This is a genomic window from Bartonella sp. CL71SXKL (assembly GCF_042194935.1).
Taxonomy (GTDB): Bacteria; Pseudomonadota; Alphaproteobacteria; order Rhizobiales; family Rhizobiaceae; genus Bartonella.
In genome coordinates this window covers 1-56522 of sequence record NZ_JBHINI010000004.1, presented here as the reverse complement: position 1 = coordinate 56522, position 56522 = coordinate 1, and the positions used below count along the sequence as shown (strand labels likewise).

The window sequence follows — 56522 nt, the reverse complement described above, 5'->3', positions numbered from 1 at the left end:
GTTAAGAAAGCGCCTGAAGCAGCCGATAAAGCAGCATCTGATGCGGCGGAAAAAGCCACTGACGCTGTTGATAAGGCAATTGATGCTGTGAAGGAAGCGCCTGAAGCAGCCGATAAAGCAGCATCTGATGTGATAGAAAAAGCCACTGATGCTGTTGATAAGGCTGTTGATGATGTGAAGAAAGCACCTGAAGCAGCTGATAAAGCAGCATCTGATGTGATAGAAAAAGCCACTGACGCTGTTAATAAGGCTGTCGATGATGTGAAGAAAGCACCTGAAGCAGCTGATAAAGCAGCATCTGATGTGATAGAAAAAGCCACTGACGCTGTTAATAAGGCTGTCGATGATGTGAAGAAAGCACCTGAAGCAGCTGATAAAGCAGCATCTGATGTGATAGAAAAAGCCACTGATGCTGTTAATAAGGCTGTCGATGATGTGAAGAAAGCACCTGAAGCAGCTGATAAAGCAGCATCTGATGTGATAGAAAAAGCTACTGACGCTGTTAATAAGGCTGTTGATGATGTGAAGAAAGCGCCTGAAGCAGCTGATAAAGCAGCATCTGATGTGATAGAAAAAGCCACTGATGCTGTTAATAAGGCTGTCGATGATGTGAAGAAAGCACCTGAAGCAGCTGATAAAGCAGCATCTAGCGCGGCGGAAAAAGCCACTGACGCTGTTAATAAGGCTGTTGATGCTGTTAAAGAAGCGCCTGAAGCAGCCGATAAAGCAGCATCTAGCGCGGTGGAAAAAGCCACTGACGCTGTTGATAAGGCTGTTGATGCTGTTAAAGAAGCTCCTGAAGCAGCTGATAAAGCAGCATCTAGCGCGGTGGAAAAAGCCACTGACGCTGTTAATAAGGCTGTCGATGCTGTAAAAGAAGCACCTGAAGCAGCTGATAAAGCAGCATCTAGCGCGGTGGAAAAAGCCACTGACGCTGTTAATAAGGCAATTGATGCTGTAAAAGAAGCACCTGAAGCAGCTGATAAAGCAGCATCTAGCGCGGTGGAAAAAGCCACTGACGCTGTTAATAAGGCAATTGATGCTGTAAAAGAAGCTCCTGAAGCAGCCGATAAAGCAGCATCTAGCGCGATGGAAAAAGCCACTAGTGTTGCGGAGCACCAAGGGATTATTTTAGAAAATCAACAGGCTTTATTTAAAGATTATGATTTAGATAAGCTTTTGCATAAGATACGAATGGTGCTTGAGCATAACAGTCTAAAAAATGTTAACAAGCAGTTTCACGAGCTTTTTGATACAGAAGCCTCTTCTGTTTATTCTTGTTCTTTTGAAAAGTCTGCTGTAGATGAAAAATCTCAGACTGTAAAAGAAGAGATAGAGCAGGACCATAGTACAGGTGATCAGACAAAGGTTGCTGCTGTGGAAGCTAAGGTGGAGAGCCATGATCATGAAAACAGTCAACCTTTTAACAAGGCGCATGAAGTAAGTGCTCCAATTGAAGCACATCAGAGTGACAATCTTTCTTCTTCTAAAGCTTTGTATAAGGAAGGGTATGATTTTATTCGTTCTGCTAACTATGTTGATGCTGAAAAAAGCTTTTGCGCTTTTCAAAATCGTTACAAAAAAGATTCTTTGAGTGATGATGCTTTATTTTGGTTGGCCGAATCTTTGTTGGGGCAAAAACGCTATCATGAAGCAGCACAAGTTTATCTTACCGCATGGTATGCAGATAAAAAGAAGCTCTATACCTCTGAGATTTTGCTGAAATTAGCAAGAAGTATGGTCGCTCTTGAGCCAAATAAAGACGATTGTGCTCATTTTGTGAAAAAATCAAAACGTCAACAAACATTAGCATCTGTTTTTTGTAAACCTGCAAAATAAACAGCGAGGTCGTTTTCGGTGTGCGTTAGACTGGCAAGAAATCTCTTTAAAACATCGGATTTTATTCAATGTCAGAAGTTGATTCTTGCCGTCTCAGGGGGAAGCGATTCTTTGGCTTTGATGTTTTTGGTCAAAGAGCATTTGGAAACTCTCGCATTTCCTCCAGAAATGATTGTTGTCACGGTTGATCATCAATTGCGTAAAGAATCGATGCGTGAAGCAGAAACTGTTGCGAAAATTTGTCGTGTCCATGATATTCAACATATCACTGTGCGATGGGAAGGCGAAAAGCCAAAGACGCATATTGCTTCCAGCGCGCGTGTTGCACGCTATGATCTCTTGGTTAAAGAAGCACAAAAACAAGGCGCATCACTTATTATGACGGGGCATACACTCAATGATCAGGTTGAGACCTATCATATGCGGTATCAACGTCTCCAAAAGAATAGAGGTGCTTTATATAGTGAAGCTGTTGCTATGCGCGATGAGGTTTATGCCAGTGGTTTTGCTGGTGCTTTGCGCGGTGAAGCCGAGGGTATACGTGATGAGGATCATACCAGAAAAACGAGAAAAAATATTGCCGAAAAAAACTATGGTCCCCTTTATGAGCGCGGTTTATCCTGTATTCCGCGTGAGGCGTTGTTGCATAGAAAAGTGCGTTTGATTCGGCCACTCCTTGGTGTAAAACGCCAAACATTACGGAATTATTTACGCTTACAAGGACAAACATGGATTGATGATCCAACCAATGAAGATCGCAATTTTGAACGTGTGCGCGTGCGTCAATCTCTTTCTCCACAAAAATTGGCTTATATTGCTCAAAAAATAAATGAAGCCGCATTGCAGCGTCGTCAACAAGCCAAAAATATTGCTGATTTGATCTTAGCGCTGGATATTACTGTCCAACATGGGCGTTGTTTCATAGCAAAGCCTGCGCTGTTTTTACAGAAACATTCCAGTTTTCCTTTCGTGGTGGGGCTCTTTGCTGTGCTGATGGGAGGGGGATTTTATTTGCTCCCCAATCAGAAATTAAGCATGCTTGTTCAAAAACTCTGTCTCGATTCTCCAGAAAAGAAGCGTTTTACTTATGCGGGTTCTGTTATTGAATATAACAAGCACGGAATTTCTTTGTGGCGTGAAGGGCGAAATATGAAAGAGGCTATCGTTGAGCCAGATAAAACTTTTATATGGGATGGGCGCTATCATATCACAAATCATGGATATGAGGCTATAAAGGTTGGAGCCGCAAATTTAGAACAGCTGAAATTTTTATTAAAAAATAGCGATTTTGAGCTTGAAAAGCCTCATTTTCCCTCTTTACAATCGCTGCTGATGATCTCAAATCATAAAGGGTATGATATTCCAGAGTTGATTTCTCAAGCAGTTATTCATAAACATGTTATCGTCAAGCGGATTATGGCACCTTTCGATTGGCTTTCCTCACGAGAAGATGCTGCCTTGGTGAATGTTGTGGAACCTTTTTTTAATATTGAGGTGAAAAGATAAAGGAAAATTACTCTAAAAGAAAATAAACAGCTTCTCATCCCTTGGCAAGGGGCTGACAAGGTTATATGTTAAGGGGAACTGTTTGAAATCTATATTTGATTAAGTGGGCTGAATATGAATTCCAATTACCGCTCTCTCCTTATTTGGGGAGTTATTGCCTTGATTTTGATTGTGTCGTTTTCTCTCTTTAATGGAGATAGCCAACGTTCTGGTGGTGGAGAAGTCTCCTATTCTGAATTTTTGCAAAAAGTTGAGAATAATGAGTTGAAATCTGTGACCATTCAAGGTCAAAAATTAACAGGGAAAACCATTGAACATAGAGCTATTTCAACCTATGCTCCTCGCGATCCAGGTTTGATACAAAAGTTGGAAAGCAAAAACGTCAATGTTAAAGCTATTCCTGAAAGCTCTGGAAATAGCATTTTCCTCAATCTCCTCTTTTCCTTATTACCTGTTATTATTATCGTGGGGGCGTGGGTCTTTTTTATGCGGCAAATGCAAAATGGATCACGTGGTGCAATGGGATTTGGGAAATCGAAAGCAAGATTGCTTAATGAAGCGCAAGGACGTATTACCTTTAAAGATGTTGCTGGCGTTGAAGAAGCAAAGCAAGATCTTCAAGAAATTGTTGAATTTTTACGCGAACCACAAAAATTTCAACGCTTAGGGGGGCGTATCCCACGCGGTGTTTTGCTTGTTGGTCCTCCAGGAACCGGTAAAACTTTGCTAGCACGTTCTGTGGCAGGTGAAGCCAATGTGCCATTCTTTACCATTTCAGGGTCTGATTTTGTTGAAATGTTTGTTGGTGTTGGGGCAAGCCGTGTGCGCGATATGTTCGAACAGGCTAAAAAAAATGCACCTTGTATTATCTTTATCGATGAAATTGATGCTGTAGGGCGCCATCGGGGGGCTGGTCTTGGCGGTGGAAACGATGAACGTGAACAGACCTTAAACCAGTTGCTTGTCGAAATGGATGGATTTGAGCCCAATGAAAGTATTATTCTTATTGCCGCAACAAACCGTCCTGATGTCCTTGATCCTGCTTTATTGAGACCAGGGCGTTTTGATCGGCAAGTTGTTGTGCCAAACCCTGATGTTTCTGGGCGTGAGCAAATCTTGAAAGTGCATGTGCGCAACGTGCCTTTAGCGCCTAACGTTGATTTGAAAATTTTGGCAAGGGGAACACCAGGATTTTCCGGTGCGGACCTGATGAATCTGGTCAATGAAGCTGCTCTTATGGCTGCGAGCCGTAATAAAAGAGTTGTCACGATGCAAGAATTCGAAGATGCCAAAGATAAGGTGATGATGGGGGCTGAACGTCGTTCAACCGCTATGACACAAGAGGAAAAAGAACTCACTGCTTATCACGAAGCAGGACATGCTATTGTGGCTCTTAATGTGCCGGTTGCTGATCCTGTCCACAAAGCAACAATCGTTCCAAGGGGAAGAGCATTGGGAATGGTGATGCAATTGCCTGAAGGCGATCGCTATTCTATGAGTTATCGGTGGATGATTTCTCGTTTGGCTATTATGATGGGTGGACGTGTGGCTGAAGAATTAAAGTTTGGAAAGGAAAATATCACCTCCGGTGCTTCTTCTGATATTGAGCAAGCAACGAAATTAGCACGTGCAATGATCACACGGTGGGGATTTTCTGATCTGCTTGGAAATGTAGCTTATGGCGATAACCAAGATGAAGTCTTTTTGGGTCATTCTGTTGCGCGAACACAAAATGTCTCTGAAGAAACAGCGCGCATGATTGATATGGAAGTGCGTAAGCTTATTGATGATGCCTATAAAAATGCGACAAACATTTTGAAAACAAAAAGAAAAGAATGGTTTGCTTTGGCACAAGGTTTGTTGGAATATGAGACTTTAACGGGAGCTGAAATTAACGAAGTTATTGCAGGAAAGCCTCCTTCACGCACACAGAAAGATGAGGGTGCTGCGCCACGGGGGTCTTCTGTTCCAAAAACTGGAAAAATGAAGACAGAGACAACAGTGGTAGATGAAAAAAACGCTGAAGCAGTCTCTAAAACAGCGCCTCATAAAGTAGAGACCGATAAAGGCGAGGCAGACAAAGCAGAGGCAGCTGTTGGAAAAAAAACAGCAAAATCCAGTAATGTTGTGCTTAAGGAGGCTCAGTCTAAAGAAGTGCAATCGGATGAGACTGAGAAAAAAGCACAAAGCACAAAAGGTACTACAAAATCAGTCAACCGCTCTAAAAGTAATGCTGAAAAGAAGTCCAATACTGCGGGAGATGATAAAGAAAAATAAGAATTATTTAATACCGCTTGAGTGACGATGTTTTAGGAAAACTTCTAATTTTTTTGAGAAAGGCGCAAGTTTTGTTTGCGCCTTTCTTGTAATATTTGCAAAAATATGGAAGCAAAAAATTAAGCAAAGCCGTTGTATTATGACGGCTTTAGCATGCTACAAGGCGAGGTGGACTGTTGCTTTTCTAATGTGGTAGGGTTGTGAGGTTAGGCGATAGATTTCCTTGCTGATTTTGTAGGGTATGAGGTTTGGTGCTGGGTTTCTTTACGGATTTAGCAAGTGTGTGAGATTATCCGTTGGTTGTATTAAAGGGGTGTATAGAGCATTTTGAGGAGATAATATTGCTTTTATGTGGAAGGGTGTAAACATAATTGCTTGAGAGTGGTTTAGATGTGTAGATGGTGAATAGGGGGCTTGATTGTTTAAATGCATGAAGGTTTAGATCAATGATCTGATTTTATATGGGGAGCGGGGGGACTATTGTACCAAGGGGGCTTGTTAGGGGTTTAAGGAAAAGCCAAGGGAAGAATTATATATTAAAGGAAAGAGGCATGGTGCAAAAATATTTTGGTACAGATGGAATTCGGGGGAAAGCCAATTCATTTCCTATGACACCCGATTTTGCCATGAAGGTGGGGATGGCTGTAGGGGTTTTATTTCGCTCACAACATCAATCTCATCGTGTGGTGATTGGCAAGGATACACGATTATCTGGTTATATGTTGGAAAACGCTTTGGTTTCAGGATTGACTGCTGCGGGGATGGAAGCTTTTTTATTGGGTCCAGTGCCAACCCCTGCTGTTGCAATGCTTTGCCGCTCTTTGCGAGCGGATCTTGGAGTGATGATTTCTGCTTCTCATAATCCGTTCTATGATAATGGAATTAAACTTTTTGGTCCTGATGGTTTTAAACTTTCAGATGATATGGAAGCCAAAATTGAACAATTGATCGATACAGATCTTTCAAAATCTTTAGCAAGTTCTGCCGAAATTGGTTATGCAAAACGGGTTGAGGGGGATATTTATCGTTATATTGAATATGCCAAACGAACTTTGCCGCGTGATGTTCGCTTAGATACTGTGCGTATTGTTGTGGATTGTGCCAATGGGGCTGCTTATAAAGCGGCTCCCCGTGCTTTATGGGAATTGGGGGCTGAGGTTTTTGCTATTCATGATGAACCCAATGGGACCAATATTAATCAAAAATGTGGATCAACCGATTTAAGCTCTTTAAAACGAAAAGTGCATGAAGTGCGTGCTGATGTGGGGATTGCTCTTGATGGAGATGGAGATCGTGTTCTCATTGTTGATGAAAAAGCACAAACGGTTGATGGAGATCAGTTGATTGCTGTAATTGCTGAAAATTGGCATAAAATGGGACGATTACGGTGTAATGGTGTTGTCACAACGATTATGTCAAATCTTGGACTGGAACGTTTCTTGAATAGCAAAGGGTTGCACCTTGTAAGGACAAAAGTTGGAGATCGTTATGTTGTCGATGCCATGCGCCAAAAGGGATATAATGTTGGTGGTGAGGCTTCTGGCCATATCGTGCTCAGTGATTTTGGTACAACGGGTGATGGCTTGGTGGCTGCATTGCAGATTTTAGCCTGTATGAAGGAAAGTCAAAGCCCTATGAGCCAATTGTGTAAACGGTTTGAACCTGTACCGCAAATTTTAAAAAATGTAACGATTAAAAATAAAAATGTCCTGAAAAAAAATCCCGTCAAAACGGCCATTGATCAAGCAGAGAAGCGGTTGGGAAAAGAGGCACGGCTGGTGATCCGCGCTTCTGGAACTGAGCCGGTTATCCGCCTTATGGCTGAAGGCGATGCACGAGAAGTATTGGACACTGTCGTGACAGAGTTGATGGATGTTATTATTCATCATGATGTACGCATGGGGACTGCACTTGAGGAATCTTGATTTTTTTGAGAAAATTATCAGATCATCTTTGAATAAAGGTCTGATTTTAATGCGGGATTTTGGCAATTACAAAAGGTATGATTATTAACTTTGTTAGTGATGTAATAACGGTAATGGATACTCTATCTACGAACAAATTAAATAAAAAAGGGAAAAGTCTAATTCTAATAACTACAATGCGTATAGAGTTCTCTATAGTTCGTAAGATATAAAAAATATGCCTTTTTTGATTTTCCTTTTTCTTTTACTTATTCGTAAACCGGTTATTAGTTTAACAGAGTTTGTAGGGGGGGAGTTTATTAGTGTTATTCATTCTTTTTACTGGACATACAGCGGGTGCAGCGCCCCATGAACATCAAACAGCAATGGTCATTGTGGTTATATCATCTTGATGTTTCTAAGTGCCGCTGCCAATTGGAGATATGATACGCTCCTATTACGTTTAGCTCCTCCTAATTATGAACTTATACTTTTCCAATAATTAGTAGAATAATGAGAAAGAGATGAGAATGATCGATTTTTTCACGACAGTTCTAATGTTTATAAAGTAAAAAAGCCATGTGATGTAAAAAATAATGAACATTTTTTGGATCTTGGAGGGGGACACTCTATATTCATTTATGATTTTAGGATTTAAACATAAAAGGATTGAAGCCTTCTATAATACTGGTACGACTGAAGGGATTAGAACCGCCCATGCTCAAAAATTAAAGCGTATTCTAAGTGCTCTTGAAGGAGATGTATCGCCAAAAGATTTTGAGTTATCCGTCCTTTTGATTACATCTGCTAAAAGGTGATTTCAAGGATTATTAGTCAATTACTGTAAATGGAAATTGTCGCGTAATATTTCGCTTTGATAGCATAGATGTCGAAATGGTTGATTATCTGGATTGTCATCAAAAAGCAGGTCTAAACAATGATGAAGAATCCTTCACATCCCGGTGAATTATTGTGAGAAGATGTGATCAAAGAGCTTAGTTTATCCGTTAATGAAGCAGCAGAGTGGCTTGGTATATCTCGTGTAGCACTTTCTAGAGTTTTAAATGGAAAAGCCGCTATGAGTGCTAATCTTGCTATTAGGCTTGAAATGGCTGGTGTAAGCACAGCACGTGCTTGGCTTGCTATGCAAACAAATTATGATCTATCAAAAAAAAATCCTTAACAACAGTCTCATGATCAAGATTGCATAAAAGAGTTTCAAATGGCAGTTAAGTTTTTGCAACAGAGACGTATACAAGAGCTAAATCATGCGTATGAGCGTACAAGGTCAAAAGATGTAACGCGGATAAGACAAGGAATAAAATCTTATTTTCATAACTCGATTAAGCCATACGGTAAAAGAGAGGTAATCAAAGGAGGTGTTTAATATGGGTGTGACAAAAGATGTTGTACGTGCCTGCATAGATAGGGCGTTAAAAAAAATCCGGTGAGATATTAGCAAGTTTAGGACTTACGGTGTCTGATTTCATCCGTATTGCTTTGACAAAAGTTGTTCATGAAAAAGGATTGCCGTTTGATATGTCTATTTCTAATGCGAAAACGCTTAAAACTTTCGAGAAAAGTGACAAGGGTTAAGAGAAGTGACAAGGGTAAAGAGATATAGCTGAAGATAGGTAAGATTTGTTTTGTCATTTGGATATTTGATATTTCTGATCATTCACTTCAAATTAGCTTTTCATTTACATCATTATCGTTATGGGTGTTTCCGTATATTGAATGATGTATGCAAACCGTGATTGAAATGGCAGCTTATTGAATTTCTGTGAAAGAAGAAGGCATATCGCCTGAATAATTATTTGATATTGTTTCTTTTATTGCTACTCATTCAGATGCTGGTGGTCTTATGCAAGGTATGAGAGAAAGCCAAGGAAAGTTAGGTTTAAAAGCATAAGAGTAAAAGTGGGGGATATAAAGTTATACCCTTTTTTGGTGGTTAAAATATTCCGGTGTTGATCGAAGATATTTACAGTCAATCATCTTGAGGTAATTTGACAAAATCAGAGAGGAATGCGTTGAAGAAAATTTTTATATTGCGCCTTGATGAATATCGAAAAGAATAATAATGGATAAGGCACATAAAGCAGGATCTCGTATATTACAAGGTGCTCGTGAAGCTCTTGTCTGAAGCTAAAGGTGAAGCGGATACTAAATTTGGTATCTATATTCCTGCAAATGTTGATTTCAAAAAAAATCAGAAAAAATATAGGGTTATAGATATCATTTTCGTCACGTTTTGGTTTTCCTGTGGGGCGCATTCGTGATTGGGAATGGGGATGATATTTTTACTTCTTTTTGCTTTCAATTCATTGAAAATGAACTTGAATCTATGGTGGTAATTTAGCACGCGATGATATCCGCGGCTTATAATCGTGTTTTTAAGAAAGCTCTATTGGTATAGTTTTTGCTTATAAAAAAGGGTGTGAGGGTGCTTGTTTTTTTAAAAAGCATCACGGCGTTTGAAGGGGTCGTAATAGATTTCTGTTACACGAAATTTGCCTTCGAGGCGTTTACATTGGATGATGACATCTATCATCGAGATTAATAAGCCGCGGATATCATCGCGTGCTAAATTACCACCACCGTCACTTTCTTTGACTAAAAGGGTCATTTGTTCAAAGGCTGCAAGGGCTGTTGAGGCATGGACGGTGGTAATGGAGCCGGGGTGACCAGAATTGACATTACGGATGTAGTAAAAGGCTGTACCATCACGCAGCTCTTGTAGAAGGATTCTGTCGGGGCGCATGCGTAAGCCTGATTCAAGCAGTTCTTTTGCGCCTGCTTTTGCTAAGCCTTGGTTATCTTTTGAATAAAAGAGCTGCACTTTGTTGGCGTGCGGAACGACAAGTTCTGGCGTGTCTTCAATGGTGAGAATTCGTTCATAGTCAGGGATTTTTGCAATCAAAGCTTTGGAGAGGGTTGTTTTACCAGAACCGGTTTTGCCCGATATTAAGATATTTTGTTGTGTAATAACGGCTCTTTCTAAAAAGGTGCAAAAGTCTTTGGCCAGAAACAAATCTGTTAGCTTTTTGTCTGTATCAGAGAGTTCGGATAACCGTTCTGTCATTTGTTGCGTGGGTGTGAAACTGGTGTTTTGGGCAACAGAAAAAAGATTGTTTTCATGTAAACTTTCAAGAGAAAAAGTGCGTGATGAAGGTTTACGAATGGTCATGCTAATGGTATTGGCTGCAACTGCTGGAGGCATAACAATTTGTATGCGTTCGTTGTTTGGCAGTGTTGCGGAGAGAACGGGGTTTTCTACACTGATTTTTTGTGTTGTGTAGGCAGCAACAACTTTTGCAATCCCTTCTAGTTCGCTGTAGGTTAGCTCTTTTAAGATGTGGGTTTGCCAACCATTGGGACCCTCAACGATTACTTCGCCAGGGCGATTGATGACAATTTCAAATAAATTGTCATCATTGAGGAAGTCATCTAAGATCTTTAATTTTGTTAAAACGATGGAGGCGCGTTCTGCATTTTTTGCTGATGGCATAATGTGACTTTATTGGCTTAATGAAAAAAGGAATAGCTGGGAGTAGAGCGGTTTCTTTTGCTCTTTACGACTAGTTTATAGACAGAGGAAAAATCGAGATCTTTTGCTACAAAGATGTTGACCAGTTCGCCTTGAAATTTTTCTAGGGTAGGAGGGATGTTGATTTGATTTTCAAGAGCAATACTGGCGGCCTCTTTTCCAGTGTTGTTTGCGCCTTCAAAACCGCCGCCTCCAGAGTTGTTTGAACCTCCTTTATTGGAATTGCCTACTATTTTATTTGTTAAAACTGTTGTGGCACCATCAATAACGGTGAGTAAAAGGGAAGAGCCAAAGCGTTCCCACCAATGGGTGTTGATGTTGCCATCAAAACCGGCTCTGCCTAAACTGTCGGTTGCGGGTGAGGCAAGGTCGATGATGACACCGGTTGGGGTTTTTGCTCTTGTCCAGAGTACAAAGAGGCGAGATTGACCTTGTTTTATCCCTCCGCGGTATTCGCCAATCACTTGGGTTCCTTTATCAAGCAAAACAACGCGCCCATTGTCAGAGAGGATATCACGGTTGATGATGCAGCTTGCAAAGCCTGGTTGCTCACTGTTTAATGCGGTTTCTAAGATACAGGGAATAGAGGTTCCCATGGCGATGATAAAGTTTCTATTGCCGATGAGTTTTGCTTTTGCTTTTGCTTCTTCTGTTTTGGTAGGCTTTAATAGGGTTGCAAAATTTTGTGTGTCTTGAAGGGCAGGAGAATTTTGCGCATTCGCGAGATTTTCAAGGGCATGGAATTTTTCAAAGGGGTTGAGAGTCGTGTTGACGATGTCTTTTAATTGAGATTTAGAGCCTTTGGCAAAAGCGAGAACAGGGGCACGTCTTGCGGCATCAAGTAGTGGGTCATCTTTTTTGGGTTCTTGTGCGAGTGGTTGTGGGGGTGGTAAGGTTATTGGCGCTATGTTGGCACGCGGGTCAGAGGGCGCGAGCTCTAAAGGGGCGAGGGAATTGTGAAAGCTTTTTTCTTGTTTTTTATGAGCTTTTGCGGTGTCTTTTTGTTCTGTGGGGGAGGATAAGATGTTCCAGAGCACATAGCCGCAGATTCCTATACAGGCTATTGCGACAACTATTTTTTTGCCAGCGCTTTTGGCGCTATTGTTTTTGCCATCCCCAATAGATCCGCGATCTTCGATGATTGATTTATCACTCATGTGTTGTCCCCTTCAATTCCCGCTTATTTAAAGATCTGATGCAATTTTACGTTCAACAGATGGTGAGGTTGTTCCGGTATTTGGATTTGTGCCTTTTGGTTGATAGGCTTCGTTAAAGACGCATAGGACGTTTTTTCCCTGTCTTAGGGTGAAGCGTGCGCTAATGGCATGGACAATCACCATGTTGCCTCTTGTGGTTTTGGGAACCAGCGATTCTGTACCGTCATTGCTGACAATGTAAATGGCAGGGATTTCTTGGTTGTCTGGAAATGTAAATGTTGTGGTTTTGCCATTGTCATAAACGGAGGAGGGTTCGAGAGTGATAGAGCCTTGAGCGGTGTAAGCCCAATTGCGAGGTCCGTAGGTTTCAGAAGCGTTGAAGACATTATCGATACGCTGGGCTTGTTGTTTTTCTTGTCGCATAAGGGCTGCGAGTCTTCTTTGTTCTGCTTCTTCTTGTGGGTAGCGAAATTTCACAAGGAAATATGTTTCTTGTCCAGATGAAATTTCTCCATCTTTGACCATCAGTTCAAATTGATAGGAGCGCTTTGAGCCATCAAGCTTTGTGGTGACGACTTGGAGATTGGTAATGGGTTGGACTTCCCGCGCTTTGAGGAAAAGAATATTGCCAGCGGGAGCGACTTCCCATGCAACGCTGTTGCCAATTGCCACATGGGCAATTTCTTCATTGGGAGAAAATTCTATTTGTACCGATGAGCGTATGGAGCCAATAATTTTTGTGACATTATAGGCATCATAGTTGATAAAGCGAATGCGGCTATCGCTTGGCGCACGAGTGGGAAAAATACTGGCATGGCTAGGCGTTAAAGAAAGGGTAATAGCGATGTTAAGAATGAAAAAAAGAATTTTTTTTGTCATGATCAGTTGACCACTTCCGGATCGGTTCTATATTCACTAACAATAAACCCTAGAGGATTTATCAAACGGTTTTGGACAGAGATAGGGGCATTGATATATTCAAAGGTAAGTGTTGCAACCCAGTGGGTGATGAATTCTTTGTTGTTGTCGTTGTCATGAATGGTTCTGTAGTAACGCACTTGGGCGACATCGTCATTGATAAAGGAGATTGATTTTATTGTTATTGTAACGGCGGCGTGTTTATAGAGAATTTGAGGACTTTGGGGATTTCTTGCTCCATACCAGCTGGCAAATCTTTCCTGTTCTTCAGAAGAAGAGAGGAGGGAGACGGTTTGGAAGTTGTGTTGTGTTTCTTCTGTGGTGAAGCCTTCACGGGAGCGGACATATTTTGCAGCAAAGTAGCGTGTGATTGCTTCGTCGACATTGGTGGGACCTTCTTTTAAGGATTCCACAACTTCGACAATGCCGGTTGAATTGTCTACACGGATGACAAAAGGTTCCACGGTTTTAAGGGGCGTGAGGGTGATGACCGCGAGAGAAGACAGTATTGCAACCGCAACGGCGATGCCGGCAATGGCAAGCGAGACGCGGGTGGTGCGGCGTGAGGCGAGCATGCGATCTTGATCGAACGAGCGCGCTTCAGCAATGTATTGTTCTATGTCTTTTTCTTTCATGCTTTTTGCCCGCAATTTTTGTAAGATTTGATTTCTTCATCCGTTAATTTTTGTGCCAGAAGCATTTCCAGCTTCCCTTCTTTTAGGGATGAAGGGGTGTTGTTACTGATGATAATGGGTGTGGGCGTGGGTTTTTTCCCTTCCCAATTCCACATTGATCTGTTGAGTGGACGTTTAGAATATCCATCACATTTTGGGAGTGACTTCAGTGTGTTTGGTGAAGACACACAGCCACTGAGAAAGAGAAATGGTAAGATAATCCCAATTTTTTTAAATTTCCGCATTTGAACTTAGGCCTTTGCTAATAGTGATGCTAATTTTTTAACACCCTTCATTATTGTGTTGCCTGCAAATTTAGTAGCGCGCCAAGCTTCTTTTCCAGCGCGTTGCGTTCCCGTTATTGCACTTGTGAGAGAAGCACCGCCCGAGGCTAAAGCTGATGCTATATCAGGTAATTTGATGAAAAGGTAAATACCACAAAAGCCAACAGCTGAGAAATTAATTAAGGAAAGCATTATATCTTCAAGATTTACTGAGAAGATTTGCATTGCAAGATTGACATACATACCGCCAAGCAACACGACTAATACCTGCAAAATGATGAAGTTTGCAACTTGTCCTAACCATGCTTCTGTAAAACGCCTTGTTGGGGAAAACAGACCAAGGCTTATAAAAAGTGGTCCTATCGATAGGACAAGAAATAAACCAAGTTTAGCAAACATTGAGACGATAAAACCAACTGCAGAAACTATAATGGCATCCACTAAACAGCCAAAACCAGCAAGCCATGTCGCAAGAAACTTACCCGTTTCAGTCCATCCTGTGTACTGATCTGATGCGTCAAAAACGTGTGCACCAGCTTGTCTTAGCATATTGTCCCATATATTTTGATCCGAGTGTGCTGCACCTTGTGTGACATTTGCAATGGCATTCGGCAGATCATTGAAAAATATATCCCTGACCCACGCATTATAAATACCGGCTTTTGTGGCGAGTGTAACAATGATACCGAGTTTGAAAGTTGTCGCTATAAATTCCCATAAGGGCATGGAAGAACGCCCGTAGATGATATTGTATCCCATAAATATAATGTAAATTGTACAAGATGCTTTAAGCGGAGCACTTAAACTTAATGAGAGATTATTAATAGTTTTATTCATTACATCTTCAAGAGTCTTTATTACAAAACTATCCATCCGAGTAAATACAGTTACATTTTCAAATGCCATTGCACGTCCGTTTTATTTAATGTCTGCAAATATGATCATTTCTGCTTCAATTATTATCCTGTTGTTGTTTAGCTTTAGCACGCTCTTCTGCTTCTCGTTCGGCTTGTTCTTTTGCTTTTTCTTCAGCTTGTCTTTTTTCAAAATCAGCTTTTCTTTTTTCAAAATCAGCTTTCCATTTTTCATGTTCAGCTTTTTGTTGCTCCATAAGTTCATCCATCGCTTTGTTGAAGCGCTCTGCCGCTTTCCGGCTTCTTTCTTCAGCTTGTGCCTGACGTTCTTTCTCAAGTTCTAAAAATGCTAACCGCATGTTTTCACAATTCTTTGAAGTCCCTGCGAATCCACATTTAGCATCCCACTCTAAGCGTAAATTTTTATCTTTTTTAAATTCTGCTACACTGTGAGTTTTTTCACATCCAGCTGTGATGAGCCCTGTGCAAAGTAGCAATGTTGTTATGAGAACTTTATTCATAGATATTTCCCCTTTTTCCTTTCAGTTTTACAAGGTTTGAGCACAATCTTTAAATTATGCTTGTGTTATCGGTTTTTATAACCAGTGATGATAAATCTAGGGCAGAGACATAATCTTGCCATAAATCTATTGTATAGTCTGTAAGGTTCTTTAAGTTGAGCAGCTAAAGCGCAATAGATGCTATCCATTGTCCTTGTAAGTGGCTCCATCAACATATTGTCTATCTTAGTGAATATGCCTTTTGTTACTATTGCCATTTAGATGCTCCGCTCTTCATCGTGTTTTTTTATAGTTTAATTGTTATTCTGTTGTTGTTTAGCTTTAGCGCGCTCTTCTGCTTCTCGTTCTGCTCGTAATCTATTAGTATCAGCTTCAATTTTTTCAATCCAAGCTTTTTGTTCAGCTTTAAATTTTTCATCTATTTTGCGATTTTCTTCGTCAATTTTTGCCCGACGTTCTTTCTCAAGTTCAGCGCCTGCTACTCTTAGGTTTTCACAATTTTTTGAAGTTCCTATCCCTCCACATCTCGTGACCCATTCATCAAATAATTTTGGATTTTTTTTAAATTCAGCGACGCTATAGGTTTTTTCACATCCAGCTGTGATGAGCCCTGTGCAAAGTAGCAATGTTGTTATGAGAACTTTATTCATAGATATTTCCCCTTTTTCCTTTCAGTTTTACAAGGTTTGAGCACAATTTTTAAATTATGCTATGTTCTGGTTTTTTATAATCAGTGATGATAAATCTAGGACACAGACATAATGTTGCCATAAATGTTTTTACTGATTTAGTTATTGCCTTTGTCTTGTTCTTTTTCAGATTGTTCTTTCATTTTTTGTTTATCGTCATTTTTACGATATTTATTTAGATAGTTATCAAAATTTTCTTGACGTACTTCTTCTATTGCTTTGTCTAAATTTTTACAATTTTGTGAATCTCCTGTCCATCCACACTTACGTCTCCATTCATCGCGTAAATTTTTATCTTTTTTAAATTCTGCAACACTATAGGTTTTTTCACATCCAGCTGTGATGAGCCCTGTGCAAAGCAGCAATGTTGTTATGAGAACTTTATTCATTATTTATTGTCCTGTTGTTGTTTAGCGCGCTCTTCTGCTTCTCGTTCGGCTTGTTCTTTTGCTTTTTGTTCTTCTTCAGCTTGCCTTTTTTGATATTCAGCTTCTCTTTTTTCAAGATCGGACATTATTTTAGCTCTAGCTTTTTTTAATGCTTCATGAAGGTTCTCTTCCGCTTGACGCTCTCTTTCTGCTGCTTTTGCTTCATATTCTTTTTGAAGTTCTAAAAATGCTAACCGCATGTTTTCACAATTTTTTGAAGTTCCTGCAAATCCACATTTAGCATCCCACTCTAGGCGTAATTTTTCATCTTTTTTAAATTCTGCGACGCTGTAAGTTTTTTCACATCCAGCCGTGATGAGCCCAGTGCAAAGCAGCAATGTTGTTATGAGAACTTTATTCATTATTTATTGTCCTGTTTCTTTTCAGATTCTTGTTTATCGTCATTTGTCGAGCCAAAGCCTCTCCAATTTTTACGGGTTTCAAATTCAGCTTGCTCTGCATTTTTACAATTTTTCGAATTCAAATCCCCTGACGTCAAACATTTCAGTAATACTTCTTCCATCAGTTTTTTATTTTTTTTAAGTTCTTCTACGCTGTGGGTTTTTTCACATCCAGCCGTGATCAGCCCTGTGCAAAGTAGCAATGTTGTTATGAGAACTTTATTCATTATTTATTGTCCTGTTTCTTTTCAGATTCTTGTTTATCGTCATTTGTAGAGCCAGTTCTCCCCCATCCCCATGTTGGAAGACTCTCACGATAAGCTTGCTCTGCGTTTTTACAATTTTGCGAATCGAGATCCCCTGATGTCATACATTTCATTTTCCATTTTTCGTATAATTTGTGATCTTTCTTAAATTCTTCTACGCTATGGGTTTTTTCACAACCAGCCGTGATCAGCCCTGTGCAAAGTAGCAATGTTGTTATGATGATCTTGTTCATATTTAAGCCCCTCTTTTTTACTCTTTATTGACCACGCAGTGTTTTGGCTAAAGCTTTGTATCGTGCTTTAAATTCTTCCATTTCACGTTGTTTTGCCGCTTTTTCTTCTGCTTGTTGAATCATCATGGCAGCTTGCATTTGGAGTATTTTTGTTTGGAGGTCTGCTTGTACCGCTGCTAATTGTGCTTGAATGCCTTGAATTTTACCCGCATCTTCAGTACTTCCAAGTTCGTCAAGGAGCTTGGTAATTTTTTTTTGTGTTTCACTGGCTTCTTCGTAGACGTCTTGGCCTTTTGCTGCTTGTCCTACCGTGTTCTGTTCGGCTTTTTTCACTTCTTGTGCGTAAAAAGCATCTACTGCCTCTTTTGATCCTGCGCCCCCTGCGGGCTCTTTGTATTTAAGCTCTTCTTGCCATTTTTGCGTGTTTTTGCTGCCACCGCCGCCGCCACCGCCACCACTGCCCATTGATTGTTGAAAGTGGTTAAAATCTGAAGGAAGGGCGCCACTGCTCCCTTGCTTGTTAAACATCTCTTTCAATCCCGAAATGTCAGGCTTGACATTTAAGGAGTTATATAACTGTTTCGCTTGATCGAGTTGGCTCTTTAATTGCTCAAGCTGTTGTGCACCTTGTTGAATTTGTTCTTGCAACTTGTTAAGCTGTTGTTGGCCTTGTTGAACTTGTTTAATCATTTGTCCAAAAGCCTTGGGATCAAATACAATACCGCCAAAACCAAATGAATTGGTTGTTAAACCCAAAGAAATTGCGCAAAGAGCTGTTGCCAATAAAAGTTTTTTCATTGCTTTGACCTTTCTTGAAAAATAGGAAGCCATTTTTCTGGAGATTGTCCAACTTCATCCATAATGGTCTCTAGGAGTTCAATATTCTTGGTGGTGCCACTTAAAATGGCTATTTCATCATCAAAGCCGCGTAAATTTAGTTCTGCTACAACTGAACTTTGTCCTTGTTTGATGAGAAAACGCCGTGACTCACGGCTTAATTCTGATTGTATCAGGTTAAATTCTCTGTCCGATAATTTAAAACCTTCTACATAATCCCCATGATTGCCCTTTTGATTGGGAAAATAAATCTGTGTGGGGCATTGCTCTATAATGGTGTGAGCAATGGTCGAATTGATCGCATCTTTGGGAGATTGCGTTGCAAACAACATCAAACCATTTTGTTTACGGATAGTTTTCAGCCTGTCTTGCGCAAAGGCTTTAAAGGAATCATCCTCTAAGGCTTTCCAGAACTCATCAATGACAATGATAATACGACGCCCATCAATCAGAGACAAAATCCTATGAAAAAGATACATCATCAAGGGTGGACGAATTTCATTATTATCTAAAAAATCCGTCATGTCATAACCAATAAATTTTGCATCAATGCCAATGTCGTCATCAGGATTGTCAAAAACCCACCCTAAGGCATTGCCTTTACACCATCTTTCTAAACGACCCGCTATCCCCTCCCTGTGCGTGGTGTCAAAAAACATTTGTAAGGCGGAGATCGTCCGTTGTTCTTTGGGTAATAAGGCAAGCTGCTCAACAGCTGCCGTAATGTCTTGTCTTTCTGATTCACTGATCTTTTGATCTTCAGACGAAACAAGCTTTATAATCCATTGGCGTAAAAAAACTCTATCTGCTGGATTGTTATAGTCTAAGCCTTTTAGCGGTGCTATGCCTGTCGGTCTACCATTCTTCAAGGGCATATAAGTGCCGCCACCCGCTCTGACAAAAAGTTCTGCGCCCCGATCTTTGTCAAAAAAGACCATATTGGGATCATGCTTTTGAAGTTGTGCTAAAAGAAAATTAACAATAACCGTTTTCCCAGAACCAGAGGGACCACAAACAAACGTATTGCCTAAATCACCAAAGTGAAAGTTAAAATAAAACGGTGAACCAGCAGAGGTTTTCATCAAGGCTACCGCTGGTCCCCATACATTGCCATCTATTTTCCCAACCGGAAAAGAATGAAATGGAGAAAGCGCTGCATAATTGCGGCTTGTTATTGCACCAGAGCGGGTGCGATAAGCATAATTGCCAGGCAATTGTGCCCACCAAGCCGCCGCTAACCCTAAGTCTTCCCGCGCAATCACAGCCCCACCATCTGTAAGACGAGAACGCGCTTTGGCAAGATTATCCGCTAACTCTTGCGGCGTATCAGCAAAAACTGCCAATGATAAATGATGCTCCCCTAAAACAAAACGATTGGATTCAAGATCATCAAGCGCATCATCCAGTTCCATAATTTGTGAACCTGCTCGATCTCCTGCATTGACCATTTGGTTTTGTTTGCGCCCCATAATTTGCTTGGCAGCATTTTTGCTCTTGAAAATAAAAGATTGGGTGAAAATAAACTCAAAGGGAAGGGTGAGCAAACCATCCGCCATGCCTACCCTAGTTTTTGCTGGATATTCTTTCCAACCAAACATGCCCGCAAACCGCTGTGCCGCCTCGGTGCGTATTTCTATGATCTCTTTTCCAAAAATGAGACGGTCTGAATAAACAGTCGAAGCTATCGTCCCCCATGTGAGAGGGATACGTTCACGACGACCTCCCACCAATTGGTGGATAAACTCACTTTGCTGCGAATAAATATTACCTTCATGTTCATAAAGGCTCAGTCTTTTTGCACCATAACGCTCTAAATTTTGAATAAGATCTGTGGTAATATCTTCAAGCTTGCGAATGGACTCTGCATCAACTTCTGTCTTTTCTTGCTTGGCTTTGCCTAAACGTTTGAAAAACTCCACTAATTTATCCGTTTGATCAACGTGTGGATTCCACAAAATCGAAAGATAAAGCTCATTGCGATAAAGCTCCTGTGAAATCATCCGGTCGCGATATTTATCATCTAATTGCTTGGCAAATGCCGATCTGAAAGTCCCATCCGGATAAATCGTTTCACGCTTTCTGATAATATGGCTATAAAGCGCTATCCGTTCATCCGCTATGTTTTTAAACAGATTATTGAGCTGTTCGTGAAGCACATTCAGATCAATAATATCCGCTGTCTCAAAGTTAATGCCTTCAAGTTTAATAACGCTCATGAGAGCGCGTGAATCCAGCGCAATGATGTGTTTATTGACATGGCGCACATAAGGAATGATCGCCTCTGGCTGCTTTTCACGTTTGCGCTCTGTTCTATTCATTATAATTCCTCATAATTACGAATTAATCGTAATGGAGAAATACTTCCCCCACCCCATAGACTCGAATTTCTGGCAAAAATAGATGTCTTTTGCCATGTCAGAAGAATACGAAATTTGTTATGGTCATGCTTTAGGATTTCCTTGAATATGAAATGCAGCATCACACCAAAGGTTAGAAAAAAAATATTGCCTGCCATAATGAACAATATCATCGTTCCTATCCCATTTAATCCCATAGCTTCCACCGTCACGCCTGCAATCATTGCAGGGCGCGTGCAAGCAAGAAATAACGTATCTTCTGTTAGCTTGTCGTGCTCTTTCATGGCTTTGAAAGGCTAAAGTTAAGCGAATTAAGACATAAACATTGATGCGATTTGCGATGCACCAAAAACAATGCCGATGCCAATACAAACAAAGAAAGCTTTACGCATTTCAACATAACCAGCAATCCATGCAAGCCCAACACCAGCAATCGCAATGGTTGCGATTGATTTTGCAATTGGTCCTTTTAAAGCATCAACTATTTTTTGAAGAGCAGTTTCAATTTTTCCGAAGCCGCCATCGGCAAATGCTGGTTCACTCAGTGCCATGAAGGCAATAAACAGCATCAATGCTGCTGTTAACCATTTCTTTTGGGTGTTGGATAGAATAGTTTTTTGTAAGGTATGTTCATTAATGAACGAATTATTCATGTTTTTCATGAAAATTCCCCCGCTTTATGTTTAAGTTGATCATGAAATTAATATTCAAAATATTAATCGGGAATCATATAAATGAAAAAAATAAATTTTTCTATCGATAAATTAATAATATTTAATCTTTTATTATTTAATGAACAATAAAATACAGCAATATTCAAAATGATACTTTTAAAATATCTTCGATCAGCGCCTAAATATATTATCTTAATTTGTATTATTATTTTAGGATACTTTTATTTAAGTCAACATAATGAACAACTTACTCAAACTTCTTTTTTAAAAGGATCAGAAAAGACAATTGGAAACCCCGTTCAAAATCCGAAGTCACAATTGATAGATTATGCAAACCAACAAGACGTAAACCAACAAAATGTGGTATTGCATCCAGAACCACTCGCATCACAATTTTATGAAGAAAATGTGCCGGTCTATTCCGGTGCTATACAGGTTACAAGTGGTGTGACCTTTAAAATGATTACGCTTGTAGATGATGGGTGGAGAAAAAAGATTATCCGTGATATCCGCTTATATGGTGTGGAAAGCTGTGAAATGAGGCAATTTGCCTCACGCAACGGAGTTAAGTGGCCTTGCGGTGCTTTTGTTACGGCTTGGCTTGTTTCAAAAACAATTGATAAAAAGGTTACTTGTCGGCAAGCACGTGTCGTTCAACAGGTTCATTATGCACAATGTTTTGTAGATGGGGTTGATCTGGCGCGGTTGGGGCTGGCAGAAGGGTTGATGGTGTTGACAAAAGATCAGCATCATTTTCCATCCCCAGCAGACTATAAAACTCTACAATCTGCTGCTCAAAAAGCACAAAATGGTTTATGGTCGAGCCAATTTCAACAACCAGAAGATTGGCGAAGAGATCATGGAAGCTATAATCCCATTGACCATAATTAATATTGACCATTATTGATAAAGCGTCTTTTCAAGCGCTATTTAAAAATCAAGACAATATTCTACTGCAAATCTTATCAGAAAAAAGTTAATTATAATCCACACAGTCCTTGGTGGACAACGCTCGTTATGGAAAATTGTTGTGTTTAAAGCTCGCTTACGCATATAGGTTGCTCACTACAGCGCTATGGGAGAGCGCGTTTCCTTCCCCTAAACAAAATAGTCATTGTAACAAACATGAGTGTTCAGAAAAATCTGAACACATGCAAACTACTGATGTGACCTATGGTCATGAAAAAAGGCTTATGAAAAAATAGAGAAAAGGTAAAACTGAAAACACCTTGCCTTCAAAAAACAACCAATTGCTTCAAATCAAACCAGAATTTTTAATGTAAGTTTTGCCTTATGTTGTTATGTTCATGAAATATGGGTTGCAATCTGAAAGAGAGTGTAGCGGTTCTATGGAATTTTTAGCAAAATGAAGGGGATTTTTTTTCAGGCTTTTGAAGAAGCTAAAGAGACTATGAGGAAAAAAATGTGCTTTCTTTTGCTATAAAAGAAAGCACACTGAGGGGGAATTTAGAGTGACAGTTTTACATATTTTACTTTGAAAAGCGGTCTTTTTTATCTTTTTTCCACAAAAAATAAGTTACAAGTCCGAGAATGGGAACACCCAATTTGGCAAAAGGGAGATGTTGACTGAGAGCTGCAAGGCTGGAAACGGTCGCATCTGTCATGAGTTTGTGGCGTTGTTCTTCTGTCTTTTTTTGTTGGTCATAGCGTTGATAAGTTTTGAGAACGCGACTGATAATAAGACCTAATCCTGCAAGAGAAAGACAAATTAAAAACATGATACTGGCGGCAGCAAGAGGCTTCATAACAGAACATAACGCAATAAAACCGATGGTACATAAAAAAAGCAAAGACATGAAGAATGAAATGCCAATAAACCCATAGAAAATTGCTTGAAGGCGTACTTGCTTGACTGTGCTTTTAAGCCCTCCACCGACAAGATGGTTTAAAAGAGGCGCGATAAACTTATGCATTGCTTAACGACGCAGTAATTGAGAAAGAATAAAACCAACCCCTGCGGCAAACAAAACGCTTTTGCCAGGATTTTTGCGAACGCATTGATTCATGGTTTGTTCAAGATCACTGATTTTGTCTTTTGCTTGAGACATCATGTCTTCACCACTTTCTTTCGCTGAGTGATATAGTTTTTCCGCTTTGTCTTTGGCGGCGTTGAATTTGTTTGCACCAAGATCTGTTAGGGTTGAGGTAATCCCTGAAATTTCAGTGCGTAACGTTTCTAATTGTCCTTGTAGGTCTTTTTGTTGGTCTTTTTCTACGGCTGATTTATCGTGCTGTGTTGTTTTATTATGGGCCATGGTATTTTTCCCTCTTGATTCATTATATTTGTATTGGTGTGTTCATAGTGATCATTTGCATTGGAGTGAAAATTTTCACTGCTTGAGTAACGCCAAAAGCTTTTTTTGGTTCCTTTCATTTTGTCGAATTTAAAACTGTTTTTGATAAAATAAATCTTTCCTATACGATATGCTTTGTCTGTAAAGGGTCGCATCTGTTGAGAATTGTCTTATGCTTTTGCAGCAATTTAGCACCATTCTTCAGTTTCTCGTGGCGCAGTTTTTTTGTAAAAGTTTTTTAAAAAGCCTGTTGAGGTTTATTTTTTAGGCTTGTGACAGGTAAAAAACATCGTTGTTGCGATTTTGCGGCAGAAATAATGTCATTTTTATGCTTTTGCAGAAGAAAAAGAAAATAATATTGCGGCTCTTTGCTCTCTATGTATTTGGGGGCAACACGCGCTCCCCATGATACTTTTGGTCAGTTTAAGATATTGCGATAGTTCTTTTTTTAAACGTAAGGTATATTTTTATTTTAGGATAGGGACTTCAGTGCACGGGTTTTTAGAGATGTGCGTATCCTTTTCTTCAAGAGTTTTATGATATTTTTGCTGCTTGTTTCATGTAAGAAAATATTTTGTTGGATTTAAAAGAGCTGCTGAAATGAGAGAAACTTTGCGATATGAGAGATTTATTTAACAGGAACGATGATAAATTATTCTTATAAATTAAAATATTATATGCGATACTTCTTGTAAGTTTATCATTTTGCCTAATTTATGCAATAAATTGATTGGGTAAGATAAACTTGTTGAATTGTTAGAGAAAAATTTCTTGAGTAATTTCTTTAGAATTAAGAGAGAGCTTGTGGAATAAAACTATACTTGATTTATCAAGTTTTCTTTCTTAAGAGGAATACACAAGTGACGTTAAAAGGGTAGTGGCATTGTGGAACAGTGATGCTATGCGGGGTGACGATCCAGCTCATAAATAAAGATAAGAGCACAAGAATGTGAGATAAAAATGGAATCTGAAACAGTCCCTTTAGATAAAACAGTCCCTTTAGATAATATGTCTGCTGTATTGACAGTGCATGATTTTTCTCCTCTTTCTATGTTTATGGCTGCTGATTGGGTGGTAAAAGCCGTTATCATTATTTTGTTACTTGCTTCTCTTATGTCTTGGACAATTGCTTTTGTGAAAATTGTTGAGATCACTTTGGTAAAACGAAGAGTACGTCATGAACTTCAATTGGTTCTAAATGCTCAGACTCTTACGCGTTTGGCAGCGAGCTTGAAAGAAAGCAAAGGGGCTGGTGTGTTTTTTCTCAAAGAAGTCCTTAAAGAGGTGTATCTTTCTGCACAACAGGTTCATTTTTCTGCTCCTGAAGGGATAAACGAAAGCTCTGGTGAAAAAACCAGTACAGAGGAAAGGGCACAAACGATTGAAGATATTCTCTTTTATGAGGAGAGCAATCAATATGAAGATGTTTCCCGCGATGTTCGCGATGCTAAGGCTCGTGATGTTCATGAAGGTTTAAAAGAAAGGGTTCATTCACTTTTGTCACGCTGCTTGCTGGCTGCTACACGCCGTGTTGCATGTGGAAGCGCTGTTCTTGCAACTATTGGCGCAATTGCTCCTTTTGTTGGTCTTTTTGCAACTGTTTGGGGAATTATGAATTCTTTTATTGGGATTGCTCAGTCTCAAACAACGCGACTTGATGTGGTGGCGCCTGGAATTGCTGAAGCCTTATTCGCAACGGCTGTTGGGCTTTTTGTGGCTATTCCCGCCGTTGTTATGTATAATAGCCTTATGCGTGCTTTGAGTGGTTATCGTAGTGATTTAGGTGATATCGCTGCTGCTCTTGAAAGGCTCTTGAGCCGTGAACTTGATAGACAAAGACAACAGAAAAGTCATAAAAAATGAAAGCAAGCCTTAATAATGATTGGGATATAGACGAGAGTGGGTTGCAAAGCGAAATCAATGTGACCCCTTTTATTGATGTTGTATTGGTGTTGCTTATTGTTTTTATGGTTGCAGCGCCTTTGGCAACATCTGCCATTTCCGTTCAGCTTCCTACTATAACTCAAGCACCTTCAGTGGTTCAGTCTGATGAACCTCTTTATGTTACGTTGCAAAAAGATCGTTCTCTTTACATTGGTGATCATCTTGTAGAACAAGCAGCTTTGAGAGAAGCTTTGTTGAGGGAAACGACGCAAAATTTAGAGACAAAAATTTTAATCAAAGCGGATAGCGAAATTGATTATGGTACTGTCATCGATTTATTAAATCAAATACGCATGGCTGGATATCATAAAATCGGTCTTGTAGGATTGCAAAACTCTACCAATCTTGTCTCAAGAGGTGAGATCAATAATAAAACAACAGGGGTAGCGAACGCTGCTGTCGATGGAGCGGGTGGTAACGTTGTGGGGCATGTGGATGCCGTAACAACGAGCACTACGGGAAACGCTAATATTCCAGCCGATGCCTCTGATCAGTGATAAAAAACAGCCTTTGTTGCAGGAAGCAAAGCATATTACTCAAAGTCGTAGAGTGAAATTGATGAGGGTTCCGTGGATTTATTAAACCAAATACGCATGGGTTTGATATTATGCAGGGGATTCATATATTGAATCGGTTTTTTAGGATTAAGCACTACTCATCTTGCCGCAAGAGGTGCGATCAAGAAAACAGCAGAGGCGATTGTTGTGTGTCTTAATACATCTTAAAGCCCTTTTTGCGGCGGTGTTCATAAATGGTATAACGGTAAAGCCCCCGTAAAATAATCAAAAAATCTATCGAACCTCACTCTCTTTATGCTTAATAAAAGAGTAAGCGAGCACCATTATCGTATTTATATTTTTTTCCCAAGACAGTGTTAATATACGTATTCATTGTAGGCATTTTTTCAGTTTTTATCTGTATGCTAACCACGTTTGGAATGTGAGAAACATGCTTTTGATTGATTTAATATCAATAGGCTTGCCATGAAACAATCTTACAGTATTGAGATCTCTCATTTAAGTTGAAAGACAATTCATTATTATTATAAATCAATATGATGTATAGATTGTCGACATTACAAGCAGTGTGTGAACGCTCAATGGTTAATGCCAATGTTTTTGTTATGGGGGAGGGGTATCTGGTGTTAATGAAGTTTTGTATAGCGCACGAGACGTAATTGAGAGATGATTGTTTAGAGGTGCGTTTAGTGAAAAAACTTTGAAAGCAAATGCGCACTCCCTCTGCACTTTAAAAGCGCAAAGAATTTCCAGTATGATGTATAGATTGTCGACATTACAAGTGGTGTGTGAACGCTCAATGGTTAATGCCAATGTTTTTGTTATGGGGGAGGGGTATCTGGTGTTAATGAAATTTTGTATAGCGTGAGAGACGTAATTGAGAGATGATTGTTTAGAGGGGCGTTTAGTGAAAAAACTTTGAAAGCAAATGCGCATTCCTTCTGCACTTTAAAAGCGCAAAGAATTTCCAGTGAAAGAGTGGTTGGAATAAGTATGTGTGTTATTTTGAGAGGAGCGATTTTTCAGAGCTTCTTAAGTGTGTCCTGTTGAACCAAAACCTCCTGTTCCACGGCTCTCGTTATGGCTTTGGGTATTTTACTCTGGTTCAATGGCGCAAACATTAACTTGCGGTACAGGCGCGATGACTGTTTGGGCAATGCGCATGCCCCGTTGGATTGAAAAGTCTTCTTGTCCTAAATTGATAAGAAGGAGTTTGACTTCACTTCCGGATAGTCACACTCAATCGTTCTTAGAGTGTTGAGGCATGTGATGCCCGTGTTTTAAGGCTAAGCCAGAGCGTGGACGGATGCGTGCTTCAAACCCAAGAGATAAATGAAAAATGAGACCTGTTGGAATAAGTGTCCGCTGCCCAGGGGCAAGAACAAGCGTTTCTTCTTTACCAATTTGCTGCTTGTAAATCCAAGACCCGCAGAACCAGCCGTTGCGTAGTGAGGAAGCTTTCTTGTCCCAAGTGCAAGATGCTGAACGGATAAAGTCTGGGCATGTGAAGATTGAGAAGAGACAGGAGAAGAGTAAGGATGCCCGTTTAGAGGGGCGTTTAGTGAAAAAACTTTGAAAGCAAATGCGCATTCCTTCTGCACTTTAAAAGCCCAAGGGGTTTTAAGTGAAAGAGTGATTAGAATAAGTGTGTGTTATATTTTAAGGATAGCGATTTTTCAGAGCTTCTTAAGTGTGTCCCGTTGAACCAAAACCTCCTGTTCCACGGCTCTCGTTATGGCTTTGGGTATTTTGCTCTGGTTCAATGGCGCAAACATTAACTTGAGATACGGGGGCGATGACTGTTTGGGCAATGCGCATGCCCCGTTGGATTGAAAAGTCTTCTTGTCCTAAATTGATAAGAAGGACTTTGACTTCACCACGGTAGTCACTATCAATCGTTCCTGGAGTGTTGAGGCATGTGATGCCGTGTTTTAAGGCTAAGCCAGAGCGTGGACGTATTTGTGCTTCAAGCCCACGTGATAAATGAAAAATGAGACCTGTTGGAATAAGTGCCCGCTGCCCAGGGGCAAGAACAAGCGTTTCTTCTTCTCCAATTGCTGCCCGTAGATCAAGACCCGCAGAACCTGCTGTCGCGTAGCAAGGAAGTTCTAAACCTTGTCCGTGTGCAAGACGCTGAACAAATAAAGTCTGGGCACGTGAAGATTGAGAAGAGACAGGATGGTTGTTTAGAGAGGCGTTGGTTTCAGTGTGCGACATGATCAAGGCATTTCCAAAATATGAGGTCTAGAAGAAAATGATACTTTAACAAAAGATATCTATAAAACCAAGTCGATAAAGGTGTGTGGATATAGGTTGTCCCCAGAGCTTGCTTATCATCTCTTACTGACTTAAAATATTCCACAACACCACCTAACATTATCAATGGCATTTTTCAATAATGGCATCATCAAGGATGGCTTATGCCTAGGGGCATGCGCTTATTTGAGATCTAAATTATGGTTACAGATAAGATTTTTTAGATACTACCGATAAGAATACCCGTGGCAAAAACCAGAGCTCCCCCAATGATGACCTGTAAAGAGGCGCGCCAAAAGGGAGTGGACATGAATTTGTTCTGAATCCAGACGATGGCGCCTAGTTCGAAAAAAACAATGATAAAAGCAATAATTGTCGCTACATAAAAAGAGTTGATCAAATAGGGAAGAGTATGACCTAGTCCTCCTAATGTTGTCATAATGCCGCTGGCAAGACCTCTTTTTAATGGCGAACCACGCCCTGATAATTTGCCGTCATCATGGGCTGCTTCTGTAAAACCCATTGAAAGTCCCGCACCAATTGAAGCTGAGAGCCCTATCAAAAAAGTTTGATGCGTGTCTCCCGTGGCAAAAGCTGCGGCAAAAATGGGAGCAAGGGTGGAGACAGAGCCATCCATTAACCCTGCAAGACCTGGTTGAATCCAAGTCAAAAGTGTTTGTCTTTGCGTTTTTGAAGGTTTTTTTATGGTGTGATTTGCCGCTGTTGTTTTTTGGGAGGGATGGCGGCTCTTTTCTTTCACAAGAGAAGTTTTGTCACATAATGAACCGATAGTGTTTGCACGATTATGACAAGAAAGGCACAAAAGTTGCTTATAATTTTTAAGCTCTTGAAGCCCCATAGCGGTAAAAACGGCGGCTTCCTTAGAGGAATAAGGTTCTAGAGCTTTTGCATATTTTAAATAGAGCGCCGCATGTTGCTCTTTTATTTTGAGCGCTTTAAGTATCACGTTTTGTGCTGAACGAAAGGACAGAGCTTTACGTTGTACAAATGAAAAAAACGATCTCAACATTTTCTGTTCCTCTGCACTTTAGAATAATTCTAAAACATAAGAAAAATAAACCGAAAGTCAATCTAAAAGTTAAAAACTGACAAATTACAAAAAGGTTGCACTGAGAAAAAAGGTGCTGGGATGTTGAGAAAGTACAAGGAGATTCATTAAATGGAGACGACAGGGGCGCATGAAAGAAATGATTACGTGAAAAAATTTAAGAGACAATGTGCTTTATTTTGCTACAGGGGCGTTTGAATGGAGCATTCTAATGTATTGATGCTCGAGAATATAGGAAAGGAATAAGCTAGCATCATCATTCATTTGATGCGTTCAAAAGACTGTAACAGCTCTTAGAATTTGAAATGATTCTTTTAAAGAGACCTTTTTCAAGGGATAAAAGCCCATTTCGCGAGGGGCCCCCGTGAAGAGTATAGAAGGGTAGAGCCGCAAAATTTCCATGAAATAATATAAACTCCATTGAGTCTTCTTAATCTTTACGCTTCATAAAAGAGCAAGCTGGCATCATCATACACCTTAGCTCCCAGTGTTGCGACAGTCTTTAGCACGGTTCATTATAGGCATGGCATTTTATTGTACAGTTTTACGCCACTCATTCTGCTTGTGGAGGTGTAAGACAGTATTCTTATGATATTTACGCGCATTTTAGCGTTGTTACAGCTTTTGCATTTAGGTGGATTTGTTAGCGTGTAACGAATTATCTTTTGTGCTGTAATTGCAGGGGCAGGTTTAAGGGTGGGAGTGCATAAATGAGAGAGATATTATCATATCAAATTGTTTGATCACGCATAAAAATTTACACTTTATGAAGGGGCATTTATTGCCTTGTAACTTGCCTGATATCTTGCATGAAAGCCCAAAATTCAGTAGGATTCCTCTCACTTCAAAACTTCTTATCTTAAATCAATTCAAATCATTTTCTTGTGTATCACAAGGAGGGGTGTGATTGTGGGATTATTAAAAAGTGTGATAAGTTGCAATGTGAGGGGAGTATAATCTCTGTGTCAGTGAAGGAGATTGCTCTTAGCATTTTAAAAAATATGTTAAGTTTCGTAGAAAAAGCGGGGAATATATGGAAATTGATGAAAGTTTAGAATGGCTTTTACGTTCTCAAAAACTAACGTTATTGCAGGCAGCGTTATTGATAGCGGGCTTGAATCCACTCATATGTAAATTTCCCGGCGAATATAGCCCTGAAGACAGTGATATTTACGAAAGAGAGGAGCGAGTACCGTTTGATAAAATTGCTTTGTTCCGAGCTGTTTATAGTGACATAGTAAGAGAAGCAAAAGAGGGAAAATTAAGGGTAGAATGGTACTATCTTAGTGGTTTTCGGGTGGGGCATTTGAACGGTCCTATTGCTGAATATTCTTCTGTTTCCCTAGATGATTTAAAAGAATGGCTTTTATTGCGTGGTAAGAGACCTAAAGTTTTTTTCCCTGAGGATGATTCTCGTGACGTTAAGGATCAAAAATATGCGTTTCAAGATCCAACGCATCCACGTTATGCTCCAAAGCTTGCTGCTATTGTTGCGGCATGGGAAGCGGTGAGTGAGGCTGAGGGTGGTAAAACTGTTAAAAGAACGCTTATAAAGTGGCTTAGTGACAATGCCGTTCAGTATAAGTTGGTGGATGATAATAATTTACCAAGAGAGAAGCTCATTGAGGAATTAGCGGCTGTTGCGAATTGGGAACCTACCGGAGGGGCGCCTAAGACATCTGCCAATTAATTTTATCAAAAGAAAAAAATAAAAAGATCACTAAAATTGTGCTGCTTTTTTTGATAATTTTGAAGGTAATCTCTTTTTCTGGGGGGGATTTTTACTTTTCTTCCCTAGATTATAAGTAATTGTTTTTCAATAAAAATATTTTTTATAGTGTTCCTCTGACTGTTCAGGCGGGGGAAAATAGACATTTTGGGGCAGTAAAATTTACCCTGTAGTTTTCGTAACTTACCTCTCTATTTTTGTTTGATTTTTTTGGGCATTTTTAAAATCCAGATCAACTGAAATGGATTTAAATATGAGAAAAATATTTTCTTTTTTTGCGGTGCGTGGAAGTGCAAAAAATCCTCAAGTAAATGCACCGATAAATACACCGATATTGGAGCAGCCTGTTGCGGATGAGGTGGTGCGTAAATCGTTTAGAGTAGGTGTATTATCGCGTTGGTTAAAGTTTGAACTTATCGTTGTTATGGAAAAGGTCAAAGCTGAGCGCCATACGCTTTCTCCATAAAGAAATCTTGTCATCTATGAGCGAGTGAGGATTTCTCTTGAAAAATTTGCACAATAGCAAAACTCGTTAGCAAAACCCGTTCTGTGGCGTAACAAAAATGATGTCATAAATGATTATCTCATCATAAATATGCTTTAAGAATAACCCGTGCGTGGCGAAAGTCTATGGCGTAGTCGCTATAGATTTTTGCTCCGTGTGTGATGATCAATACTCTTGTTTATCTCTTGTCAATGCAAGTGCCCATGAAAGTGATGGATGTCTATTGTTCCATTGTGATGCTTGGTGGTTCATGTTTAGAAACGACAAGTGTATTGAACGCGATAGGGCTGATAGAAAGGAAAACGTATCCTGTAAAAATAGGTATGTCTTTAAAATAAAGCTGATAAACGAAATTATTTTTTTATCTACCTTTTATATGGTGAGAAAAAAGGCATTCAAAGTGCAAGCATAAGCAATTCAGCAGTAAATCCCAAAATAGCATAGATCGTTTCTAGGAGAACAGGGAAGAAAATCTATCTGCAAAAGCTATGTTAGATCATGTGACCGGTGAAATAATGTGGTTAGGGCAATAAACAATTGTTTTTGGTGAAGAGATAGAAATCGGTTGGGTGTTGATTTCTGGTTTATTAGAGAATTTTCTTTGTTATCTCGTAAAATACAATCGTTTGAGGTGTGGTCATATAAAGCGAAGCTTTTTTTCAATCTTGGAAAGATATTCCCATTGCGGAAAATCATATAAAGTTTAAGCAACGGCAGCACGATTTTTTGTGCAATGAAATGATAAGTATGTACAATATCTCGGTAATCTCCATGGGAAACTTTACCGGATCCAAGGTGTGGATATTGTCTTCTGCTTACCCCAAATCGCAGATATTTCAAAACCACAACGGTGGAGAATGAATGTTGGATATGTTCTAGGGAAGGTTGCAAAAAATGGCAGTTTTCAAAAAAATACCAAAAATGACGAAAGGAGCGGTTGCCCACTCCTTCGTTCCTATCTCCCCTTGCGGGGAAGCGGTCACCATTACTGATGCCGTGTATGGGGGTGCATATACGCTTATTTTTCCCAAAAGTCAATACTGTAAATGCGGTAAATATTTGAGCATCAGAGCTACAACTTTATGAAAATCTTCGCAGGATAACCTTGGAACGGTACGTGAGCAACTTAAACGACTTACAGAAACTGTTGTGACATAATTGCAGATAATCCATGCTTTTTTATTCTCTATGGGAGATTGTATTGGATACGCAGCGGGATTATTGGGTTGTGATTTCGTTGAAAAAGGTAAAACTGTCACATTTCCATATAATTTTGCATTCTTAGAAAGCACTAAAACAGGCCGCTTTTTCCAAAATTCAGGGAGTATCGAATCATGAGGAAAATCGCACCAAAAAACTTGCCTGATGCGTGGTGCCGATTTGATTCGTGGTTTTATATGAGGTGGTTTTTCGTAAGGCGCATTTAAATCTCTTTCTTTTATACGCTCACGCCATGCATTATGATCATGTTCCATCATAACACATGGTTCTTCAAGTTTGGTTATATCTAAGGAAATAGGTGATAGGGTAGAAGGCTCTGTGTTCTTATCTTCAGCCATAGCAGACCATTTATATTTATTGGTCCCCTCACTTATTATTTTACGGCTTTTCTATCACGAGTTTTTATCAAAATGTTGCTTATAAGTACAGAGAGGTGAAACCATAAAATGGATGTATCTGCTTATTTTTGTCTTTTGAGTACAACGCTAGAGGAGGGATGTTGGTGACTCGTTGGTGTTGGTGGGTTGGTTTGGCGGTGGGTTGGTTTGGCGGTGGGTGGTTTTGGGTGGGGATTGGTGACTGGAGAGTTGTTGGTTAGGGGGGAAGCGATTGGAGAGAACGAGTGAACGCGGTTTCGTTTCTATTTTATGGTTAGAGTTTTTTATTGCTTGAAAGAATGCCTTTTGAAGTAATATAGAGGCTTATAAGGCTGAAAAATAGGCTTGAGACGACATTCCAACCGGCAAATGAAAGAAAAAGAAAGCGTGCGGATGCTTCAGAACAAGAAGGGGGATGAATGTTGTTTAATTGGTTAAGCAGCTGGTTAATGTCTGAGGTTTTTCTCACTGCGCTTAAACCACAACTGAGGGGAGCAGCCCAAAAGCCATATTCAACACCCGCATGATAAATGGCTAAAACAAGGCTGATGCACATTAAGACAAAAACACACAAAAATAAAAGTTGTACCCAAGCAGTTATGCGAAAAAAATATGCCCCAAAACCTGCTAAGAGCAAAAAGGGTATGGCACCATAATAGGGAAAACGCTCTATGAGACACAAATCGCAAGGAAGATACCCTCCGAAATGTTCAAAACCAAGGGCAATACCTATTGTGGCAGACAAGCAAAAAGCGAGAAAAAAAGCCCATAAACTTTGTTCTTTTCTGCTGGGTTCAAGATGAAGGTGCTTATGTAAAAGTGGGTGAGAAGACAAAACGCATGCCATTAAGTCTGTTCCTTATAAAAGCTTCCTGTTTAAAAAAGCTATGAAAATCCCATAAATTAAAAGGAGGCTAACACAACCAATGAGAACAATCCATTTGAAATGCTGTACTAGAAAATTCATTGCTTTTTGTCCAAAATGTTTAATCAGCCACGCGAGAAGATAAAAACGAGCGCCTCTAGAAAAAATACAAATAAGCATGAAAAGTTCAAGACGTACACTCATTACACCGGCCAAAATTGTGACAATCTTGATGGGGGGAAGATGAAAAAAACCTGATGTTATCAGTAAAATGATTAGAAATTGCAGGGTTGCACTATTTTTCAGAGATTCAAAACTTTCAACCTTACCATAAATTTCTAAAATAGGTTTGGCAAGGGTATCATAGGCAAAATGTCCGATAAACCAACCGGCAATGCCTCCTAATACAGAACAGATCGTCGCAATCAAAGCATAGCGATAAACCCGCTTTTGATGGATAAGAAGCATCGGAATATATAAAACATCTATGGGAATTGGAAAAACAGAACTTTCAATAAAGGCAATGAAACCAAGCCAGTGTGGTGCTGTACGCCGATTTGCTAAAGAAATCGTCCAAAGCTTTAATTTGTTTAATATCATGAGGCTTTTTATAAGTTTAAGAGGTAAAGACTTTACAAATGAGATTGCTATAAATCCGGTAGAGAAATCCAATAAAGAAAATATTCCATAAAATAGATAAGAAAATGATATGAATTCTTAAAAAATGAGAAGTCTTCTGTTGACGAATCTGTGCTTCTTCATATAGTGCAAAGGAATAATCGACAAGTCTGTCTTTTATAGTCCTGTCTTTTATAAAAGTGTGCGGGTGTGGTGGAACTGGTAGACGCGCCAGACTCAAAATCTGGTTCCGAGAGGAGTGTCGGTTCGAGTCCGACCACCCGCACCACTTCATAAATGTTTCCCTTTATCCTGTTATGGCGCATCGCTTTGGTTTATAGAACATGGGGGGTATAAAACATGGGGGGGGGTTATAAAACATGGGATTTATAGACCGTGTTCAATGTTTTGCATGTTGAATGAAAAACCTCGAATACCGTAGGATTCTCTCATTTCAAGTCTGCTTATAGTAAATCAACCAAAATCATGTCGCTCGTACGTTACAAGCTAGATGAGCTCGCGTGGAGTGAAATTTTACAAAAAATGAATAAAAATGCCTCTTATGCCGTTTCAAGGGCATCATTGGAGGTAAAGTGTATGATGGATGGTGCCAGCTTGCACTTTTATGAAGTGTAGAGATGGTGCTCTATAGATTTTATATTCTTGTAGGTGCTGTCGCAAAATGGGCTTGAGGGTTTTGAGAGATGTTTCTTTAAAACACGCATGTGCATTGGCAACCAAAGTGTCTTGAATTTGAGTGTGTTTGGTTTGAAGCGTTGTCGTATGACATGAGGGGCGTGATCGCCAAAAAGATATGTGAGCAACAAAAGCATGAGGCAATGCGTAATCTCCACTCTTTAAAAGACAGAGTTTTAGAGGTTTAAAAAATAGTGCTTTAGAGGCTTTTGAAAGTTGTAAAGCAGAGGGAAATGGTAAGGTTGGAAATTGGTTTTTTACCTTGACAACTTCATGTTCTCTCCAAATGAAGCTGTCTCCCCGTTACAGAAATTACATAAACAGAAAACCGCAATATCCTTTCTCCACTCTGGCATACAATAGCTGTAAAATACGGTCGTTTGAAGTGTGGTAATATAGGGCATACTTCCTTGAAACGTTACAGTATTTTTTCGCTGTGTGTTGAATATTCTTCAGTGTGTTTGTCTTGCTTTAGGCTTAAGGGCATTCCATGAGGAGGAGCCCAGAGAAGCTCGCCCAAGATCCCCCTAAGAGTCCCCAAGAGTTTTTGTGCTTTTATAAACGGACATGGTGTTTTAAAATGGGTGTTTTAAAATGGGTTTTTAGAATCTTTATCCTTTAAGAGCGGGGAGGCCAAGTCAACATCATCCTATAAAACTGCAATTGATGCACAATATCCATATTTCTTTTAAAGAAATATCTCTTAAATACCGGCTCTCATTTATTTTACGATGGCGCCCAGTGGTATGGTGGTAAAGCTTTTATATATTCCCAATGCACAACATGAAAGGCTGAGAGGATAGAAGCTTGCTTTAAGAGAGGGAGAGGTTGGATTGTTTCGTGATTATTTGTTTACAGTTTAGTACTGGTTTTTAGAATCTACGTCTTTTTAGTGCAAAGGGGCATTAAAAAACCCCGTTTTTAACAGGGTTTTTTAATCGTTCAATTTTTCTACAAAACTTAGAATTTATAAGCGATACCAAAGCGAACATCATGCGTTTGAGAAGAGATTTTAAGGTTATCGTTTGCAAATTTCTTTTTAAAAAAATCTGAATAACGATATTCTGTACGCATGATGATATTATCTGTCATTGCAAGATCAAAACCACCACCAACAGTGTAACCAAACATTGTTTTTGTCTCATCTAACACATTGCCAGAAGCAAAAATTGTCGAATCTTCTTGCGATTTTGATAAAAGTGACATGATATATTGCATCTGTCTATAGGCTATACCCCCTGCAATATAAGGCATAAGACGATGGGAAGCAAACCCAATACGCGCGCGCGCGGCACCAGACCATGTTTCTTTCAATGTTACACCGCTAACAACAATGTCACCATGGTTGGGTATCGTTTCATCCTGAGCGGCAGGTTTTATGATAGGAATTCCAGCTTCTTCAAAGGCAATGTTAATGGAGTCTAATTTATCTAGAATTTTCTTTCCATTGTCTGTTTGGGTACTTTTCTTCCCAGACCAAACCATGTCCGTATCAAAACCGAAAACAAGATCTCCCAGATCAATATTAGAACCTGCATACAAACCTGCTCTCAATCCTGATAGTTTCGGTGATAAATCTCTATCAACCAAAGCCCATTTTCCGTCCCTAGCTTCTTGTGCGTAATTTAGAGTATTTTTATTGGAAAAATATCCAATTTGTCCTCCAAAATAAAAACCAGACCAAGAAAAAGGCGCAGAAACAGTAACCGGTGAAATACGTGATGATGAATCATTTTGCAATGAAACCTTCGGTTTTGATTGCTCAAAGATTACCGTATCTGCTGCTTGCGCTGTTGAAGCGGTAATGAAAGTGAAAATAGATAGTGCAATTAAACATTTTGTTTTCATAAAAACGTCCCCAATTCATTTAAAATACAAAGCGCATTATACACGAATTGGTTAAAGAAATCTATATTTAATATCATTATGAAAATTAAAATACTCAAAAACTCTATAATTATCCATATTTAAGTGTTCTTAAAACTTGTTTTCATGCTATTATCCCGCGTTTGTATTGATTTTTCAGGATTTTTTATATACGCCTCTTCAGTGTTCTCTGTGTTTTAGAAAAAAATATAATATAGTAAACAGGCTTTTTATTTGTTTAAAAAATATTATTTTATATATATTAAAAGCACTCTTTGTTATTAAGTGTTAAATATATTATCCACTATGATTGATATCAAAGTGCTTAATATTCAATTGGTCGTAAAAAATGCATATTGGCACCATCATATTCTTTATCGTATTCTTTGCTTGTTTCTGATATTGCGTAGCTTTGTATGGCGATAGCCTTTTGAGCACTTAAGGGGATGAGCGACTTTATTTCTTTTTTATCTATACGCTACTTTTTCTTATGACAATCCAAGCGAATAGTTTTGATTGATTGAATGGAATACGAAAAATAAGAAGGAGCAGAGGGCGAGAATCTCAAGTTTCAAGAGGTTTCTCATGTGCCATGTAAAATGATAAACTTTCCGTTCGCTTAAAGACGGAACGTGGATGAGAGCCTAAAAACTGAATGTCGTTGGCTATTTTAAAGAGATTAGCGCGTGCATTCAGGTTTTTGTGGAAATGGGTGAGGGCGCCATAAGGGGCAAATGCCTCAAATTTCTTGCGAGCTGTCAAGGATATCACGTCAGAGAGTGAATTGTTTCAGCAAAGGTCAAAACCTTTCAGTGCATCGAATTTTGTTCCAACAGCTGTTCCTCTATTGAGCACCTCTTTTCCGCTTCATAAAGGAGACATTTTTCAATGTTTCTAAACCCATTTCACGACGGTGGTTCGTGAATGATATAATGATAAATCTATTGAGCACCTCTTTTCCGCTTCATAGAGGAGACATTTTTCAATGTTCCTAAACCCATTTCACGACGGCGATTGTGAATGATATAACGATAAATCTATTGAGCACCTATCTTCACGCTTCATAGAGGAGACATTTTTCAATGTTCCTAAACCCATTTCACGACGGTGGCTCGTGAATGATATAATGATAAATCTATTGAGCACCTCTTTTCCACTTCATAGAGGAGACATTTTTCAATGTTTCTAAACCTATTTCACGACGGCGATTGTGAATGATATAATGATAAATCTATTGAGCACACTCTTTCACGCTTCATAGAGGAGACATTTTTCAATGTTTCTAAATCCATTTCACGACGGTGGCTCGTGAATGATATAATGATAAATCTATTGAGCACCTCTTTTCCGCTTCATAGAGGAGCAAGCCGGTGCCATTACTATATTTGCCAGTTCGTGGGTGTTGTGACAGTCCTCTCCACAATGTTGTGACAGGCCCCTTTGGCCGTTGTGACAGTCCTTGGCACTTGAGGTGGTTCATTAGAGGCGTTTTTCCTTATCTTATACAATTTCTATCCATACATTCATTCCGTTTGTGATGTGCTAGTCAGTGATTTTGATTGATGCAACATGGGACAGATTTAAAATGAGAAAATCTTACGGTATTTAGGATTCTCATTCAATATGGATAACGCTAGATTATTATTATAAATCAATACATTATCTCATTGAGATAAGAGTTATCTACCCAATGTTATCAATAATGATAACATTGTAAGCGTAACTACTATGAATTCATTAATCTTTTTTACTTCGATTGAAATTATGTCTATTAATACTGATTTTTTTGAGCTAATTCTTTTTGGTTGATAGCTAATTAATTTTTAAAATCAAGACGTGAAGCTAGAATGAAAAACACCTTACGGTCATATCCATTTAAATCACTTTCTGCCAGTATAGCCATTGGGTGTTGAGCCATGACTATCCATTTCTTTCCAAAACCGTTGTGCCTTTTAAGTACAATATAAGCAACATAAGCAACAAAACCACCCATAGCATAAATGCGGACCAGAGCCTAAAATGAACGCTGTGGGTAATGGTTATCGGTCATCATCGGGGTGTTTACACCCCGATCTTTTGACAGAACGATTTGTTTTAAGACGTTTGCATCTTTTTTAGTGGGTTGTTTATTGGGGAGCAATCATCTTTTTGGGATCAACTAATCGGTCATAATCCTCTACAAAAACACCTGCTTTTAATGCTTCGGTGCGCAAAGTTGTATCATTTTTATGCGCTGCTTTGGCAATTTCAGCAGCTCTTTCATAGCCAATTTCTGGTGCTAGAGCTGTGACTAACATGAGTGAGCGCTCCATGAGCGAGTGAATATGAACGCGATTGGCCCGTAATCCTTGGATGCAATGCATATCAAAAGAACGCATGCAATCACCAAGAAGGGTAATTGATTGTAAAACGTTATAGCCAATAACAGGTTTATAAACGTTGAGTTCAAAATGTCCTTGGCTTGCGGCAAAGGTTACGCTGGTGTGATTACCAAAAACTTGGCATGCGACCATGGTTAAGGCTTCACATTGTGTGGGGTTGACTTTGCCGGGCATAATAGAAGATCCGGGTTCATTTTCAGGAAGACTGAGTTCCCCTAAACCAGAACGTGGACCAGAGCCTAAAAACCGAATGTCATTGGCAATTTTAAACAGATCAGCAGCGAGAGCATTCAAGCTTCCGTGGAAATGCGCAAGGGCGCCATGATGGGCAAGTGCTTCAAATTTATTGCTGGCAGTTTGGAACGTTACTCCTGTGAGAGTGCTCACTGTTTGCGCAAAAGCAACGTCAAAACCTTTTGGCGCATTCAGCCCTGTGCCAACAGCCGTGCCACCTTGAGCAAGCATGTGGACATCGGTTAGAGCATTTTCAATGCGCTGACGATTGGCTTCTAATGCGGCACGATAGCCTGAAAACTCTTGCCCTAAGGTTAAAGGTGTTGCATCTTGCGTGTGGGTGCGACCGATTTTAATGATGTCTGCAAATTCTTGCTCTTTTTGTTTTAATGTCGCAATAAGAGCTTCAAGGATTGGCAATAAGTGTTGGCGTGTTTGCAACGTGGTGGCAATGTGAAGCGCCGTGGGAAAGGAATCGTTCGATGATTGGCTCATATTGACATGGTCATTGGGATGAACTGGTTTTTTGCTTCCAAGTTTTCCTCCCAAAATCTTACTAGCACGATTAGCAATGACTTCATTGACATTCATATTGCTTTGTGTGCCAGAACCTGTTTGCCAGACGGACAGTGGAAAATGCTTATCAAAATCGCCAGCAAGCACTTCATCAGCGGCGGCAATAATTGCTTTTCCAATATTTTCTGGTAGTTTTCCTTTGCCCATATTTACAATCGCTGCTGCTTTTTTGACAAGGACTAAGGCATAGATGATGGCAAGAGGCTGCTTTTCACTGCCAATATTAAAATTATGCAGAGAACGTTCAGTTTGTGCGCCCCAATAACGATCTTGACGTACCGAAATCGTTCCAAAGCTATCCGTTTCCTGACGTGTTTCAACCATGATAAGATCCTTTTTTGTTCACGGGTTCTCAAAAAAGATAGATAACGCGAAAGTGCAATAAGAGGCAAGACTTTGAAGCTTCATTTAGAGAAATTATTTTTATGGCTATTCTTGACATTGAGAGATGCCGATTTTATATCTAACACATGCTAGCACTCGTAGTTTGAGAGTGCTAGCAAGAACTTTTAAGATTAATGCAATTATGTTCAGTTTTAAGGATTTAAAACATGGCTAATATACAATTCCGCCCACTTCACGACCGTGTCGTTGTCCGTCGGGTTGAATCTGAAAATAAAACGGCTGGTGGGATTATCATCCCTGATACAGCAAAAGAAAAACCCCAAGAAGGCGAAGTGATTGCTGTTGGCAATGGCGCTCTCGATGATAACGGAAAGCGCGTGCCTTTAGAAGTCAAAACAGGAGACCGTATTTTGTTTGGAAAATGGTCTGGAACTGAAGTCAAGATTAATGGGGAAGATCTCCTCATCATGAAAGAATCTGACATTATGGGAATTATGGGCTAATTGAAGCACTTAGTTTTTCATTGTGTACTATTTTGAGAAAACTCCAAGGAGAAATTAAATGGCTGCTAAAGAAGTCAAATTTGGCCGTGAAGCGCGTGAGCGTTTGTTGCGCGGTGTCGACATCCTTGCTAATGCTGTTAAGGTGACACTCGGCCCTAAAGGTCGCAATGTGGTGATTGATAAATCATTCGGTGCACCTCGCATCACAAAAGATGGTGTATCCGTTGCAAAGGAAATCGAACTGGAAGATAAGTTCGAAAATATGGGTGCACAAATGTTGCGCGAAGTTGCTTCTAAAACCAATGATATCGCTGGTGATGGAACAACAACAGCAACTGTTTTAGGACAAGCTATTGTGCAAGAAGGTGTTAAAGCTGTTGCTGCAGGCATGAACCCAATGGATTTGAAGCGTGGGATTGATGCTGCTGTTGAAGAAGTGGTGGCAAACCTCTTCAAAAAAGCAAAAAAAATTCAAACTTCAGCAGAAATTGCACAGGTGGGAACAATTTCCGCTAATGGCGCTGCTGAAATCGGTAAAATGATCGCTGATGCTATGGAAAAAGTGGGCAATGAAGGCGTCATTACCGTGGAAGAAGCTAAAACCGCTGAAACGGAATTAGAAGTCGTTGAAGGAATGCAATTTGACCGTGGGTATCTTTCCCCTTATTTTGTCACAAATGCTGAGAAAATGGTCGCTGATCTTGATGATCCTTACATTCTCATTCACGAAAAGAAATTGTCTAATTTGCAATCTCTTCTTCCTGTGCTTGAAGCTGTTGTGCAATCTGGAAAACCACTTCTCATTATCGCTGAAGATGTGGAAGGTGAAGCTTTGGCAACGCTCGTTGTCAACAAATTACGTGGTGGTTTGAAAATTGCTGCTGTAAAAGCTCCTGGATTTGGTGACCGTCGTAAAGCAATGTTAGAAGATATCGCTATCTTGACATCTGGACAGGTTATTTCTGAAGATGTGGGCATTAAACTTGAAAATGTCACTTTGGATATGCTTGGACGTGCAAAGAAAGTGAATATTTCTAAAGAAAACACCACCATTATTGATGGTGCTGGACAAAAGAGCGAAATTACTGCTCGCGTCAATCAAATCAAGGCTCAGATTGAAGAAACAACTTCTGACTATGACCGTGAAAAATTGCAAGAAAGACTTGCTAAACTCGCTGGTGGTGTTGCTGTTATCCGTGTGGGTGGTGCAACAGAAGTTGAAGTGAAAGAAAAGAAAGACCGTGTTGATGATGCTTTGAATGCAACACGTGCTGCTGTTGAAGAAGGTATTGTTGCTGGTGGTGGTACCGCATTGTTGCGTGCAGCAAATGCGTTGACCGTTAAGGGAAGTAATCCTGACCAAGAAGCTGGTATTAGTATCGTTCGTCGTGCTCTACAAGCACCAGCGCGCCAGATTGCAAGCAATGCTGGTGAAGAAGCCGCTATTATTGTGGGCAAAGTGCTGGAAAATAATGCTGACACTTATGGTTATAATACCGCCACGGGTGAATTTGGTGATTTGATTGCTTTGGGAATTGTTGATCCTGTGAAAGTTGTGCGTTCTGCTCTTCAGAATGCGGCTTCAATTGCGAGCCTTCTGATCACAACAGAAGCAATGGTTGCTGAAGTTCCAAAGAAAGATACACCAATGCCTTCGATGCCTGCTGGTGGAATGGGTGGAATGGGCGGAATGGATTTCTAAGCTCTTTTCCATAGACGTAATAAAGAAACGGGTCTTCTGTGCCCGTTTTTTTATGCTTTTTCACGTTTCATACAGTTTTTCCTTTTATGACAGTTTCTTTATCTTATAGGATTGTTCTACTCTCCTCTGGTTGATCTACCGTCATTGTGAATGAAGCTCACTCTTAATCCATAGCTTTTTCTCTTGTTTTTATGAAATGTTTCTATTGTGTGGGGATCGTGGTTTCCTTTGAAAATATTGTGCTAATAAAAATATAACTCTTTGATTTATAGTCATTTATTCCTAATACAGTTCTATTTTTTCATTTTAGGTTTATGTATGCACCGTTAAAAAATCCTGTGTTTGTGCTTCATAAGGTGAGAGGTCACTACGGTTTTATGAACCAACGCAATCATTAAAAGTCAGTAGTTAAGAAGAGTCAGTAGCTAAGAGTTAGTACCTATTGAGCGTTGGAAAGACAGAGTTGAAAAGAGCATGATGGGGCTGGTTTGTTTTTTTATGAATAAGATGCTGGTATTTCAAGCTTTTGCATAGGAGAATAAGCCTCTCTCTGTTTCGTTGATCTCTGAAATGGGGAGACTGCTCCATTTGAGAAGCTTAAAGATAAAAGCTAATTTTTCGCCTTGCTCTCATCTTTTTTCGGTAAGCTCATCACCTAAACTGGAGCCAAACCCATGTTGTTATACTCAAGTTCTGTTTGTTGCCTATATTGTGACAGAAAATTCTTGAGTGGGGAGCAATTTTTGAACTAAGGGGACCATGACAGGTAGCCGAAAAAAATCATTACGAGACAGTAGGCGCGCTTGTTTTAGAATTTTTAATGCTTCTGATGATAAAGGCACGCGAAATTCTGTTGTAGCCTCATGCCTTCTTTTCATATTTTCGAACCAAGGATTTTCCATATATTCTCTTCAACTTGACCTTTATGCATAGAACATAAGGGCATTGGGAGGCAGGGCATTGGGAGGCAGGGCATTGGGAGGCAGGGCATTGAGGAGGCAGGGCATTGGGAGGCAGGGCATTGAGAGGGTGGAAATTGAGAGGCAGGGCATTGGGAGGCAGGGCATTGAGAGGGTGGGAATTGGGAGGCATGGCATTGGGAGGCAGGGCATTGAGAGGCAGGGAATTGGGAGGGTGGAAATTGAGAGGCAGGGCATTGAGGAGGCAGGGCATTGGGAGGCAGGGCATTGGGAGGGTGGGAGGAGCCGGCTTGCTTTTTTATTCAACGTAAAGATGAGAAGTTTTATGTAAGGCTACCATTACATTGCTTGTTTATGCGCTTCTTTAAAAGAAATGTCTTTTAATACAAATTCTTGGCAATGCTATTTATGAAGAGTATAAAATCATTTGGATATCAATAGTTTATTAAAAAAATGTACGTTGGTATGATCCTTTTCTTATGTTACCAAAGTTGCTGACTTACGCGTTGGTTAAAAATCTCTCTTCATGCCCTTAAATTCATTTCATGAAAGCGTTTGTGAAGAGCACGACGTTTGTGAGGCGTGTAAAAATTTCTCGTGAGACGTGAAAAAATCATCAATAAAATCTCCGTGTTTTCAAAAAATAACGAATGGCTTTTTATATTTTAAAAAAAGATTTAATACGTCTCACGTTTTTTATTTATTTTAGAGCTGAATATTCGATTTTTGTGTAAAAATACTTCCCAGCACATCTATGATCCGTGAAAAATCAAGTGCTAATAAGAAAATGATGAATATAATCCACTTCGTATAGCGTGACATCATTTTTACACTTTTATACGTTGTGATGATTTCTTGTAGGATTTCTTTTTCCTTTTCTGTAAGCTCTGTTTTTTTTCTAGCCATGTTTCCACCCACACAAGCCTTCCCCTTGTTTGTTATGCTTTAAAATATCTCTTGCGAGATTTGAACTGATGATATTGAGATCTTTTTTGTCTAAATAAATGGGCATCCAACCAACGCAAGAAAAAGGCTCATTGATTGTTTTTATCGCGCAACCAGTGAGTAAGAGCAGCGCGTACATCAGCATCACTTTTTTGATTAATTTCATTTTCCACCTCTAGCCGTGTTGTTGATGACTTTAGCGTTTTTTCTATTTGCTTTTGTTGTTCAACCTTCTTTCCAAGAGTGAAAGCTTTTGCTAAAGCGATAAAAAAAGCGGTCAGAGCCGCTCCTGTTATCATCAGATTTTTTTTCAACCACCACATCATAAGCGCTGCTCCCGAAACCGTTTTGCCACAAAGAAAATGCCAACGCAGGCGGCTAAAACCATAATGGTTGCCAATGCCCATTGGATGGGACCATTGCCTGCCAATAAGCCCCAAAGTCCAGAAAAAGAACCAATAATCGGTGTAAGCGCTTCTGCTTTGAAAAATCCCATGGGTGTTTGCGTTTCTACGGTTTGGTAGTTGGGAGAAACATAAGCCCCTTTTGCCCATAATCCCGATTCTGCTGCACGACGGTGCACTAAACCGTGAAGACGTTTTCCTCCTGCTTTAGTCCACTTTTGTAACTCAGCAGGGACGGCTTCATATTCGCCATTATTGAGTTTTTTGAGCAGGGTCGAATTACAAAAAGCCGATGTTCCTATATTATAGCAAAACGATACGAGCGCGGCGAATTGTTCATCCGTTAAGGAAACCCGCACATGTTTTTCAACGGTATTCTCAAATTGTCTTAAATCTTGAGAAAGAACTTCTTCTGCTTGTTTTTCAGTAATGATCATGCCCTTGTGAACGAACGGTTTGCCAGCCGTGCTGGTATGACCATAGCCGATTGTCCACACCCCGATGGCATCTTTATAGGCATGTAAACGCAATCCTTCCCATTGTTTAATGAGTGCAAGCCCTGCTTTAGATATTTTTCTCATTTGCTTCTCCATAAAATAAAGCCTCACGTTAACGTGAGGCTGGTTGACAGATTAAAAATGAAATTTTTCACGCTTCAAAAACAGAAGAGATGTGAAATTTTTATGAAATCAAAAGGTTGGTTGTGACATCTTAGGGAATGGGGATAATGGTTGGCTAAGAGGGGTAATGGTTGGGCAAGTGGGGTAAATAGTTGGGTAAGAGGGGTAAATAGTTGGGCAAGAGGGATAATGGTTGGCTAAGAGGGATAAATAGTTGGGCAAGAGGGGTAATGGTTGGGCAAGAGGGGTAATGGCTGGCAAAGAGGGATAATGGTTGGGCAAGAGGGGTAATGGTTGGCAAAGAGGGGTAAATAGTTGGGCAAGAGGGGTAATGGTTGGCAAAGAGGGGTAAATAGTTGGGCAAGAGGGGTAATGGTTAGGCAAAGAGGGGTAATGGTTGGGCAAGAGGGGTAATGGTTGGCTAAGAGGGGTAAATAGTTGGGCAGGTGTTTTCCGTTAAGAGAGGTTGTTGATTTTAAGACCTTGTCCTGGTGTTTTTGATGGAGCTTTCTTGGTGCGGGCGGTTGTTTGGTTGATGCACGATAAGCGTGGTCTATTGCGGTTGTTTGGTCGTATGGCATTGATGTGGGGGTGTTTGAGATACGAAGTGGATACTCTCAGAAAAACAAGACATATGCTTTTACTGAAGACGAAAGCATTAAATATTTTATGTATCAAGCGTTTTGCTTATCCAAATAGTCTCATTATTACAAAGAGCTTTGGGCTAACAAGAGCTTTGGAATTTTGATGCAATTTTAAGAGGGGATGGTTTTTATAGGACAATGGTGCTTTTTCTTTAAGAGGAAAGTTGTTTGCTATTTTTGTTTTATGAGCGCAAAAGCTGGTTTGCTTAGAGAAATCTTAGCTGTAAAGCAGCCTCTCTGCGTCCTTTGATGAATAGGAATATGGAAAAAGCCTCAATTACATCGATAAAGATTTGTATTCAGTGAGCCTTTTTTGGTGGGAGGAAACAGAAACAGTTTTTCCTTCTGTTGTTCTTAAGTTTTTTTCAAATCTCTCTCTCAGGGTTTCACCTTTTTTGTTTACTGTTTCATGTTCAGCATCCGGATTGGCTTTTAAATAGTGTTCTAGACGTCTTCTTCCTTGTGTGTGTTTATAAAAAGTGGTTGGAAGATAGGAATCTAACTTTTCAGCAGATAAAGATGAATTTTGTTCACATAATGCACCCTTAACATTATCTTTGTGCAATCTTGCTAATTTATCAGATTCAAGATGAAGCTTTTTGGCAAGGCTTAAGCTGAACATCCCACATTCAGAAGAGCTTCGCTGAATATCCATTTCTGCCGTGGTAAAAGAATAAGGAGGCAGTTGAAGACATTGAAGGGTTTGATTTATTTTTATCCCTAGTTTGCAAGCTGTGATATTCTGAAATGTTGTAGGTTCAAGCATAATCAAAGAGATTTTGTCATCAACTTTTTGATAATCAAGGACGGCAAAGTGGATTTTGCTTCCCGAATTTACTATAAATCGGGCAGATTTTGCGTCGCTCTCAACGACTTCTTTTAGTGCGTGCGAAAACTCTTCTGCTGTAAGAGCCAATTTGAGATTCATGTCTGGATATTTGCTGTTTGCTTTTTCTACGAGAGCCGGCATCAATCTAATATCTGTGTTTTCATAATAAGCGTTAATCCAACGGCCGGTGACGAGATCATCTTCTAAGCCTGTAATAATATCTTTTAATTCGTCAGAACTTGGTGCAACATGTTCTTCTTCTGTTTGGATGGAACTTTGCATCAAACGTGCAATAAGGTCTTCTAAGGATTCATTTGCACTTGCCCCTTCTGGTGTTTGTGAGGAATGAGGGAGGGAAGAATCTTGTGGCTTCATACTATTAGCCTCCATATTGATAATTGGTAGAAAATAATATTTTCTTCAATTCTGGCTAAACAATGTTTGCAGGAAAGATTTTTTAGCTAAAAAAAAACAAAGAGATGAAATCATCTTTATTTAAAAAAAATTTGTTACGAAAAACAAAACCCCACGCTTTTCAGAGTCAAAGGCAAGGTATCTTTTTATCTTTTAAGAGATCACGTTGCTTACTGTTTGCATCTTTATCTCTTTACTTCTTTCAAAGGGAAAAGAAGATTTGCTAACAGCAACTTATATCTTACCGTAAAGCCGCAGAGCTTCATTCTTTGTGGATGTGGAATAGGGCTATGGCAAATGCTTATTACATCATTAGAGATTTGTATTCTGTTGCTCTTTTTCTGTGTTGTGAAACAGAAACAGTTTTTGTCTCTGTTGCCACCAAGCTTCTCTCAAACCTCTCGTTTAGAGTTTCGCCTTTTTTGTTTACTTTTTCATGTGCTGCTTCTGGATTGGCTGTTAGATATTCCCTAAGACGTCTTCTGCCTTGCACGTGTTTGTATAAACGAGCTGGAAGATATGGATCTAATTTTTCAGCAGGTAAAGGCGTGTCTGGTTCACATAACACACCCTTAATATTATCTTTGTGTAGTCTTTCTAATTTTTGAGCTTCGAGATAAAGCTTTTTGGCAAGGCTTAAGCTAAACATTCCACATTCAGAGGAACTGCGTTGAATATCCATTTCTGCCATGGCAAAAGAACAGTTAGACAATTCATGCGCTTTAATGGCCAATTGTGCCCTTAATGCTAGCACTGCTGATTGCATGTTTTTAAATGTTGTAGGTTCAAAAAATATCACGGACGTTTTGTCATCGATAGTTTGATGATCAATTACTGAAAAATGAATTCCTCTATCTTTTGTGTGAATGATAAATCTAGAAGATTTTATGCCTTTTTCGAGTGTTTCTTTTAGTGCAAGGGCAAAGTCGTGAGATGATGCTACCAATTGAAGACGCATTTCAGGATATTTAAGATTTGCTTGTTCTACCAAGGCTGGCATCAGTTTAAGATCTGTACTTGCATAATCAGCTGTAAACCAACGACCCATTAAGATGTCATCTTCTAAACGGGCAACAATATCTTTTAATTCCGCACGATTGAATGGGATATTTCTTCCTTTTTCGCTACTGGGTTGTTCTAAATGTGCAGTAATATTGTCTAATGATACATTTGCATGTGCCCCTTCAGGTGCACTTGCTCCTTCTGGTGTTTGTGAGGAATGAGGGAGGGAAGAATCTTGTGGCTTCATACTATTAGCCTCCATATTGATCATCGATAGATGATATTATTTTCTTCAATTCTGGCTAAACAATGTTTGCAGGAAAGATTTTTTAGCTAAAAAAAAAACAAAGAGATGAACTCATCTTTTTTAATTTTTTTGTTACGAAAGACAAAACCCCACGCTTTTCAGAGTTAAGGCAAGGTATCTTTTGTCTTTGTAAGAGGTAATTGCTTACTTTTTGCATCTTTACTTCTTTCAAAGGGAAAAGAAGATTTGCTAACAGCAACTTATATCTTACCGTAAAGCCGCAGAGCTTCATTCTTTGTGGATGTGGAATAGGGCTATGGCAAATGCTTATTACATCATTAGAGATTTGTATTCTGTTGCTCTTTTTCTGTGTTGTGAAACAGAAACAGTTTTTGTCTCTGTTGCCACCAAGCTTCTCTCAAACCTCTCGTTTAGAGTTTCGCCTTTTTTGTTTACTTTTTCATGTGCTGCTTCTGGATTGGCTGTTAGATATTCCCTAAGACGTCTTCTGCCTTGCACGTGTTTGTATAAACGAGCTGGAAGATATGGATCTAATTTTTCAGCAGGTAAAGGCGTGTCTGGTTCACATAACACACCCTTAATATTATCTTTGTGTAGTCTTTCTAATTTTTGAGCTTCGAGATAAAGCTTTTTAGCAAGGCTTAAGCTGAACATCCCACATTCAGAGGAACTGCGTTGAATATTCATTTCTGCCATGGCAAAATGAATGTTAGGCAATTGGTGATGTTCAATGGATTGTCGCGTTCTTAATGCCAGTAAGGCGGGGAGTGTGTCACGCAGTGAGGTAGGTTCTAAAAATATCAGAGATGTCTTGTCCCCTATGGTTTGATGATCAATGACAGCAAAATGAATTCCCCTATCTTTTGCGTTAACGATCAGCCTAGAAGATTTTATGCCCTTTTCGAGCGTTTCTTTTAGTGAGAGTGCAAAGTCGTCAGGTGTCATTGCAAGTTTAAGATTCATCTCTGGATATTTACGATTTGCTTGATCTACCAAGGCTGGCATCATGTAAAGATCTAAAATATCATAATAATTTTTGATCCAACTGCCATCGGCATTATGTTGTTCTAAACCAGCAACAATATCTTTTAACTCGGCACGGTTGAAAGGAGTGTTTTTTATTTTTTCGATGTTAAGCCGTTCTAAATGTGCAGCAAGAGTGTCTAATGATGCATTTGCATGCGCCCCTTCAGGTGCGCTTGCGCCTTCTGGTGTTTGTGAGGAATGAGGTGGGGGAGAATCTTGTGGCTTCATAATCTTAGCCTCTATGTTGATGATCGATAGGTGATATTATCTTCTTCAATTCTGGCTAAACAATGTTTTGAAAAAAAGCCTTTGCATCTTGAAAGGTGAGGCGATGAGAGCATAATGATGCCGTTTTCATATTTTTATGCGTGTATTGCTCATTATTGCTGTGATGTATGATATTGGTATTTTATGGGGGGATTATTAGGGCGTTCTGTTGGGAGCCCTTAGTGAATACGACTTGTTTTGAAAATCTCAAAATTATGGGGCTGTTGGTGATGCAAATTGGGTGATGCAAAAGAAAACAGTCAGAAAAAGACGAAAGATACCTTCAAACCGTAAAGTTTTAAACATTGTCGCGAGACACACTGTTTATAATAGTCTATAATAATGCGAAAATTTTATGATGAAATCTGGACGCAGAAAACCCCTTACCGCACCTGTCATTAAATACGATTTTTCATATTCTGTCAACCGCAAAACGATTATTTTTCCTTTTTTATCGTGGAAAAAAATCTACAGAAAAAAGCTCATTCATTAGCTATGCAGCAAAATATCTTGTTTTAATGGAAAAGTTTTTGATGTGGCAAAAAACATTTTCTCCTTTGAGAAAGGCGTGGACAAGATGAAGGGAGAATTGTGGTTTTGAAATCCGTGGTATTTTATTGATGAAATTGGGAAGGCGGTGATTGGAAGGTGTTGCGGGGCAAAGCTTTAGGTGTTGGCGATTTGTGGGGGCGATTGGGGTTGTGCTGGCTGTCGTATTAGCGGTGGTGTGATGGGTGGAGGGTTATCGGTGCAGTTGTTGATGAGGGAGAAGATTGTTGGTAGGGGCTTTTTCTTTCCTTTAAGGGTTGATGCTTTTAATTTTGTCAAAGATCAACGGGTTGTTTTAATGATAAGCTATTGATTTATAGTGGATATTTTATCATTATTTATTTTGAATGAGAAACCCAGATTATGCTGAAATAAAAGCCATAGCGTTTGTCCGTCATAAGATCAGGAAAGCCATATAGAATTGTACAAGAAAAGACGTAAAATGACGATAATGAATTGTCTTAAAAGCTAAGGATGTCGCGATATTGGGCGAAGTGTATGATGAGGGTGGTTTGTTACAATGGGGGTAGAGGGGAGAATGTTGCTGTTTTAAAGAGGGGCAAATATTTATCCTGCCCATGCCGTGAATATGCCGTGAATTATTGTCCTTTGAGGCATGGTTAAGTGAGGCATGGGTAGATATAAGGTTAAGTTTCTTTGACAGGTTGAAGTATTTTTTTAAGGGCGTGGTGGATATTTTAAAGCTTGTTTGTTGTGCGCTTTAAGCTTGTTAATTCTATGAAAGGGCAAGCTCAGTGGATCTCAAGTGCACCCTGCCAAAATGGAACTTTATAAAGGAGCTGGTTATAAAGAGGCATGTTATAAAAGGAGGGGGAGAATCTTTATCCTGTGAGGGGGAGGAAACGATGAGTGTTTTTAGCTAAGGCTCTTTGGGGTAGAACTGTCAAAATGTTTATAAAGGGCATCAAGAATAATACGCAACGAACCAACAAGATTAGGCAGCGGTTGATCTTCTATAACAAGATAGTGTAATGCCGCATGAAAGTTGTGTTGACGATGTAGATATTGTGCTTCTTTAATTGCTTCTTGCATATTTTCATAGTGTTCCGTTGCTCTTTGGACCCATTGCTTTTTTGCTTTCTCATCTGATGCGCTGTGTGTAAAACCATCGTAATAACCGTTTGGTAAACCTTTTGCACATAAATAGTCGTTTCTAATTTGCAAGTATTGTTGTGCCGTGTCATATTGCTCTTTACTGATGCCTGATGAAGCCTCTTTATAGCCAAGCAAACAAAGACGCCCAATATAGGTCCCAACAAGCGGATTTTTCGCTTCTTCGAGGCTTAAACCAAAGTGTTTTGCACGCATTTCAATCGCAGATTGAAGCGCAGATTCGCTGGAGCTTTGGGCACGTGAAATACGTCCTTTGGGCTCTCGCTTTCCTGTTATTTTCGGTCTACCGCGTTTTTTACGTATTTTCATGAACTTAACCATTTGAATGAAAAAGAAACTGTCTGTTGATGGGGGACAGTGATGTAAAAAGCACTTGGCGCAAATATTGGGGGAGCAAATACTTAAGAGGGGGAAAATACTTAAAAGGGAGAAAATACTGGGGGGGGAGTGAGCAAATACTGGGAAATATCAGCCGTTGCAGATCAAAAAACAAACGATACTAAAGGCGTTTTAAATGCAAAGAAAAGCAACGGTGTGGGGCGAAAAAATCATCTTTAAAGTGTTTCTTACCTTTTTTATCTTATCCCTATCAGTCTTATCTTCCGCCCCTGTCATGCTTATTTTTTCATGGATAGCGAATTATTTGCTTTTTAAATATTTCTTAACTGTTCTTGAGAGATTGAAGGAAAATTTTTGTCAAATGTGAATGAAAAAATAAGAATGGATTTTAAGGGCATGTCATCGTCTTTCTAATGGGATTATTTGTCTCTTTTTTCACGAGCGCTTTGTGAAAACTTTTCAATTCCACTTTTGAAAGGTCATTGTTTTCTTAAGTTGGGAGCTTGTTATTTGGGTTCTCTTATTTTTTTGTTGGTGGGCGCTTTCCCAAGATATTTGATATACATCACGCTGTTAAGCATACTTTTATCCTTTATAGGAGATATGTTGTCTTCTTTTGAGTGGCAGAGAGCGGCAAAAAGCAAACCTCCGTATCCTATTATAATAGCATAAGATGCTCTATGTTTTCAAATAAAATATCGTTTATCGGCTTAAAATAAACTGTGAATGATCTCGCTATTTGGTTTGGTATTTCCTTTATAAGTATCCTTTATAGAGTATAAAATTTTCCGTTTTAATGGATCTCATCATAAGACGAGGGGATGTCGTTTAAAGGAAAGGATGCATTATCGAAAGAAGCTGTTTTTATAAGAAGAAAATGCCTTTATAAAAAGATGCTTTTATGGGAGATGCCTTGATGAATGTAGGGGCTTTATAAATGTGGGGGCTGTGAGATATTTCATCTTTAATGAAGCCTTTTTAATTAAGAAGCTTTCAAATGAGGATTAAGGTTGTTTGTCGCGCGCTTTTCATACTGGATAATCGGTTGCTTGTTCGACTTTGTGTTGTGTTGCTTTTTAAAGAGCCATGTCTTAGGGCTCTCTTTTGACCATTTCGCAAGGGTGCTCATGAAGGGTATAACGATAAAGTCCCCCAATGAAATCCATATAAAGTTTGAATACTATAAAATCTATTGCACACTTCCATTTTTACGCTTGTGAAGAAGAAAGTCCATAGCATCACACATTTTGCCAGCTCTCATTTTTGCGACAGCCCTTGGCATTTGAGACGCTTCCTTAGAGGCATTTATCATCCTTTCTTAATATTTTACTCTATATGGCTCTTTCTGCTTGTAACGCGCAAGAGACATGGTTTGGATTGGCCCAATATGGAACAGGTTTCGAATAAGATAATCCTATGCTATTTAGGGTTCTCATTTAATGTGCTAAATAATAAATTGTTATAAATCAGTATGTTATTAGTAAAATTTTACACATCATATATTTTTTAGATTGAATATTTTTGCTTGTTGAGTTTTGTGAAACATTGTCTTTTAAGGTGTGGGTCATAGATAAGGAGACACAATAGCGTTTGTGCTTGTAAGCCTGAGAGATTGTATGTTGTCGCGTATAGGGAATTTAAAAAAATAGACTTAAAAAGTCCTATAGCACGGGTTTCATGGTGAAAAGAGTGCTCGATAAATCGGTTTTTCTGGTTGCATGTTTTCAAAGAGTGAGTGGGCATTTTAGAAGTGAGAAAATATCCATATGATCGAAGATAAATCACAACACCAATCTATCCATGAGGGAAATACGGCTTTTGCATCACAGCCAGGGGTGAATCAGTCTGCAGTTTTTAAAAAATGGACGGCTCTCTCAAGAAGAGATTACGTCATCATTTTGTGTTGGGCTATCCCCTTGTTGGTGCTTTTTGCCGCGACTGTCTATATGAGCCCTTTGGAGTTTTTTCACATTATATCTAAAGAACAGCTTCAAGCACTGGAGAAAATGGAACAAGGAGATCTTCGAAAAATGACTAAGGAGATTTTGAAACAGCCTTTTGAAAATAATCCTGCTGTCTTGTTTTTGCGTAACGTAGGATGGAATGGTGTTTGGGCTTGTTTATGTTTCTTACCGCAAATGATTTGGTTTTGTCTTGTGCTGTTCTTTCCATTCTTTTTTGTCTTTAACGCCATCTCTAAACGGGATGTCAAGGAAATGATGAAGCTGTGGGATACATTGCCAGAGCAGCAACAGTTAGACAACCAATCTCTCAACAGAACACAATAGGGAAACGAGAGGCTAATTCTTTTGTAAGGAGTTTTGGAATGTTGATCACAGGAGGGTTGGGTGCTTTCATGTTTCTCGGGGAGATCATGATACTGTTTTCTACCGTCATGACAATCTTTGCACTTTATTATTCGTTGATAAAACGGACAATATTGTTGTTTTGGATGCGGCGCAAATTAAAAAAGGGTGCAGCGCAGAACTTGGGGCATAATCAGGCAGGAGGGAAAGGACAGAATACAGTTTGTGCAATAGAATTAAGCCCCCTTTCTTTTAAAGAATCTTTGGAACTTTCAAGAAAAGATTATTTTATCATCTTTTTTCTAGCCTTCATTGTGATTGTGTCTCTTACAGGTTTGATAGCTTTTTTTTCTTTTCTTATAAAATCTGCGATTGTTTTACACGGTTATATGGTTCTATTGTTTACGGTTGGCATGTTTGTCATGCAGCTGCTGTTGTGGTTCTGGCTATGGATTATTGTTTTTTTACCTGTCATTTTAATTCTCCATAGTTTCCTTCAGTATGGCGTGGAAAAAACAATGAAGAGGTTAGAAACATTTGTTTGAGCAGAGGATAAAAATGATGATTTCATATCAATGCGATAGGGGGGAAAAATGACTATTGTTATAAAATGTTTGGCTGTTTTAGGGATCACCATCATTGCCATTTTAATGGCTATAGTTATGGTCAGGCTTCCTTACCTGTTGATCAAGCATATGAGGTTATCTTTTAAAATCGCTCAAGACTTGAAAAAGAGTACGATGCAACAAAAACAAGCCATACAACAATTGCGCAATGATCAGGGAGAAATGAAAAGACACAATCTTTTGCATAAGACCCTTGATGCGAAAATGCGCTTTCTTAACTTCAAAGAATCTCTGCCTCTTTCTTCAAAAGAATGTAAAATAATCTTTTTTATCTTTGTCCTCTTTTCTGTTTTGCGGGCTGCTTGCTCTATCGCAAATTTGGTATGGTGGAAGAGTGATATGGTCGGCGGGATCATGTCACTGTTGAACGCTTCTCTATGGATTGGATTTCTTCTCTTTTTTCCGATCATTTGGGTGATGTGCATAAAGTTAACAAGAAAATTGAACAAAATACTTCCACAATTGGAAGAAGCAATAAAACAACGCGATCAGGCAATTCGTATGCAGAATGGGCGTGGAGGATAAAATGACGGGTAGTCTTATAACATTAATAGCCATTTCTTTCCTGTTATATATGATCGTAAATATTTTATTGTGGGTGCCAGTTTGGACAATTTGTTACTTGTTTATCAAGCGTGCGAGGCTTTATTGTCGCGTGAAAAAGGAACTGAAATGCGTGCTGAATGAACGCGATATCGCCTTAAAACAGATCTCCCAAAAATAAAAAAGCAGCAGAATGTTTGATAAAAAACAGCTTTCTCTTGTTTGGCAAGACTATAAAAAAATATGCTATCTTTCTACGGTTATAGTGACTGCTCCAATAGTTATAACTGTTGTCGTTAAAATATGGAGAGGGCAGGACTTTGTTTCTCTTGTCGTATTCGAGCCACTAGCATGGATGCTTGCCTGTGTTTTTTTATTCTTACCGATTGTTTTTATTATGCGTTTTATCGTGACCCGTCAGTTGAACAAGATGATACGGCAATTAGAAGAAGAGGTTGAGCAGAAAGGAGCTCCCGTCATATTATACGATGTGAGCGAGGGAAAGTGAGCGAGGGGAAAGTGAGCGAGAGAAAAATGAGCGAGGGGAAAAAGTGAAGAGAGGCTTTTGTTGAGCCTTGCTTTTGACTTGTTCATTAA

The 56522-nt window shown here is 39.4% G+C and carries 56 protein-coding genes, 1 tRNA gene and 3 pseudogenes (1 of these 60 running past the window's edge); 23 read left to right on the top strand and 37 right to left on the bottom strand.

The genetic code is table 11. From position 1 onward, the window contains the following. From ACFILA_RS03245 to ACFILA_RS03215, 7 genes are all read left to right on the top strand, one after another. On the top strand, positions 1 to 1839 hold the 3' portion of the coding sequence (locus ACFILA_RS03245) for a tol-pal system protein (protein ID WP_375660651.1). The gene continues 153 nt to the left of window position 1, outside the view; only the last 1839 of its 1992 coding nucleotides appear in the window; the start codon falls outside the window, past its left edge; the stop codon is at positions 1837 to 1839. A gap of 18 nt (positions 1840 to 1857) precedes the next feature. Then, a complete protein-coding gene (gene tilS, locus ACFILA_RS03240; protein ID WP_375660650.1) occupies positions 1858 to 3345 on the top strand; it encodes a tRNA lysidine(34) synthetase TilS in 1488 nt (495 codons plus the stop codon). A gap of 114 nt (positions 3346 to 3459) precedes the next feature. Next, positions 3460 to 5622, top strand: coding sequence for an ATP-dependent zinc metalloprotease FtsH (gene ftsH, locus ACFILA_RS03235; RefSeq protein ID WP_273790457.1), 2163 nt, complete (start codon positions 3460 to 3462; stop codon positions 5620 to 5622). 551 nt (positions 5623 to 6173) lie between these two features. Continuing rightward, on the top strand, positions 6174 to 7547 hold the full coding sequence (gene glmM / locus ACFILA_RS03230; protein WP_375617881.1) for a phosphoglucosamine mutase: 1374 nt from the start codon (positions 6174 to 6176) through the stop codon (positions 7545 to 7547). Positions 7548 to 8167: 620 nt separating this feature from the next. Then, positions 8168 to 8344 carry a hypothetical protein gene (locus tag ACFILA_RS03225; RefSeq protein ID WP_375657488.1) on the top strand — a complete coding sequence of 59 codons (177 nt, stop codon included), beginning with the start codon at positions 8168 to 8170 and terminating at the stop codon, positions 8342 to 8344. A gap of 164 nt (positions 8345 to 8508) precedes the next feature. After that, the gene (locus ACFILA_RS03220) at positions 8509 to 8709 is read left to right on the top strand and encodes a HigA family addiction module antitoxin (RefSeq protein ID WP_375660649.1); all 201 of its coding nucleotides are present in this window, start codon (positions 8509 to 8511) and stop codon (positions 8707 to 8709) included. Positions 8710 to 9002: 293 nt separating this feature from the next. Further along, positions 9003 to 9122, top strand: a complete 120-nt coding sequence (locus tag ACFILA_RS03215; RefSeq protein ID WP_375630941.1) for a type II toxin-antitoxin system RelB/DinJ family antitoxin — start codon at positions 9003 to 9005, stop codon at positions 9120 to 9122. 862 nt (positions 9123 to 9984) lie between these two features. On the opposite strand, the gene virB11 is transcribed toward ACFILA_RS03215, so the two are convergent. From virB11 to ACFILA_RS03135, 16 genes are all read right to left on the bottom strand, one after another. Then, the gene (gene virB11 / locus ACFILA_RS03210) at positions 9985 to 11037 is read right to left on the bottom strand and encodes a P-type DNA transfer ATPase VirB11 (RefSeq protein ID WP_375643273.1); all 1053 of its coding nucleotides are present in this window, start codon (positions 11035 to 11037) and stop codon (positions 9985 to 9987) included. A 17-nt stretch (positions 11038 to 11054) separates the two neighbouring features. After that, a complete protein-coding gene (virB10, locus tag ACFILA_RS03205) occupies positions 11055 to 12233 on the bottom strand; it encodes a type IV secretion system protein VirB10 (RefSeq protein ID WP_375660648.1) in 1179 nt (392 codons plus the stop codon). A gap of 27 nt (positions 12234 to 12260) precedes the next feature. Further along, positions 12261 to 13112, bottom strand: coding sequence for a P-type conjugative transfer protein VirB9 (gene virB9 / locus ACFILA_RS03200; RefSeq protein WP_375642883.1), 852 nt, complete (start codon positions 13110 to 13112; stop codon positions 12261 to 12263). A 2-nt stretch (positions 13113 to 13114) separates the two neighbouring features. After that, on the bottom strand, positions 13115 to 13786 hold the full coding sequence (locus ACFILA_RS03195) for a virB8 family protein (RefSeq protein WP_375660647.1): 672 nt from the start codon (positions 13784 to 13786) through the stop codon (positions 13115 to 13117). Next, entirely contained in the window at positions 13783 to 14070 is a 288-nt protein-coding gene (locus ACFILA_RS03190; protein ID WP_375660646.1) for a type IV secretion protein VblB7, read from the bottom strand. Before ACFILA_RS03190 ends, ACFILA_RS03195 begins: the two co-directional genes overlap by 4 nt. A gap of 6 nt (positions 14071 to 14076) precedes the next feature. Beyond that, positions 14077 to 15015 carry a type IV secretion system protein gene (locus ACFILA_RS03185; RefSeq protein ID WP_375660645.1) on the bottom strand — a complete coding sequence of 313 codons (939 nt, stop codon included), beginning with the start codon at positions 15013 to 15015 and terminating at the stop codon, positions 14077 to 14079. Positions 15016 to 15061: 46 nt separating this feature from the next. After that, positions 15062 to 15484 (bottom strand): EexN family lipoprotein, encoded by a 423-nt coding sequence (locus ACFILA_RS03180; RefSeq protein ID WP_375660644.1) that lies wholly within the window; start codon positions 15482 to 15484, stop codon positions 15062 to 15064. A 293-nt stretch (positions 15485 to 15777) separates the two neighbouring features. Then, positions 15778 to 16134 (bottom strand): EexN family lipoprotein, encoded by a 357-nt coding sequence (locus ACFILA_RS03175; RefSeq protein WP_375660643.1) that lies wholly within the window; start codon positions 16132 to 16134, stop codon positions 15778 to 15780. Positions 16135 to 16271: 137 nt separating this feature from the next. Further along, entirely contained in the window at positions 16272 to 16562 is a 291-nt protein-coding gene (locus ACFILA_RS03170) for an EexN family lipoprotein (RefSeq protein WP_375660642.1), read from the bottom strand. Beyond that, positions 16562 to 16963: an EexN family lipoprotein gene (locus ACFILA_RS03165; protein ID WP_375660641.1), complete on the bottom strand. Its 402-nt coding sequence runs from the start codon at positions 16961 to 16963 to the stop codon at positions 16562 to 16564. Before ACFILA_RS03165 ends, ACFILA_RS03170 begins: the two co-directional genes overlap by 1 nt. Further along, positions 16963 to 17229 carry an EexN family lipoprotein gene (locus ACFILA_RS03160; protein ID WP_375660640.1) on the bottom strand — a complete coding sequence of 89 codons (267 nt, stop codon included), beginning with the start codon at positions 17227 to 17229 and terminating at the stop codon, positions 16963 to 16965. The genes ACFILA_RS03165 and ACFILA_RS03160 overlap by 1 nt, the downstream gene beginning before the upstream one ends. Then, a complete protein-coding gene (locus tag ACFILA_RS03155; protein ID WP_026500396.1) occupies positions 17229 to 17501 on the bottom strand; it encodes an EexN family lipoprotein in 273 nt (90 codons plus the stop codon). The genes ACFILA_RS03160 and ACFILA_RS03155 overlap by 1 nt, the downstream gene beginning before the upstream one ends. 24 nt (positions 17502 to 17525) lie before the next feature. After that, on the bottom strand, positions 17526 to 18299 hold the full coding sequence (locus ACFILA_RS03150) for a type IV secretion system protein (protein WP_375660639.1): 774 nt from the start codon (positions 18297 to 18299) through the stop codon (positions 17526 to 17528). Next, entirely contained in the window at positions 18296 to 20656 is a 2361-nt protein-coding gene (locus tag ACFILA_RS03145) for a VirB4 family type IV secretion/conjugal transfer ATPase (RefSeq protein WP_375660638.1), read from the bottom strand. The genes ACFILA_RS03150 and ACFILA_RS03145 overlap by 4 nt, the downstream gene beginning before the upstream one ends. Next, positions 20656 to 20979 carry a type IV secretion system protein VirB3 gene (locus tag ACFILA_RS03140; protein ID WP_375628050.1) on the bottom strand — a complete coding sequence of 108 codons (324 nt, stop codon included), beginning with the start codon at positions 20977 to 20979 and terminating at the stop codon, positions 20656 to 20658. The genes ACFILA_RS03145 and ACFILA_RS03140 overlap by 1 nt, the downstream gene beginning before the upstream one ends. Positions 20980 to 21006: 27 nt before the next feature. Further along, positions 21007 to 21357, bottom strand: a complete 351-nt coding sequence (locus tag ACFILA_RS03135; protein WP_375660637.1) for a TrbC/VirB2 family protein — start codon at positions 21355 to 21357, stop codon at positions 21007 to 21009. Positions 21358 to 21516: 159 nt separating this feature from the next. Here ACFILA_RS03135 and ACFILA_RS03130 point away from each other — a divergent pair, with 159 nt between their 5' ends. Continuing rightward, the gene (locus tag ACFILA_RS03130) at positions 21517 to 22260 is read left to right on the top strand and encodes a nuclease (RefSeq protein ID WP_375643286.1); all 744 of its coding nucleotides are present in this window, start codon (positions 21517 to 21519) and stop codon (positions 22258 to 22260) included. 599 nt (positions 22261 to 22859) lie between these two features. On the opposite strand, the gene ACFILA_RS03125 is transcribed toward ACFILA_RS03130, so the two are convergent. Together ACFILA_RS03125 and ACFILA_RS03120 are read right to left on the bottom strand one after the other, a co-directional pair. Beyond that, a complete protein-coding gene (locus ACFILA_RS03125) occupies positions 22860 to 23303 on the bottom strand; it encodes a hypothetical protein (RefSeq protein WP_375660636.1) in 444 nt (147 codons plus the stop codon). 3 nt (positions 23304 to 23306) lie between these two features. Next, positions 23307 to 23645 carry a YqjD family protein gene (locus ACFILA_RS03120; protein ID WP_375613241.1) on the bottom strand — a complete coding sequence of 113 codons (339 nt, stop codon included), beginning with the start codon at positions 23643 to 23645 and terminating at the stop codon, positions 23307 to 23309. Between the two features lie 999 nt (positions 23646 to 24644). Between ACFILA_RS03120 and ACFILA_RS03115 the strand changes: the two genes are divergently transcribed. The 3 genes from ACFILA_RS03115 (at position 24645) to ACFILA_RS03105 (ending at position 26805) form a co-directional block, all read left to right on the top strand. Further along, positions 24645 to 25547 carry a MotA/TolQ/ExbB proton channel family protein gene (locus ACFILA_RS03115; RefSeq protein WP_375630956.1) on the top strand — a complete coding sequence of 301 codons (903 nt, stop codon included), beginning with the start codon at positions 24645 to 24647 and terminating at the stop codon, positions 25545 to 25547. Next, complete coding sequence (locus ACFILA_RS03110; RefSeq protein WP_375660635.1) at positions 25544 to 26125, top strand: biopolymer transporter ExbD; 582 nt, start codon at positions 25544 to 25546, stop codon at positions 26123 to 26125. The genes ACFILA_RS03115 and ACFILA_RS03110 overlap by 4 nt, the downstream gene beginning before the upstream one ends. A gap of 557 nt (positions 26126 to 26682) precedes the next feature. After that, the gene (locus ACFILA_RS03105; protein ID WP_375654362.1) at positions 26683 to 26805 is read left to right on the top strand and encodes a hypothetical protein; all 123 of its coding nucleotides are present in this window, start codon (positions 26683 to 26685) and stop codon (positions 26803 to 26805) included. A 436-nt stretch (positions 26806 to 27241) separates the two neighbouring features. Here ACFILA_RS03105 and ACFILA_RS03100 read toward each other — a convergent pair. From ACFILA_RS03100 to ACFILA_RS03090, 3 genes and pseudogenes are all read right to left on the bottom strand, one after another. Next, positions 27242 to 27736 (bottom strand): annotated as a pseudogene (locus tag ACFILA_RS03100) (hypothetical protein). A gap of 96 nt (positions 27737 to 27832) precedes the next feature. Further along, positions 27833 to 28363: a dUTP diphosphatase gene (gene dut, locus ACFILA_RS03095; RefSeq protein WP_375660634.1), complete on the bottom strand. Its 531-nt coding sequence runs from the start codon at positions 28361 to 28363 to the stop codon at positions 27833 to 27835. A gap of 259 nt (positions 28364 to 28622) precedes the next feature. Continuing rightward, positions 28623 to 29432 carry a VIT1/CCC1 transporter family protein gene (locus tag ACFILA_RS03090; protein ID WP_375660633.1) on the bottom strand — a complete coding sequence of 270 codons (810 nt, stop codon included), beginning with the start codon at positions 29430 to 29432 and terminating at the stop codon, positions 28623 to 28625. A gap of 1072 nt (positions 29433 to 30504) precedes the next feature. Between ACFILA_RS03090 and ACFILA_RS03085 the strand changes: the two genes are divergently transcribed. Together ACFILA_RS03085 and ACFILA_RS03080 are read left to right on the top strand one after the other, a co-directional pair. Beyond that, on the top strand, positions 30505 to 31161 hold the full coding sequence (locus tag ACFILA_RS03085) for a hypothetical protein (protein WP_375660632.1): 657 nt from the start codon (positions 30505 to 30507) through the stop codon (positions 31159 to 31161). Between the two features lie 292 nt (positions 31162 to 31453). Next, the gene (locus ACFILA_RS03080) at positions 31454 to 31666 is read left to right on the top strand and encodes a hypothetical protein (RefSeq protein ID WP_375660631.1); all 213 of its coding nucleotides are present in this window, start codon (positions 31454 to 31456) and stop codon (positions 31664 to 31666) included. A gap of 1073 nt (positions 31667 to 32739) precedes the next feature. Here the strand turns inward: ACFILA_RS03080 and ACFILA_RS03075 are convergent. The 3 genes from ACFILA_RS03075 to ACFILA_RS03065 form a co-directional block, all read right to left on the bottom strand. Beyond that, positions 32740 to 33264, bottom strand: coding sequence for a type II toxin-antitoxin system PemK/MazF family toxin (locus ACFILA_RS03075; protein WP_375660630.1), 525 nt, complete (start codon positions 33262 to 33264; stop codon positions 32740 to 32742). Positions 33265 to 33577: 313 nt separating this feature from the next. Beyond that, the gene (locus tag ACFILA_RS03070; RefSeq protein WP_375622893.1) at positions 33578 to 34150 is read right to left on the bottom strand and encodes a disulfide bond formation protein B; all 573 of its coding nucleotides are present in this window, start codon (positions 34148 to 34150) and stop codon (positions 33578 to 33580) included. Positions 34151 to 34162: 12 nt separating this feature from the next. Further along, positions 34163 to 34768, bottom strand: a complete 606-nt coding sequence (locus ACFILA_RS03065; RefSeq protein WP_273790911.1) for a YqaA family protein — start codon at positions 34766 to 34768, stop codon at positions 34163 to 34165. 222 nt (positions 34769 to 34990) lie between these two features. Between ACFILA_RS03065 and ACFILA_RS03060 the strand changes: the two genes are divergently transcribed. Further along, a tRNA-Leu gene (locus ACFILA_RS03060) sits at positions 34991 to 35075 on the top strand. A 1367-nt stretch (positions 35076 to 36442) separates the two neighbouring features. On the opposite strand, the gene ACFILA_RS03055 is transcribed toward ACFILA_RS03060, so the two are convergent. The 3 genes and pseudogenes from ACFILA_RS03055 to fumC (ACFILA_RS03045) form a co-directional block, all read right to left on the bottom strand. Continuing rightward, positions 36443 to 37330, bottom strand: coding sequence for an outer membrane protein (locus ACFILA_RS03055; protein WP_375660629.1), 888 nt, complete (start codon positions 37328 to 37330; stop codon positions 36443 to 36445). Positions 37331 to 37975: 645 nt separating this feature from the next. Next, positions 37976 to 38191: pseudogene (fumC, locus tag ACFILA_RS03050) on the bottom strand (class II fumarate hydratase); the annotation flags it as partial. 1283 nt (positions 38192 to 39474) lie between these two features. Beyond that, a complete protein-coding gene (gene fumC / locus ACFILA_RS03045) occupies positions 39475 to 40863 on the bottom strand; it encodes a class II fumarate hydratase (protein WP_375630964.1) in 1389 nt (462 codons plus the stop codon). 227 nt (positions 40864 to 41090) lie between these two features. On the opposite strand from fumC (ACFILA_RS03045), the gene groES reads away from it, so the two are divergent. After that, on the top strand, positions 41091 to 41387 hold the full coding sequence (groES, locus tag ACFILA_RS03040; protein WP_005774667.1) for a co-chaperone GroES: 297 nt from the start codon (positions 41091 to 41093) through the stop codon (positions 41385 to 41387). Between the two features lie 58 nt (positions 41388 to 41445). Next, complete coding sequence (gene groL, locus ACFILA_RS03035; RefSeq protein ID WP_375660628.1) at positions 41446 to 43089, top strand: chaperonin GroEL; 1644 nt, start codon at positions 41446 to 41448, stop codon at positions 43087 to 43089. 741 nt (positions 43090 to 43830) lie between these two features. On the opposite strand, the pseudogene ACFILA_RS03030 reads toward groL, so the two are convergent. Next, positions 43831 to 44032 (bottom strand): annotated as a pseudogene (locus ACFILA_RS03030) (integrase); the annotation flags it as partial. Positions 44033 to 44079: 47 nt separating this feature from the next. Between ACFILA_RS03030 and ACFILA_RS03025 the strand changes: the two are divergent. Then, entirely contained in the window at positions 44080 to 44340 is a 261-nt protein-coding gene (locus tag ACFILA_RS03025; RefSeq protein WP_375660627.1) for a hypothetical protein, read from the top strand. 374 nt (positions 44341 to 44714) lie between these two features. Here the strand turns inward: ACFILA_RS03025 and ACFILA_RS03020 are convergent, their stop codons facing one another. Genes ACFILA_RS03020 through ACFILA_RS03005 form a run of 4 tightly spaced genes read right to left on the bottom strand, consistent with a single transcriptional unit; the run spans position 44715 to position 45939 of the window. Further along, complete coding sequence (locus ACFILA_RS03020; RefSeq protein ID WP_273790904.1) at positions 44715 to 44915, bottom strand: hypothetical protein; 201 nt, start codon at positions 44913 to 44915, stop codon at positions 44715 to 44717. Further along, positions 44908 to 45120 (bottom strand): hypothetical protein, encoded by a 213-nt coding sequence (locus ACFILA_RS03015; RefSeq protein ID WP_273790903.1) that lies wholly within the window; start codon positions 45118 to 45120, stop codon positions 44908 to 44910. The genes ACFILA_RS03020 and ACFILA_RS03015 overlap by 8 nt, the downstream gene beginning before the upstream one ends. Beyond that, positions 45044 to 45280: a hypothetical protein gene (locus ACFILA_RS03010; RefSeq protein WP_273790902.1), complete on the bottom strand. Its 237-nt coding sequence runs from the start codon at positions 45278 to 45280 to the stop codon at positions 45044 to 45046. Before ACFILA_RS03010 ends, ACFILA_RS03015 begins: the two co-directional genes overlap by 77 nt. Further along, positions 45277 to 45939: a lysozyme gene (locus tag ACFILA_RS03005; protein WP_375660626.1), complete on the bottom strand. Its 663-nt coding sequence runs from the start codon at positions 45937 to 45939 to the stop codon at positions 45277 to 45279. Before ACFILA_RS03005 ends, ACFILA_RS03010 begins: the two co-directional genes overlap by 4 nt. A gap of 508 nt (positions 45940 to 46447) precedes the next feature. On the opposite strand from ACFILA_RS03005, the gene ACFILA_RS03000 reads away from it, so the two are divergent. Further along, a complete protein-coding gene (locus ACFILA_RS03000; RefSeq protein ID WP_375630970.1) occupies positions 46448 to 46726 on the top strand; it encodes a hypothetical protein in 279 nt (92 codons plus the stop codon). 173 nt (positions 46727 to 46899) lie between these two features. On the opposite strand, the gene ACFILA_RS02995 is transcribed toward ACFILA_RS03000, so the two are convergent. The 3 genes from ACFILA_RS02995 to ACFILA_RS02985 all read right to left on the bottom strand — a co-directional run bounded on the left by ACFILA_RS02995 (position 46900) and on the right by ACFILA_RS02985 (position 50389). Further along, positions 46900 to 47826, bottom strand: coding sequence for a YopJ/AvrA family T3SS effector serine/threonine acetyltransferase (locus ACFILA_RS02995; RefSeq protein ID WP_375643300.1), 927 nt, complete (start codon positions 47824 to 47826; stop codon positions 46900 to 46902). 343 nt (positions 47827 to 48169) lie between these two features. Then, on the bottom strand, positions 48170 to 49114 hold the full coding sequence (locus tag ACFILA_RS02990; RefSeq protein WP_375660625.1) for a YopJ/AvrA family T3SS effector serine/threonine acetyltransferase: 945 nt from the start codon (positions 49112 to 49114) through the stop codon (positions 48170 to 48172). Positions 49115 to 49444: 330 nt separating this feature from the next. Further along, positions 49445 to 50389, bottom strand: a complete 945-nt coding sequence (locus tag ACFILA_RS02985; protein ID WP_375654358.1) for a YopJ/AvrA family T3SS effector serine/threonine acetyltransferase — start codon at positions 50387 to 50389, stop codon at positions 49445 to 49447. Positions 50390 to 51101: 712 nt separating this feature from the next. Here ACFILA_RS02985 and ACFILA_RS02980 point away from each other — a divergent pair. After that, the gene (locus ACFILA_RS02980) at positions 51102 to 51290 is read left to right on the top strand and encodes a hypothetical protein (RefSeq protein WP_375660624.1); all 189 of its coding nucleotides are present in this window, start codon (positions 51102 to 51104) and stop codon (positions 51288 to 51290) included. Between the two features lie 563 nt (positions 51291 to 51853). On the opposite strand, the gene ACFILA_RS02975 is transcribed toward ACFILA_RS02980, so the two are convergent. Beyond that, positions 51854 to 52420 (bottom strand): hypothetical protein, encoded by a 567-nt coding sequence (locus ACFILA_RS02975; RefSeq protein ID WP_375660623.1) that lies wholly within the window; start codon positions 52418 to 52420, stop codon positions 51854 to 51856. A 1219-nt stretch (positions 52421 to 53639) separates the two neighbouring features. Next, positions 53640 to 53762, bottom strand: coding sequence for a hypothetical protein (locus tag ACFILA_RS02970; protein ID WP_375660622.1), 123 nt, complete (start codon positions 53760 to 53762; stop codon positions 53640 to 53642). Positions 53763 to 54216: 454 nt separating this feature from the next. Here ACFILA_RS02970 and ACFILA_RS02965 point away from each other — a divergent pair, with 454 nt between their 5' ends. The 4 genes from ACFILA_RS02965 to ACFILA_RS02950 all read left to right on the top strand — a co-directional run bounded on the left by ACFILA_RS02965 (position 54217) and on the right by ACFILA_RS02950 (position 56433). Beyond that, positions 54217 to 54738 (top strand): hypothetical protein, encoded by a 522-nt coding sequence (locus ACFILA_RS02965; RefSeq protein WP_375660621.1) that lies wholly within the window; start codon positions 54217 to 54219, stop codon positions 54736 to 54738. Positions 54739 to 54776: 38 nt separating this feature from the next. Beyond that, positions 54777 to 55301 carry a hypothetical protein gene (locus tag ACFILA_RS02960; RefSeq protein WP_273790895.1) on the top strand — a complete coding sequence of 175 codons (525 nt, stop codon included), beginning with the start codon at positions 54777 to 54779 and terminating at the stop codon, positions 55299 to 55301. 48 nt (positions 55302 to 55349) lie between these two features. Further along, complete coding sequence (locus ACFILA_RS02955) at positions 55350 to 55907, top strand: hypothetical protein (RefSeq protein ID WP_375660620.1); 558 nt, start codon at positions 55350 to 55352, stop codon at positions 55905 to 55907. Positions 55908 to 56118: 211 nt separating this feature from the next. After that, a complete protein-coding gene (locus ACFILA_RS02950; protein WP_375660619.1) occupies positions 56119 to 56433 on the top strand; it encodes a hypothetical protein in 315 nt (104 codons plus the stop codon). Positions 56434 to 56522: the final 89 nt, after the last annotated feature.

Excerpts from the sequence above, each read along its gene's own strand:
- ACFILA_RS03135 (WP_375660637.1), bottom strand. The coding sequence starts at position 21,357 with ATGAAAAACATGAATAATTCGTTCATTAATGAACATACCTTACAAAAA.
- ACFILA_RS03075 (WP_375660630.1), bottom strand. The coding sequence starts at position 33,264 with ATGGCTGAAGATAAGAACACAGAGCCTTCTACCCTATCACCTATTTCC.
- ACFILA_RS03185 (WP_375660645.1), bottom strand. The coding sequence starts at position 15,015 with ATGGCATTTGAAAATGTAACTGTATTTACTCGGATGGATAGTTTTGTA.
- ACFILA_RS03080 (WP_375660631.1), top strand. The coding sequence starts at position 31,454 with ATGAGAAAAATATTTTCTTTTTTTGCGGTGCGTGGAAGTGCAAAAAAT.
- ACFILA_RS02995 (WP_375643300.1), bottom strand. The coding sequence starts at position 47,826 with ATGAAGCCACAAGATTCTTCCCTCCCTCATTCCTCACAAACACCAGAA.
- ACFILA_RS02950 (WP_375660619.1), top strand. The coding sequence starts at position 56,119 with ATGTTTGATAAAAAACAGCTTTCTCTTGTTTGGCAAGACTATAAAAAA.
- ACFILA_RS03195 (WP_375660647.1), bottom strand. The coding sequence starts at position 13,786 with ATGAAAGAAAAAGACATAGAACAATACATTGCTGAAGCGCGCTCGTTC.
- ACFILA_RS03065 (WP_273790911.1), bottom strand. The coding sequence starts at position 34,768 with ATGATATTAAACAAATTAAAGCTTTGGACGATTTCTTTAGCAAATCGG.
- ACFILA_RS03155 (WP_026500396.1), bottom strand. The coding sequence starts at position 17,501 with ATGAACAAGATCATCATAACAACATTGCTACTTTGCACAGGGCTGATC.
- groES (WP_005774667.1), top strand. The coding sequence starts at position 41,091 with ATGGCTAATATACAATTCCGCCCACTTCACGACCGTGTCGTTGTCCGT.
- ACFILA_RS02960 (WP_273790895.1), top strand. The coding sequence starts at position 54,777 with ATGTTGATCACAGGAGGGTTGGGTGCTTTCATGTTTCTCGGGGAGATC.
- ACFILA_RS02970 (WP_375660622.1), bottom strand. The coding sequence starts at position 53,762 with ATGATAAATGCCTCTAAGGAAGCGTCTCAAATGCCAAGGGCTGTCGCA.
- ACFILA_RS03110 (WP_375660635.1), top strand. The coding sequence starts at position 25,544 with ATGAAAGCAAGCCTTAATAATGATTGGGATATAGACGAGAGTGGGTTG.
- ACFILA_RS03015 (WP_273790903.1), bottom strand. The coding sequence starts at position 45,120 with ATGAAATTAATCAAAAAAGTGATGCTGATGTACGCGCTGCTCTTACTC.
- virB11 (WP_375643273.1), bottom strand. The coding sequence starts at position 11,037 with ATGCCATCAGCAAAAAATGCAGAACGCGCCTCCATCGTTTTAACAAAA.
- ACFILA_RS03190 (WP_375660646.1), bottom strand. The coding sequence starts at position 14,070 with ATGCGGAAATTTAAAAAAATTGGGATTATCTTACCATTTCTCTTTCTC.
- ACFILA_RS03105 (WP_375654362.1), top strand. The coding sequence starts at position 26,683 with ATGATGTATAGATTGTCGACATTACAAGCAGTGTGTGAACGCTCAATG.
- ACFILA_RS03115 (WP_375630956.1), top strand. The coding sequence starts at position 24,645 with ATGGAATCTGAAACAGTCCCTTTAGATAAAACAGTCCCTTTAGATAAT.
- ACFILA_RS03140 (WP_375628050.1), bottom strand. The coding sequence starts at position 20,979 with ATGAAAGAGCACGACAAGCTAACAGAAGATACGTTATTTCTTGCTTGC.
- ACFILA_RS03150 (WP_375660639.1), bottom strand. The coding sequence starts at position 18,299 with ATGAAAAAACTTTTATTGGCAACAGCTCTTTGCGCAATTTCTTTGGGT.
- ACFILA_RS02985 (WP_375654358.1), bottom strand. The coding sequence starts at position 50,389 with ATGAAGCCACAAGATTCTCCCCCACCTCATTCCTCACAAACACCAGAA.
- ACFILA_RS02965 (WP_375660621.1), top strand. The coding sequence starts at position 54,217 with ATGATCGAAGATAAATCACAACACCAATCTATCCATGAGGGAAATACG.
- ACFILA_RS03180 (WP_375660644.1), bottom strand. The coding sequence starts at position 15,484 with ATGAATAAAGTTCTCATAACAACATTGCTACTTTGCACAGGGCTCATC.
- virB10 (WP_375660648.1), bottom strand. The coding sequence starts at position 12,233 with ATGAGTGATAAATCAATCATCGAAGATCGCGGATCTATTGGGGATGGC.
- ACFILA_RS03130 (WP_375643286.1), top strand. The coding sequence starts at position 21,517 with ATGATACTTTTAAAATATCTTCGATCAGCGCCTAAATATATTATCTTA.
- ACFILA_RS03085 (WP_375660632.1), top strand. The coding sequence starts at position 30,505 with ATGGAAATTGATGAAAGTTTAGAATGGCTTTTACGTTCTCAAAAACTA.
- ACFILA_RS03090 (WP_375660633.1), bottom strand. The coding sequence starts at position 29,432 with ATGTTGAGATCGTTTTTTTCATTTGTACAACGTAAAGCTCTGTCCTTT.
- groL (WP_375660628.1), top strand. The coding sequence starts at position 41,446 with ATGGCTGCTAAAGAAGTCAAATTTGGCCGTGAAGCGCGTGAGCGTTTG.
- ACFILA_RS03010 (WP_273790902.1), bottom strand. The coding sequence starts at position 45,280 with ATGATGTGGTGGTTGAAAAAAAATCTGATGATAACAGGAGCGGCTCTG.
- ACFILA_RS02955 (WP_375660620.1), top strand. The coding sequence starts at position 55,350 with ATGACTATTGTTATAAAATGTTTGGCTGTTTTAGGGATCACCATCATT.
- ACFILA_RS03165 (WP_375660641.1), bottom strand. The coding sequence starts at position 16,963 with ATGAATAAAGTTCTCATAACAACATTGCTGCTTTGCACTGGGCTCATC.
- dut (WP_375660634.1), bottom strand. The coding sequence starts at position 28,363 with ATGTCGCACACTGAAACCAACGCCTCTCTAAACAACCATCCTGTCTCT.
- ACFILA_RS02975 (WP_375660623.1), bottom strand. The coding sequence starts at position 52,420 with ATGAAAATACGTAAAAAACGCGGTAGACCGAAAATAACAGGAAAGCGA.
- ACFILA_RS03225 (WP_375657488.1), top strand. The coding sequence starts at position 8,168 with ATGATTTTAGGATTTAAACATAAAAGGATTGAAGCCTTCTATAATACT.
- ACFILA_RS03160 (WP_375660640.1), bottom strand. The coding sequence starts at position 17,229 with ATGAATAAAGTTCTCATAACAACATTGCTACTTTGCACAGGGCTGATC.
- ACFILA_RS02990 (WP_375660625.1), bottom strand. The coding sequence starts at position 49,114 with ATGAAGCCACAAGATTCTTCCCTCCCTCATTCCTCACAAACACCAGAA.
- ACFILA_RS03070 (WP_375622893.1), bottom strand. The coding sequence starts at position 34,150 with ATGGCATGCGTTTTGTCTTCTCACCCACTTTTACATAAGCACCTTCAT.
- ACFILA_RS03170 (WP_375660642.1), bottom strand. The coding sequence starts at position 16,562 with ATGAATAAAGTTCTCATAACAACATTGCTGCTTTGCACAGGGCTCATC.
- ACFILA_RS03055 (WP_375660629.1), bottom strand. The coding sequence starts at position 37,330 with ATGAAAACAAAATGTTTAATTGCACTATCTATTTTCACTTTCATTACC.
- ACFILA_RS03120 (WP_375613241.1), bottom strand. The coding sequence starts at position 23,645 with ATGGCCCATAATAAAACAACACAGCACGATAAATCAGCCGTAGAAAAA.
- ftsH (WP_273790457.1), top strand. The coding sequence starts at position 3,460 with ATGAATTCCAATTACCGCTCTCTCCTTATTTGGGGAGTTATTGCCTTG.
- ACFILA_RS03125 (WP_375660636.1), bottom strand. The coding sequence starts at position 23,303 with ATGCATAAGTTTATCGCGCCTCTTTTAAACCATCTTGTCGGTGGAGGG.
- ACFILA_RS03145 (WP_375660638.1), bottom strand. The coding sequence starts at position 20,656 with ATGAATAGAACAGAGCGCAAACGTGAAAAGCAGCCAGAGGCGATCATT.
- virB9 (WP_375642883.1), bottom strand. The coding sequence starts at position 13,112 with ATGACAAAAAAAATTCTTTTTTTCATTCTTAACATCGCTATTACCCTT.
- glmM (WP_375617881.1), top strand. The coding sequence starts at position 6,174 with ATGGTGCAAAAATATTTTGGTACAGATGGAATTCGGGGGAAAGCCAAT.
- fumC (WP_375630964.1), bottom strand. The coding sequence starts at position 40,863 with ATGGTTGAAACACGTCAGGAAACGGATAGCTTTGGAACGATTTCGGTA.
- ACFILA_RS03005 (WP_375660626.1), bottom strand. The coding sequence starts at position 45,939 with ATGAGAAAAATATCTAAAGCAGGGCTTGCACTCATTAAACAATGGGAA.
- ACFILA_RS03175 (WP_375660643.1), bottom strand. The coding sequence starts at position 16,134 with ATGAATAAAGTTCTCATAACAACATTGCTACTTTGCACAGGGCTCATC.
- ACFILA_RS03020 (WP_273790904.1), bottom strand. The coding sequence starts at position 44,915 with ATGGCTAGAAAAAAAACAGAGCTTACAGAAAAGGAAAAAGAAATCCTA.